Genomic DNA, 57,342 nt, shown 5'->3' with positions numbered 1-57,342 from the left:
GGTACTGCATTCGTGAGGATGTGGGAGAGTAGGACACCGCCGGACAAACAGTAAACAGGTCGAGGCCCCACACCACAGGGTGCGGGGCCTCCCTACGTTAACAACCACAACCCACACACCCCTTGCCTTGCCCGCAGTAGTGCTCCCGGCCGGTAGATTGTCAGTGGCTGGCGAATCGGTTAAACAAAGGGGACAAGAACATGGCAGGCATGCAACCACACCACGATGGCTCCACCTTGTATGTGGCGAATCAGCGACCGGCGTTGAACGACCCCTGCAAGCTGAGGTTGCGTGTGCCGGCGAAGTGGGGGAGCGCCTCACGTGTATGGGTACGCAGTGTCCAGGACGGCGAACCACGGTACAACGAGGCCCAATGCCTGGGTGATGAAGGCGACGGCTGGGTCTGGTGGGAGGCCGCCATGCTGGTGGTCAACCCCGTCGCCCTGTACCGGTTCGTCATAGAGGTGCCCGGCGGCAATGGTGCCGGCAACGAATACTATTCCCTCAACAATGCTGGGCTGCACGCCCGGGACACTTCCGACTTCCACGACTTCAGAGTCACCACCGCAGTGCCGGCGCCGTCATGGTCCAGGGACGCCATCATGTACCAGGTGTTCCCTGACCGATTCGCACGGTCCGAAGAATCCAGCGCCCGTGTAGCGCCGGAGTGGGCGTTGCCCTGCTCCTGGCAGACCCCCGTGGAAGGCACCGGAGCGAATGTGGCCCGGCAATTTTATGGTGGTGATCTTGCCGGCGTGACTGACAAGGTGGGCTACCTGGCCGGACTCGGTGTGGACATCATCTATTTGACGCCCTTCTTTCCGGGGCGGTCCAACCACCGCTACGACGCTTCTACCTTTGAGCACGTGGATCCACTGTTGGGAGGGGACCAAGCACTCGTGGACCTCGTGGAGGCGGCGCACAGCCGCGGTATGAAAGTCATGGGGGATCTGACGGCGAACCACACCGGAGACGCTCACGAATGGTTCAAAAGGGCGAAGGCGGATCCGAACAGCCCCGAAGCCGATTTCTACTACTTCAACGCCGAGCACACCGACTACGAATCGTGGTGGGGTGTGAAATCCCTGCCCAAGCTCAACTGGGCCTCACCCGGCCTGCGGGAAGCATTCGTCACCGGCGAGGAGTCCGTTGTAGCCAAATGGCTGAAACCACCGTTCAATCTGGATGGTTGGCGCATAGATGTGGGCAACATGACCGGGCGGTTGGGTGCCCAGGACATCAATCGCGAAGTCGCAGCCCTCATTCAAAAGCGGGTACTTGAACTTAACCCGAATGCTCTGCTCCTGGGGGAGGAAACATCGGATGCAGGAACGGACGTAGACGGCTTCGGTTGGCAGGGCGCCATGACCTACTCCAACTTCACCCGTCCCATGTGGCAATGGCTTGCGAACACGGAGGCCCGGGTGGACTTCTTCGGCACCCCGTTGTCCGGTCCCAACCGGGTCGATGCGCAGACGGTGCTCGCCACCCATCGTGATCTGTCGAGCGCTTTCAGCTGGCCTGTTCGCAACGCCACAATGAACGCACTGAACACCCATGACACGGCCCGGGCTGCATCCGTCATGATCCCCGGCGGCCCACTGGTGGCGGCTGCGCTCTCCATGATGCTCCCCGGTATTCCCGTGGTCTTCTCCGGAGACGAATTTGGCCTTGAAGGGGATCGGGGTGAGTCGTCCCGCACTCCAATGCCGTGGAATGAGCCTGAGCGTGTTGTGAATGACCTGCGAGCCGACTATACGGCCCTTGCCGATCTGAGGCACGCCAGCCCTGCAGTGGCCCACGGAGCCATGCGCTGGTTGGCGGCCGACGGCGATGTGCTGGCATTCATTCGCGAGTCACCGCATGAGTCGCTTCTCGTGGTTGCCATTCGTGCCGACGTGGAGGGGCTGCGCTTTGAAGATATGGGCCTGACCTTGGCGGAGAGCGCGGTGATGGTCGCCGCCACGCCCGTCTACCATTCAAGCGAATACCGTATCGCTAGCGATTTCAACGCCAACGGCCCTGGAGTCTACATTTGGCGTTTACCCGGTATCCAGGTCCCTGCCGAATAGGGCACGTGCCGGTGGCGCCGCCGTCGTTCTTCTAGAATGTTCAGGAGCCCTTGTTGGGCAGTGAAGGAAAGGCTTCAACGGACATGGCAACAACGGACACTCCACTGAACCGGGAACTAGAGGGCGAACTGCGGGCTGCGTTGCGGGAGGGCCAGTTGAGTATCAGCCCGGAAGACCTGCACAGCTACGCAATTGACCAGGGTCCGGTCACCGACTACCGGGAGCCGGTTGCCGTTGTGTGGGCGGAATCGGTGGCCGATGTCCAGACCGTAGTGAAGCTTGCCGCGAAATACATGGTTCCGATCGTGGCCCGCGGCGCCGGGACTGGCGTGTCCGGAGGCGCCCACGCAACACAAGGGTCGCTGGTGCTGAGCCTTGAGAGGATGAACAGAATCCTTGAACTGAATCCCGAAGACGAGATTGCCCGGGTGGAGCCCGGTGTGGTCAATGCCGACCTGAACCAGGCCGCCGCGGAATTCGGATTGATGTTCGCACCCGACCCGGCCAGCTTTAAAGTGGCAACCATTGGCGGAAATGTTGCCACCAATGCCGGTGGCCTGCGGTGCGCCAAGTATGGGGTGACACGCGACGCCGTTCTGGCACTCGATGTGGTCCTGGCCGACGGCACGCTCATCCATACAGGGCACCGCACTTTCAAGGGCGTGGCCGGGTATGACCTCACGGGCCTGTTCGTGGGATCCGAAGGGACCCTGGGGATCGTGGTGGCCGCGACAGTGCGGCTGAAGTACCTGCCAACGGATGTGCGAACCCTGGCCGTGTTCTTCCCGGACGTGCAATCGGCAGCGGCTGGCGTGCTTGCGGTGGGTGCTGCCCGTGTGCAGCCATGCATTCTGGAACTGCTGGACGGGCCCAGCCTGGAAGAACTGGACTTCCGCAATGGGAGCAACTTGGCCAGCAGGGGAACCGCCCTGCTGTTGATTCAGTTCGACGGACTTGCTGCGGGCCAGGAGGTGGAGATTGCCACGGCGGCACTACAATCAGTGGGCGGATCCGTGAGCGTGGAGGATCCCCAAGAGGCCGAGCAGCTGGTTGAACTGCGTCGCAACAATCGTGGCATGGATGTTGACGCTGAGAATCGGGTAGGGGAGGACGTTGCTGTTCCCCGCTCTCAGCTGGTGCACTACATCCTGGCGCTGGAGGAGATGGCGACCCGGCACGGGGTGGGCCTGCGCGTGATCGCCCACGCAGGCGACGGAAACCTGCACCCCACATTTTGGGTTCCCGGCATGGACGCCGAAAGTATCAGTGCTCTCAACGCCGCCCTGGACGAATCAATTGACAAGGCCCTGGAACTTGGCGGAACCATCACCGGTGAGCACGGAATTGGGCAATACAAGCTTCGCTGGCTACCCCTTGAACAGGCACAAAACGTCCTGGAACTGCAGAGGAAAATGAAGAAGATCTTTGACCCGCAAGGAATTCTCAATCCGGGGAAAGCAATTCCGGCAGCCTAATGGACAGTAATACTTGACTAATATGTATCCGATCGGGCAGTGTATTTTCGGGGTAACTGTGTTCGATTGGCGGACTCATAAACTAACTTGGAAGTAATCCATGACATTCTCATCGCGACCTTTTTGGCGCGCTACTGCCCAGAGGGCAGCGGTTGCCGCCATGGTGTCTGCCCTCTGCCTTGCGGGCAGCGTCACTTTGGCGGTTTCTGCCCACGCGGCAGTGAATGCCCAGATGCCCGTGAATTCAGCCGCTGTAGCCGCGCTAGTGGCCGCCCCGGCGCAGCGCAAGGTCACAGAGAACAACCCCTCGGCGCCACCTATAGTCGAGGTCGGGCCACCGGCGTCTACTCCGGCGGAGAAGCCCGCAAAGCCGACGCCGACGGCCGATGTCCCGGCCGCAGCCGAAAAAGCACCGGTAGTGGCGGAGCCGCTAACGGAAAAGAAGGAAACTACTGTGGCGTCGCCGGAGCCGAGCACGGTGGCTCCGGTCGTTTCGGAGACCCCGTGGCCCACTTTCACGCCCACCGAGACGCCCCAGGTGTTTATTCCGGCGCAGGATCGCAGCAAGGCAACAGCGGCAGCCACCGGTGCGGAGCTTTCCCTGACCAGTGAGAAGTCAGGCGGTGTGGGCCTGATGACCTGGATGCTGCTTTTGCTGGGCGTAACACTGCTGGCTGGCCTCGGTGTGGGAGGCTACGCGCTGGTCCACGTCCGGGGCAGGCATCAGGGCGAGTAGCTACTCGCCGTCGTAGGCGCTGTCCGGGAGGACGCCACTTTCAAGCATCTTGATGGTTTCGGTGTCTGTACTGAGCATGATGGCATCCTCGTCACGGCGGTACCGCAAAATGGTGTCGACATAGGACTGCACGGTCTCGGCAAGTGGGACGTTGCGTTCTTCCTGCTGGGACTTGTACCAGCGGTGTTCCAAAACCTCGTGGACTACCTCGGCCGGTTCCAGCTTGCCGCCAAGTTCGCGGGGGATGGCTCGGACGATGGGCTCAAAAATACTGCTGACCCAATTGTGGGCGCTGATTTCCTCATCCGCGTCGGCACCGGAATCGGCCCTGAAGGAGTCCATGTCGTTGAGCAGGCGCCTGGCTTGGTTTTCCTGGGCATCAATGCCCGTCAGCCGGAGCAGACGGCGCTGGTGGTGACCGGCGTCGACCACCTTTGGCTGAAGCTGGATGGTGGAGCCGTCAGGGGTGGTCTTGATGGCGTATTCCTCAACATCAAAGCCCAGTTCATTCAGACGGCGGATCCGTGCCCCAACGCGCCAGCGGTCCTCCAACTCGAAGGATTCCTTTTCGGTCAGCTCCGCCCAAAGCCGGCGGTAACTTTCCATGATCAGCTCGCTGGTGGCGACAGGGTCAACCTTCTCCTCGATGAGCCCGCCCTCAAGCAGATCCATCAGCTCACCGGCAATGTTGACCCGGGCGATCTCAAGATCGTACTCGCGTTGGCCGGTGGACAGATCGGGGTAGAGTTCTCCGGTTTCGGCATCCACCAGGTAGGCCGCGAAGGCGCCGGCGTCGCGGCGGAACAGGGTGTTGGAGAGGGAAACATCGCCCCAGTAGAAGCCCACCAGGTGCAGCCGAACCAGGAGCAGTGCCTGGGCGTCAATGAGCCGGGTGAGTGTTTCGCGGCGCAGCTTTTGGGAAAAGAGAGCACGGTAGGGCAGGGAGAACTTCAGGTGCCGGGTGACGAGCACCGGGTCCAAGGGGGCCCCCGTGGGGGTGGTGCGGCCGGTAATGACGGCCACGGGTTCAACGCAGGGGACATCCAGCCGGGCCAGTTTGCGCAGCATGTGATATTCATGCCGGGCCACGTGCTCGGAGGTCTCCTTGATGGCGATCACGGAGCCGTCCATGTGCGCGAACCGCACCACGTGCCGGGAGATGCCACGGGGGAGGGCTGCCAGGTTCGCCGCAGGCCAATCCTCGAGCCTGATGTGCCAGGGCAGGTCTAGCAGTCCCTGGTCGGCCGTGGCGGCGGTGATGTTCAGCGAGCCCATGACCTGGGCCGGCGGCGCAGACTTGCGCGGCAGCTTGCCGATCTGTTCAAAGTCTGTGGGCTCGTGGTTCCACTGGGCGCCGGGAAGGTCAGTCATGGACTAATTCTCTCTTAAAAGGTGAAACGCGGTTGCCTGCTGGATAGACATCCAACAAGCAACCGCGTCTTCGCCAGGGGCGTGGGCGTTAGTTTGAGACGACGCTCTCGTTGCCCAAACGCAGGCCGGAGGTCGCATCGAAGAGGTGGACGTGGCCAACCTGGGGGCGGACGTGGATGGTGTCGCCCTTCAACGGTGGGCGACGACCGTCGACACGGACCACCATGTCGCGCTCGGCGCCGTCGATGATGGCGTGGCCGTAAACGTAAGCGTCGGCACCCAGCTCTTCAACGACGTCGGCCTCAACAGCCAAACCTTCACCGGCACCGACCAGCTCGAGGTCCTCGGGACGGACACCAACGGTGACGGTGTTGCCGGCTGCTGCGCCCAAGACGCTGCTCTGGACCGGGTAGATTGCGCCGCCGAACTTCACGCCGCCGTCAACAACGGGCAGTTCCAGCAGGTTCATGGCGGGGGAGCCGATGAAGCCGGCAACGAACACGTTCTTGGGTGTGTCGTAGAGGTTGCGAGGAGTGTCAACCTGCATCAGCAGGCCGTCCTTGAGAACAGCAACGCGGTCACCCATGGTCATGGCCTCGACCTGATCGTGGGTCACGTAGACGGTGGTGACGCCGAGGCGGCGGGTCAAGGAGGCGATCTGCGTACGGGTCTGTACACGGAGCTTGGCATCCAAGTTGGAAAGCGGCTCATCCATGAGGAACACCTGCGGGTTACGCACAATTGCGCGACCCATGGCAACACGCTGACGCTGACCACCGGAGAGTGCCTTCGGCTTGCGGTCAAGGTAGGCCTCGAGGTCCAGGAGGCGGGCTGCTTCCTTGACGCGGGTGGCGCGCTCTTCCTTGGAAACGCCGGCGATCTTCAGGGCGAAGCCCATGTTGTCGGCAACGCTCATGTGCGGGTACAGCGCGTAGTTCTGGAAAACCATGGCGATGTCGCGGTCCTTCGGCGGGACGTCGGTGACGTCGCGGTCGCCAATGAGGATACGGCCGGCGTTGACGTCTTCCAGGCCTGCGAGCATGCGCAGGGAGGTGGACTTGCCACAACCGGAGGGTCCAACGAGGACCAAGAATTCGCCATCGGCGATCTCGATGTTGAGCTTGTCAACGGCGGGCTTGGTGGTGCCCGGGTACAAACGTGTTGCGTTATCAAAAGTTACTGAAGCCACAGTAATAGTTCCCTTCATCGGCAGGTACGTGCCGAACGATCCTCAAGTGAATGGTTTTTTATTTAGTTGGCAGGCCGTGATCCACCTAGGCGGGTACGTTCCTGTTATATGAAGTATGGCACATTCTTAGCGTGCTGCGCGTCACATGTGGCGAAGGTGACGCGTTAGACCAACGTGAGCTGATCGGCCACCACGTGCCCGTTGTGCAGCACGGTGCGGTCGGAGGAGCGTTCCATGACGGCGGCGCTGACCGAGTCTCCGGGCACCAGAACAAAACTGGCGACGTCGGAGACTTGGGTTCCGGGCCTGTCGGCTACCGAGCGAAGCCTGGGTGTTGAACGGTCCAGGATCGAGGCGCCACCCAGTGTTGCCACGGCCAAGGCGTGTTCGATGAGTTCGTCGGCCCGGAAGCCGTTGGTGAAGGCCAGCTGCCAGGTGCGGTCCAGCATGTCCGCGTTGCCGTAGGGCGACCAGTAATCGCGCTGGCCGTCTTCGCCCAGGCCCACGCGGACGCCGGCCGCTGCCAGCTCGGCCAGCGGAAGCTTGGCGCCTGTCCCGGGCGCCACCGTGGCCGTGGAGATATCCAGCTCGGCCCAGGTTTCAATGAGTTTGCGTGTGTGTGCGTCGCTGACTCCCCACAACGGGTAGCCGTGGGAGATGGTGACGTTGCCCTGCATGCCCAGGGCGCGGGTGCGTTCCGCGATCAGGTCCGCGCTGAAGTGTCCCAGCTCGCCGGCTTCGTGCAGGTGGATGTCGATGGGCAGCTGGTATTTCTCGGCCAGCCCAAACACGATGTCAAGGTGCCGGACGGGGTCGCGGTCCAGGGAGCACGGATCGATCCCGCCCACGACGTCGGCCCCGGCCTTGAGCGCTTCCTCAAGTACCTGGGCCGAACCTTCCTCCAGGAGCAGGCCGGCCTGTGGGAAGGCGATGATCTTCACCTCGGCGCGGTCCTTGTGCGTTTCCCGTGCGGCGGCCACGGCCTCGAAGCGTTCAAGGCCGCAGTCAACGTCCACCTGGGCGTAGCTGCGCACCCGGGTGGTGCCACGTTCGATCATCATGCGCAAAGTAGTTTCGGCGCGCTCGCCGATGGAAGTCTCGGCGTTGCGCCAGTTGTTGCGGTCATTGAGCATCATGGTCCAGACGCCCGGCCCGCCAGTGTGTTCACGGAACGGCAGACCCAGCCGGGTGGAGTCCAAGTGGACGTGGACGTCGGAGAACGACGGCAATAGCAGCCGGCCCCGGCCCTCAACGACAGTGCCGGTCACCGCTGCTGCCGGATTGTGCGGCGCGATCGCGGAGATCCGGCCGGCCACAACTGTGACGTCGCTGGGTTCCCCACCCCAGGGGCGGACATTACGAATGGTGCAAGAAGACAACGAAAAACCTTTCACGAGTGTTTGCGAGTTGCCAAGAGTAGTTCAAGGAGTGCCGGCAGGTCCTCCGGGGAGCCGATGCGGAACGGGGCCTTGGTGGCGCCTTGGCCTACCTTGATGCCCACATCGCCGGGATTCAGGGCGGCGAAGGCGTGCTCGTCCGTGACGTCGTCCCCGGCAAAGATGACGGCCGTGGCGCCGGTGGCCTTGCGCAATAGCTGCAGGCTTTGACCCTTGTTGGCGTTGACGGCGGAAATCTCCAGCACCATCTTGCCGTCGCTGATGAACAGGCCGGTCTCCTGTTCGAGTGCCTTACGGACCTGGGCGACGGCGGACTGCCCGGCCTCCGGGGTTGCCTGACGGTAATGCAGGACGACGCCGGCCGGCTTGTTCTCCACTGTGGTACCGGGATGCTGGGCGACGGCTTCGTTGATCACTGACTGCGCTTTGCCGAGCACCCTTTTTTGTTGTTCGGTGAGTTCGAGCCCGGGGGAGTCCTGCCCCAGCCATACCTCGGCGCCGTGGCTGCCGACCAGCAGCGTCTGCACAGGCGGGCTGGCGACCGCGCGCAGACTGGCCAGGGCGCGCCCGGACACGAGCGCCGTCGTCGTACTCTCCAGTTCGGCGAGGGAAGCAAAGGCGGCCGCAGCGCCTGGAAGCGGGCGGGCGTCCTCGGCGCGGGAAACCAGGGGGGCCATGGTGCCGTCAAAGTCCATCGCGACCAGTAGGTGAGGAGTGTGGGCGACGCGGGCCACGGCGTCGCGCAGTTCCGCGCTCAAACCGTCAGGGCCCGGGTCAGCGGTCGTCACGGACCGCCTCATTTTGCAAGGTGAGAAGGAAGTCCTCGCTCCAGCGCTGGACGTCGTGGGAAAGGATTTGTTTGCGCATGGCCCGCATGCGGCGTGCGGATTCTGCCTTGGGCAGTTTGATGGCGCGGGCGATGGTGGCCTTGAGTCCGTCGATGTCATGCGGGTTGATTAGCAGTGCCTGCTTGAGCTGATCGGCGGCGCCGGTGAATTCGCTCAACACCAGGGCCCCGGTGTTGTCGGTGCGGGCCGTGACATATTCCTTGGCCACCAAGTTCATGCCGTCGCGCAAGGCTGTCACGAGCATGACGTCGGCGGCCAGGTAGAGGGCGACCATTTCCTCCACGGGGTAGCTGTGGTGCAGGTAGCGGACGGCCGTGTTCTGGATGGTGTCGAACTGGCCGTTGATGCGGCCCACCATTCCTTCTACGTCCTCGCGCAGCTGCCGGTAGCTTTCCACGCGCTCGCGGCTGGGGCTGGCCACCTGGATCAGGGCGGCATCCTCGACGGTGATGACGCCGTCGTCCAAGAGCTCACCGTAGGCCTTGAGCCGGTGGGTGATGCCCTTGGTGTAGTCAAGACGGTCCACTCCCAGCACGATGGTCTTGGGGTTGCCCAGGTCCTCCCGGATTTGCCGGGAGCGGGCGATGATGTCGGGGCGGGCGGCGAGTTCCTGGATGTGGCCCACGTCGATGGAGATGGGGAAGGGCTCGGCGCGGGCGATGTGGCTGATGGCGCCGTCGGTTTCCCTGACGTGGACCTGCTGAGCCTTGACGCTGGCGCCGAGGAAGCGGCGGGCCGAGCGCAGGAAGTTGGCGGTGTCGTTGGGGCGTTGGAAGCCGATGAGGTCCGCGCCCAGGAGGCCGTCGATGATGGCCTGGCGCCAGGGCATCTGGGCGAAGATCTCCGGCGGCGGGAACGGGATGTGGTTGAAGAAGCCGATGCGCAGGTCCGGGCGGAGCTGGCGAAGGTAGCGGGGGACGAGTTGGAGTTGGTAGTCCTGGACCCAGACGGTGGCGTTTTTGGCGGCGGCGCTGGCCGCGGCCTCGGCAAAGCGCTGGTTCACTTTCCGGTAGGAATCCCACCAGGTACGGTGAAATTCTGGGGGTGCGATGACGTCGTGGTAGAGCGGCCAGAGGGTGGAGTTGGAGAAACCTTCGTAATAAAGCTCCACCTCGTCGCTGGAGAGCGGGACGGGGATGAGGTCCATGTTTTCGTGGTGAAAAGGCTCCAGGACTTCATCGGGCGCGCCGTGCCAGCCCACCCAGGCACCTTCCCGCGAGGCCATGACGGGGGCCAGCGCTGTGACGAGACCTCCGGGCGCACGTCTCCAGCCGACGTCGGCCGTGTCACTGGTATCCCTGTCAATGGGCAAGCGGTTGGAAACAACCAGGAATTCTGAATGACCGTGGACGGGCGGGGGTGAGCTGTTCGTATGAGGTTGGGGCTGCAACTTCTCCGGCACGTGGGGCTCCGTTAATAGGTGTCGATTTGGTGCCAGCTTAGCCGTTACAGGCGGGCGATGCAGGTGAGTTTGGCGCCTTGAGGTTGCTCCAAGGTTACTCACCTACGATAATTTGAAGAGTTGCCGTCCTGCGGCCCTTTTTCCATGCCCACAGACCTGAGGAACTATGAGCTCCAAGAACCAACCGCGGCTGACCAATGCTGAACGTACCGCACTGGCGCGCCAGCAGGCCAAGACCATTCGTGATGCCCAGCTGAAGAAGGAAAAGCGCAATAGTTGGCTGATCCGTGGCGGCGTGCTTGCCGCTGCCGTGGCGATTGTGGTCATCATTGCCCTGATTGTTATTCAGACGAATAAGGCCAACGAGCCGATTGCCTCCACCGGGCCTGTCCCGGCGAACACCAACGTGTACGGTGGCATTGCGTTCGGCAAAGACGGCGTGCTGATTCCCCCGACGACCACCGAGACCAGTGTGGACACTGCCAAGTTGCCGGCGCAGCCGACGGCGGCAGCCACCAAGGCCTCCGGCCTGGATGAGATCGGCATCAAGGCGACGGCCGCCGGCAAGCCCGCCCAGGCTGTTATTTACCTTGACTTCATGTGCCCGGCCTGCCAGGGGTTTGAGCAGCAGTACGGTGACCAGCTGACCAAGTGGCAAAACGATGGCACGATTACGTTGGAATACCGTCCGCTGAACTTCCTGGACCGTTTCTCCTCCGGCACCAACTACTCATCGCGTGCGGCAGCTGCCGCAGCCTGTGTAGCTGACACCGCCCCGGATAAGTACAAGGCGTTCTTCGATTCCTTGTTCGCCGGCCAGCCCAAGGAAAACAGCAAGGGCCTGGACAACGCAACGCTGGTGAAGATGGCCGCGGATGCGGGAGCTGGCGATATCAACAGCTGCGTCAACGACAAGACGTACCGCCCGTACGTTGCCAACACCAGCGCGCTGGCGTCGGCCCACGGCGTCAACGCCACACCCACGGTGTTCATTGACGGCCAGCAGTGGCAGCAAGGTTCGCTCCCCGACTTCGTCAACGGGATCGTAGCCGCCAAGAAGTAACGTTTTACCCTGGATTATGTTGAAACCGGCCCCTGGTTATTGTCTTGCGGGGGCCGGTTTTCAGTTTCTGGCATCACTTACGGTAGCCTTGTCTAGCGCTTGATTGCGTTTGCCTCCTTAGCTCAGCTGGCCAGAGCACCGCTCTTGTAAAGCGGGGGTCATCAGTTCGAATCTGATAGGGGGCCCAAAAAGCCCGGATTTACAGGGATTTTGGAAGTGAGAATGGCCCCGAAAGGGGCCATTCGTCCTTAACTCTCCACAAACTCTCCAGATTAACTCTCCATTTTCGTTATTTGCCGCTAGTTTCCGCTGTTTTTGGAGGGTCTTCATGAGGCTCATGATCCTCCAAAAGTGGAGACTTGTCAGCCTCCGGCAGTGAGACTGGCGCAGTCAGGTCTGGGGCGGGTGCGCCCCCTTGTTGAGCCTGATCCTCAACTGTTTGGACTTGCTCATGCTTCGGTCCAGACTTGCGTTGCGGCTTGAAGGCGTCAACGGCGGACCTGGTGTCCAAAGCCCCACGGCGTTCTTCAATGTAGTGCGCCTGGGTCATGGACACCTTAGAATGGCCGGCCTGGTAGGCGGCAGCCTCGGCCCCCATGGTCCTCGCAATCATAGTCGCGTTGGTTTTCCTAAAGGTCTTCAGTGTCACCCAGTCGTACCCGATGGCGTCCGACGCTACGCGCCAGATTTTGCCCACGTTGTTCGCATCCATCACAGTACCGGTGGAGGACGGGTAGATCAGGTCCAGTGGGTTGGGTATTGCTGATCTTGATTGGCGGAGACGGCGCTTGCGAAGCTGCCTGACCAGGAAATCAGGGACCGTGAGCTGGCGGATGCCATGTCGGGTCTTTGGATGATCTTGGATTCTGACGCCGCCAACGGTGGTTCTGATAACTGTGGTGTGAATGAAGATAGTTGGAGGGTCGGCTTCCACATCAAGGTCTTCCCAAAGAAGCGAGAAGAGCTCCCCCGGCCGAACACCCAGGGCGACCAAACCGTCCGCTATTTCATGGAGCTCCTGTGAACGCGGCCGGCCAAGCGTCGAAGCTCGTTCCCACGCAATGAGTTTTCTCCGTAGGTCTTGATACTGCTCTGCATCCAGGGCCTGAGGCTTCTTCGTACGAAGCCGAGGAATTGATACTCCGAGGACGGGGTTGACGACGACTGCGTCGTGGCGCAGGGCGACCTTGAACATCCAGGAGAGCACGGCGCCACAAGTCCTGGCGGTGGATGGCCCAGAATCTTCAACAATTGAGCGAATGAACTGGTCAACCAGACCAGAGGTGGCCTCACCAACTCTGACCGAGCCGATCCGGGGGGAGATGTGCTTCTTCACCATGTAGGCATATTTGTCTTTGGTGCGATCTGCCCTGTCGGATGCCTCCAGGTCAACAAGAAAGATCTCAATGAGGCGGTCGATCTTATCGGCACTGGTGACCAAGCCGAATCGCGGGGTCTTCCGGTTGGCGAGCTTCTGTTGCAATTCCCGACGGGCAGCAGCCGCGGACGGTCCGCGGGCCTCCACCCTGCGAACTTTTCCATCCATATCGCGGTATCGAGATTCTGCTAGCCACGACTTGGCTGACGAACGTTTGGTGTGGATGGATCCCCACGCGCCGAGAGGGAGGGGTTGTCTACTCATCTGATGAGCTCCTTGTTATAGCGGTTATGTCTCCGATTGGAGTGAAATCCAGGCATTCAGATCCGTCCGGCTAACGCGAACGTGCCGCCCGATCTTGTAAGCGTGAGGACCGATTCCCCTCGAACGCCACTGGTAAAAGGTTGGTAGTGGGATCTGCAGCTCACGGCAGATCTCTGTCGGGGACAGCCACTCTTCAGTGAAGGCTTGGGTGGTTGTTGAGTCGGCTGGCTGATCGGTCATTGGGGGTCTCCTTGATTGTGCGGCATTCATCATTCCATGGCATATACCCATCAAAATTGCATGACTTTGGATGGGGAGTCAGGAGTCGTTGAGCGGCATCCACAGTTACTAGATTTGCAGCTGGTCTCCTCTGATTGTTGCTGTGGCCCGATCCGCAATCGCGCTTCAGATTTGAAGACTTGACGAGCCTCAATAGATACAAGATTTTCAGGGGCGGTTGTAGGATCCGCAGCCGTAGGCTGACCCCTGCCCGGGGGACGGAAGGGAGGGGCATCATTTGGTTCAGCGGAACCGAATGCCGTGAACCTCTAAATCAGGTCGTAGGAAGCAGTTGTTTCGCAGAAACGGCAAAACCTCGGGTAGCTTGTCGCGCTCAAAGTCCCAGACGATACTTGAGGAAGCCACAAGATTTGGATCGGAGGGTAATGACGGACCAGGAAGGACCTACCGCAGCCCCGGGGCCTGGACGCACACCGCAAGGAGAGCTTTCCCAAAGGCTTGAGATTCTTCTCGAAGGTGTTCTTGCTGAGCGTGGGCAGCCAGTGAGTTTTCGGGAAATCAGTGGAGCGCTGGCAGTCCGTGGACTGAAGATGTCTAGGGCGCGGTGGTTCTACATGAAAGATGGCAACGGTAGCCTCATCCATGACAGGCCGTTGCTAGCGGCCTTGGCTGACTATTTCAACGTCAGCCCTGATTACCTGTTGGTTGTCGAAGACATGGAAACTCCCGAAGTCGCGTGGGAGCAACGTGAATCTGTCCAGTCAATGCGGGCGGCCAACGTGAAGGCATTCGTACAACAAACCCTGGGGGACGTTTCACCTGAGTCGCTTGAAACCATTGCCGAACATCTCAATCGCGATCTCCCCCAGCCTCCTGGGGCAGAGGCTGTTGGCGATTACGTAGATAGTCCTGATGAGCCTCCAGTAGTACCGTGATTCGGTCGTCGTCTACGGAATAGCGGGGGGACCTGCCGTGGCGGCGGCCTTGGACGATGTCCACGATTAGGACGCCGGTCTTTTCGAGGGCGAGCAGATGCTGGGCAACACTCGCCTCCCCGGGGCTCACGGCGTCCACAATATCGCCACGCGGTACTGGGCCGTGTTCCTCTAAGAACCGGATTATTTCGTTGCGCCCACGATTGCCAAAAGCCTCAATGGCGGCTTCCACGTCGGAGGTCCAAGCCAAATCTACTGGGTGCGTGATCTTAGGCATGTCTCTATTCTGCTCCTTTATCCACAGGTTTACATAGACCCCGTTGACATGGGCAAATCGTGTGATGACACTAGTTAATATCATCTTTCGGATTCTGGCACCTGCGCTGGAAGCCATCTGGGCCGCAACGCCGTCGCCCCAATCGGACGGCATAGGGGCCGACCCCATAGTGTGCAGTTTTTCTTGAACGAAGACGACGATGGTCTCTTATACATCAGCTCGAACACTCCAACGTAAAGACCAACTTCCGGCCGATTTCAAGCCGGACCTAACGGTCAACCACCGTGTCATCCGCGGCGAAGATGTCATGACCGCCGTGGACGATATTTCCCGGTTCGTTCGCTCACGCCTAGCCCGGGCCGGATGCCCCAACGAGATGGAAGACGTCCTTCAGGACATTCGCGTTGCCGTGTGGTCTGGAGTATCGCGGGGACAATACCAACCTCTGCCCGGCATACGTTTCGGCGCATGGGTCCAGGGCATCGCCAAAAACGTTTGCACAGCTCACATCGCCAAAGCATCTGCCCGCTACACGGTTCCCCTCTTCACGGAGGAGTCCGACAACCACCCGGCCTTCGACCGGCCACAGGAGGCGGTGGCGGAGCCTGCCGGTGTTGCCGATCGGGAATGGGCGATCAATGTCCTGAAGCTGGCTCGAATGTGCGCTGGCGAAGAAGCCTGGGGCTCAGCCATGTTCCTTCTTTTGAATGACTATGACGACAGCAACGGCATAGCGACCACTCGTATTGACCGTGCTGACAGTCCGGCCTATCGCAGGGCGCGCAGGGACTTGAAGTTCGTGCGACAAGTGGCCATCACGGTCAGGAACGCACTGGCCGTGGTGGACTCCGACGAGGCAAAGGCGGTTGTCCTGGGCGTGAGTGCCTCGAGCTGCCTGCCCACCGAGCTGCACCGCGCCATCGCGGCCACAATCGTGGCTCCCCGGTTGAGCGGAGCCGAAAGGCTTGCTGCCCTCCCCGTCATTGCGGCCAAGACCAACGTCACGCCTCGGTACGTCGCCGTGCAGATCGGGCGCGCCCGGGCGCTGTACCTAGTAGCTCTGAGGGTCATTCGGATGTCACAACCGGCATAGGTCATTACCCTCTAGCCCCAAGGCCAGGGCCGTAGGCACGTTTAGCGCAGTTGTGCTCCAAAAATGCCCTGTCGACAGTGACGGCCTGCACCCGCGTCGTTGGGACGTGAATGACGGCGTGGCCTGGCTTGGGTATGTTGCCGCAGATCCGCCACGGCCGGGTCATACGCTGGAGCCTCCTTTGCTGCATGGATGGGTAAAGGAGGTTTTCCAATGCGTGGAGTATCGGCAGGGAAAGGTTACCTGCCCCGTTCCCGGCGGCAGTGGTTCCTGATCGCACTGCTGGGAGTTCTGGTGGCCGTAGTCATGGCATTGTTTTTGCTACCAGGCACAGGCACATCCCAACGGGCAACGAGTGTTCCGATATCCCCGTCCCCGGCCAGCCAGGCGGCAGCAGGACCAGGTTCTGCCGCTGTCGTAACCGTGGCACCGGTTGATGTGGCGGTGTCGCCGGGAGAGCTTCAGACCCTCGATTTCCAGAAGTATGCAGAGGACACTGCCCGTGCGCTCTACACGTGGGATACACGGACCTCAAGCTATACGCAGGTCTATGCACATGTGCGCAGTTGGTGGGTTGTCCTCGCCGATGGTTCGAACCCGCTCACCGTGTATACGCAGGAGTTCGAGGGAACGGGCATCAACTCCGCAGCCTTCGCCCAACTTTCCGCCTATGGCGCCTACCGGACGGCCACAGTCATTCAATCCAGTTGCGACAATGAACTGGCGCAATATCGGGACTACCCGGCCCCATGGGTTGGGCTGCATGTCTGCACCATGACGGTCAGCGTCACCGACCGCTCCACGGCGGATCCCCACGAGGCTGCTTACAGGGTTCCAGTCAGTGTCATGGTGAACTGCCCGCCGGCTGCAACTGCCCCGACGCATCGTTGCGCACTGGCAGGTTTTTACACCGCGGCCAGCAGAATCGTCTACTAATGCCCGGGGCAGCTCTGGCCACGATGGCGAAAGCGCGACTGATCCAGCGAGCCCTTGGCGCGCTGGTTGTGGTGGTCCCCGTGGGGATGGCTGTCCTGCTCGGCGGCACCGCCATCCTCGTTGCCCAGATCGTGGGTACAAACACAGCCTGCACCTCGACAACCCAGGAATCAGCGTCCACCGGAACGGCCCCACATACAACAGCACCGCTGAGTGACGTTATTGGAAGCTTGACTGTTCCGGGGCCCGACGGCGTATCCCTGACACTTGACCCGCAGCAGCAAAGCATCGCGGGAAACTACATCTCCGTGGGCCATTCCGTGGGCGTGCCGGCGAAGGGGATTCAGATTGCCATCATGGTCGCTCTTCAAGAGTCCGGGCTCAGGATGCTTGCCAATCCTGCCGTGCCCGAATCGTTGAGTATGCCCCATGACGGTCTGGGGTACGATCATGATTCCCTTGGGTCAGCGCAACAACGCCCCAGCGCAGGGTGGGGGACCGTCGAGAAGCTGATGACTCCGGCCTATGATGCGGAAACGTTCTTTGGTGGTCCGCGGGGGCCCAACCGCGGCTCACCTCCTGGGCTTCTGGACATTCCGGGCTGGACGTCAATGGGTTTGGGACAAGCGGCACAGGCCGTGCAGGTGTCCGCGTTCCCGGAGCTCTATGACCGGTGGGCGCCGACAGCACTGGCCATCATGGCGTCCATCGATGGGACGGACACCCCGCAAACCTGCGTACAAACGGCCCCTTCAGACGGCCCTTTCTCAGCGCCGGTCCTGACTAACCTGAGCGCGACTCGGCAAGCGATTCTCAGGTATGCCCAAGAAGGTGTGGGTGGTAGCTATGTGTGGGGTGGAACGGCGGTCAAGGCGTGGGACTGCTCCGGTTACGTGCAGTGGATCTACGTCCAGGTAGGGATTGCGTTGCCTCGCACGGAACAGTGGCTGGCCGGGCAAGCTACGTCCGCGCCGCAGCCAGGGGATCTGGTGGTCCAGGTCCCTGATGGGCCAAATCACTGGGGTCATGTCGGCATCTACGCCGGTGACGGAATGATGTACAGCGCTTTGAACCCCTCTGCGGGCACACTGCTTCACCCCGTGAGTTGGAATCCCGGAACCCAGTACTTCAGACTCCTCGGACCGGTGCCAGCTGCTTAAAGTTCGACGGCGAACATGGGTCATACGCTTTCCCGCCGGGAGGCGATGGAAGTGGAGAAGCAAACGCACGGTCTGCCTCGAATATCCGGATGGAGTAGTGTCATGAATTTCGCGCCCGTGGACCCCGGAATCGTCCCCAACAGCAATTTCCCGTTTCTGGACTCCCTCAAGCAGATTGGTGGAGGAATCCTATTCGGTGCCTTCATCGTCATCGCCATTGTCGCAATCATTGGTGCTGCGATGCTTTTGGCCGGCAAACTGAGCCAATCATCCCGGCTGGCCTCGGGTGGCGGGATGATCCTGCTGTGGACCGGCCCGATCGCAGCAATCTTGGGCGGCATCAACGGCTACATCCTGTGGTCGCAGACAGCCTTCCACCTCGGGTTCTGAGCGCCCGTCATGCCACCGCTGGAGTGCACGTTTGGGGGATGGTGGCCCCTGGGCTGCGGCATCGTGTCCGCGGCCAAGGACACCGTCAATTCAAGCATTAGCGGCTTCTTTGCCGGGATCTTGGAAAGCATTGCCTCCTGGCTGTGGTCCTTCATCTCCGGCGCATTTGGTGTCTCCGACGTCGATGATTCGCAATGGACGGCGGTCCAGGGGTTGACGAGCTGGTGGGTTGTGGTCATGATGACCCCTTTGGTGGCTGTCATGATCCTGCAACTGGTCTCTGGCTTCATCTCGCAGCAACCACGCCGGATCTGGCGGGCCCTGATCGGCGGTTTCGTTGCCGTGCCCGTCGTTGGCGGGGCCGTGTATCTGATGCAGGCACTGACCCATGTCAGCGACAGCGCCTCGACAGCCTTGCTGGCCACCATGGGGTCAGACCCGTATGTGGTCTTCATGCGACTCTTTGGGTTCCAACGGGGCCCAGCAGGGTCCGGGCAGGCCTGGATTGTCAGCCCGATCGGAGGGCAGGCCACGACAGGAGACCAAATCACCGGCACCATCGTCATCACGGTCTTGGCGACTCTCATTGTCTGGGTGCTGGCGTTCATCCTGATGTGTTCGATGATCTTCCGCTCCTTCGCCCTGATCGTGCTGGCAGCGGTCGCGCCGGTCGCCCTGATGCTGATGCCGTGGGAGAAGACCAAATCCTGGGCGGGCCGGTGGTGCGAACTCGTCGTTGCACTGCTGCTCGCGAAACCGTTGGCCGCGACTGTTTTGGCCGTGGCCGTCAAGCTGTACGCGAATTCGACTTCCTTTGCCGGGATGGCTGCCGGCGCCGTGGGCATGACGTTGGCCTGTGCGGCACCGCTGATGGCTCTGAAACTTGTCGGGTTCGCCGGTGGTGAACTGGCGGCAGCGGCACAGACTGCTGGTGGTGGCCATCTTGCGCACACGGGGGCCAGCTTTGCCGGGCGGCAGCTGGGGCAACAGCTCCGTGGCCACCGCATACTCTCCTCCGGCAGCAGCGCAAAAAGCCCAAAGGTGGTGCAATCCAGTACGAAGCCGGAGACCGCTCACGTGAAGGATTCCACTGCGTCGGGCTCGACTTCCTCGCCTGACGCACCCAAGATCCAGCAACGCCCCGGGGCGGCGGCGACGCCGCAGGCTCCGGCCGCACAGTCTCCTACCGCGGCGGGTGCCGGGCAGCCATCGGCACCACCGGCTCCGGGGCGGCAGCAGAAATCTGGACAGCCCCGCTCACCCCAGTCGCCGCCGACGGGAAGTCCCGCCCAGGCGGGGAAGACTACGCCGGCTCCACCACAGCCGGGGAGTCCCGGCGTGCCGCGACCTAGTACCACCTCGACGAATTCTGAACCAGGCTCTCCGCGCCCCTCATCTGGGCCGAAGCCGCGGCCGCCGGCGTCCCCGCCACAGAACCCACCCATCAGACCGCGCCACACTGGAGGACATCATGACTGAGGACAGCAACGCACTTCAACCGGTGAGTTTTCCCCGGCACGAACGCCGCGGCGTCATCGTGGGGTTGCAGTGGTACCAACTCGTCATCGCCGGGGGCGGCGTCCTTATTGCAGGGGTCTCCTCAGCCATCGGCGGGCCAGCCGGTTTCTTGGGCTCCAGCCCGGCGTGGATCTTCTTGTTGCTCTTTGGTGTCCTGCAATATGCAAGAACCCCGTATCCCCTCTGGGCGCTGACCGGGACCCGGTTCCTAGTGCGGAAGCTGACCGGGCAAACCACCTATTTCCTGCCCACCGAGGACCCGGTCCCGGTCGGAACTCTGGTTCTTCCCGGCGGACTCGCGACCTTGGCCATCCACCGCACCGTCTACGGTGAGTGCTTTGTTGTGGATGCCCAAGCCCATGAAGCCTTCGCAGTGTTGCGTTGCCGTGCCGGAGCCTTTGCCCTGCTCGATGATGGCGACAAGGCTTACGCCGTCCAGGGCTGGTCCCGGGTGCAGGCCGCCTTGGCCAAGAGGCCCGTCGTCGCCAGGATTGCCATTCAGGACCACACGGTCCAGTTTCCGGCCACAGCCCTCCAAGACTATTACGACCAACAAGTCACCTCCCGCGGAGGGGAAACCCCCACCCGCGGCTGGGGCGACAGCTCCTACAAGGACCTCATCTCTGCGGCCGGGACAGCATCAAGCCACGACATTCTCCTGACACTGGTGCTGAACACCGCCAAGGCGCGGCGCCGGATCCACGACGCCGGCGGCGGGGCCCTTGGGCTGGAGCACACCCTGCGCTCAGAAGTCCATGCCCTGCGCACCGGGCTCAAAACCCACGGGGTGATCGTGGAGGAATGGCTCGGAGACAGGAGCTTCTCCGCTGTCCTACGCGGAGCATTTGACCCGGAATCGGGTATGCGCATTTCCCAACGCACCGGCGACTTCAAGGGCGTGGACCCGCGCCAAGGCGGCCCCACGGTTTTGGAGGAACACTGGTCCTATATTCGCACCGACAGTGGGTTCCATCAAACTTTCTGGATCGCGGAATGGCCCCGTCAAAAAGTCTTCCCGGGATTTCTTCACCCGCTCGTCTACGTCGGCGGCTTCCGGCACACCGTCACCCAGGTCATCAAAGCCATCCCCACCGATCAAGCACTCAAGGACATCCGCTCGGCCCAGGAAGCCCATGAGACCAGGCGGCGGATCAACAGTAAGTTTGACCGCCCCACCACACGCGAACAACGCGCCGAGGAAGATGAAGTCCACCAGCGCGAGGAAGAAATCGTCGCCGGCCACGGTGACGTCCGCCCTGCCGCGTACGTCACCATCACCGGGGACTCGCTGGAGGAACTCTCCAGCCACCGCCAAGAACTCGAATCAGCGGCCGCCAGCGCCTTCGTTGACCTGCGGCTACTCGTCGGTGAGCAATGGCCGGCCTTCATCGCCGGGGGACTACCCCTGGGAAGGGGACTGAAATGAAAACCACCCAGCAAGCCGTCACCTTCATTCCCAGCAACGAATCCCGCAGCGCCAAGCGAGAACGCCGGGCGCTGCAGGGTCAAGCCGTCGCCGGTCAGCAGGAACCCTTCTGGAAGAAGCTGGGACTGTTGGCCGGCGACGAGGAAGGACCCGACACCACAAACCGGCAACCGTTCGGCCCGCATTCGCTCAAAGGCCCGCACCGGCTGCACCCGGCCCCTCACCGAGCATCCACCATGACCTTCGCCGCCGCGTATCCCTTCATCACCGAATCCGGCCTGGGCCACGAAGGCACCTACATCGGAAGCGATGTTTTCGGCTCCGGTGCCTTCTCCTACGATCCCTGGGTCCTCTACGACAAGGGCGTCATCAGCGGGCCATCCATCGTGATCATCGGCACCGTGGGGACCGGCAAATCCATGTGCGCGAAGTCTTTCGTTGCCCGCTCCATCACCCTGGGCCGGAAGGCCGCCGTCGCCTCCGATCCCAAAGGCGAATGGGTCCCCGTAGCGAACGCTGTTGGTGGGAAGGTGATCTCCGTGGGACCTGGCAGGTCCACCAGGGTCAATCCGCTGGATGCCGGTCCTCGTTCCCGGGACCTGTCGAACGCGCAGTGGCAGGCTGTGGTCCGGCAACGACGCCGGCAGTTGCTGGTTGCCCTCGTATCGCTGATGAGACAGGGTGTGCCGATGCATCCGGTAGAACACACGGCCCTGGACATGGCATTGACCGAGGCCGTTGCCGCCAACGAGACCCCCACCCTGCCCATGGTCCTGGGATACCTCCTCAACCCCTCCAAGGAAACCAGGGAACTCGTCGGTCCCGATGGTGGGCGGGCCGTCGCCCATTCCTTGCGACGTACCGTTTCGGGGGACCTGGAGGGCATGTTTGACGCACCCTCCACGGTCTCCTTTGACGCCGACGCACCCATGATGGTCATGGACACCTCTGCGCTGATCGGAGCCTCAGAACAGGCCCTCTCCCTCGCCGCCGCCTGCGGGGCCACCTGGCTGGAAGCGGCCATCACCAACCCCGACGGCGGCAAACGCATCGTGGTCTACGACGAGGGATGGCGCATGCTGGCCGACCCCTACATGCTCGTCAAAATGAGCGAACAGTGGCGGCTCGCCCGCACCTACGGCATCGCGAACCTGCTAATCATGCACAAGGTCGCGGACCTGAATGAGATTGGCGACAGCACCAGCGGCCACCGCCAAAAAGCCCTCGGCCTCCTCACCGAGGCGGACACCCGGATCATCTACCGGCAAAAGCACGACTCCATGCGGCTGACCAAGGACGCCCTCGGCCTCACCGAGGCCGAATGTGGCCAGGTTGAAGAACTGCCCAAGGGGGTCGGATTGTGGAAGGTCGGCAACCGTTCCTTCATCGTCGCCAACCAAGTCACCAGCGATGAACTCTCCGTCTTCAGCACCGATCACAGGATGATGCCATGAGCATCGTGCACGCCGACTCCACGCCGCTAATCACCGTCGGTTTGCTGTGCGTGGCAGGGTATGTCGGATTCAGTGCTCTGACCGCGGCGGCCGCCAACGTGGCCTCACAGTGGAAATGTGGGCAGGGATTGAGCGGCCCACCGAGCCCGGTGGCCGCTGTCGGAATGTTCACCGGGAACTTTGCCGCCATCGGCCAGCCACCGCCAGGCTGCACGGTAGGCACCGGTGCGGTCTGGTTCCTCCTTGGCCCGGTGTTGGTCCTGCTACTGGTGGCGGTACTGTTTGCCTTCTTCCTGTGGCGGAGCTGGCGCCAATCAGGGGCGTGGCTGCGTCAAGACATCCTCAGTAGGGATGGCATGGCCCAGCGCGCCGAAGTGGTTCGCGAGTACGGGCGACGGGCCGCCCTGAAACGCGGCAGGATCACCCGCCCCGGACTGAAACACCCTTCATTGGCGGACGTGTCCTGGACCCTGGGCACCTCGCGCGGGACAAAGGTCCACGTCTCGACCGAGGAATCAATGGTCCTTCAAGGCGCCCCACGCTCCGGCAAAGGCTTGTTCGTGGTCATTAATGCCATCTTGGATGCGCCGGGAGCAGTCGTGACGACCTCCACTCGCGCCGACAACCTGGCCGTCACGATGAAAGCCAGGGCCACTGGCGGACGCCCCGTCACGGTCTTTGACCCTCAAGGCATGTCCGGGCTGACATCCACCCTGCGCTGGTCCCCGGTGCGCGGGTGTGAGGACCCGGACGTGGCGGTCCGGCGGGCCCTGGTCATTTCGGCGGATTCGAAAATGAGCGGCGAAAACGCGGCCTGGCAGAAGCGGGCACAAATCGTCCTGCAATGCCTGCTGCACGCCGCAGCCCTCTCCGGCGAAGGCATCCAGGCGTTTCGGCGCTGGTCATCGAACCCAACTTTGGCCAGCGAGGCGCTGGAAATCCTGAACGGGCCGCGGGCAGCACTGGGCTGGCATTCAGATCTGATGGGCATTCTCGAGGATGACCCCCGCAACACCTCCAACTCTTGGATCGGCGTCTCCGCCGCCGTCGCACCCCTGTCCTCACCCCGAGTGCTCGCCGCCTTGGATCCGGCGAACCGGGAAGATGAATTTGATCCCCAGACCTTCATCCGCGACCGTGGAACCCTGTACCTGATTGGCACCAAGTCCGGAGCAGCAGCAGCGGGACCATACCTGTCAGCGCTCATTGATGACATCGATGCCGCAGCCAGGGACCTAGCCTTCACCGCCCCGGGAGGCAGGCTGGATCCACCCTTGTCCCTGGTCCTGGATGAAATCGCGAACCTCTCGCCCTGGCCCGGCCTGCCCATCGTCCTCTCAGACGGCGGTGGCATCGGGATCTCCACCTTGGTCGTGCTCCAATCCCTCTCCCAGGCACGTTCAGGCTGGTCGATCGAGGAAGCCTCCACCATTTGGGAATCGGCCATCATCAAGGTCATCTTCGGCGGCGGCTCGGACGAACGGGATTTGCGCGACCTGGCTTCCTTGCTGGGGGAGCGGCGCCACACCTACAGGACGCACTCTTGGTCATCCCAAGGCAGGCAGGAAGGGGAACAGATCCGGGATCTGCCCGTCATTGCGCTGCACGAAATCCGGCGGCTGCCCGTCGGAACGGCCTTGATGCTGGGCCGTCGCACCCGCCCTATCCTGCTGGATCTGCGTGGCTGGCACCAACGCCGCGACGCAGCCGCACTTGGCCGCTCCAAGATCGAGGCCGAGGATGCCCTCGCCCAGGGCCACATCCACCAACAAGTTGTGGAGAAGGCGATCCGTGATGAATCCCTTTGATGACGACGAAGCCGCCGACACGCTCTTCGGCGACCTCGCCACGGACGAACCCCTCGAAGGGGTCCACGGTGGCTTGGCGGAGCCCACCTGCCGATGGCGGGACCTTGACCATGTGAGCGCACCCAAGGCGTGGAGGGAGTTGAGCGGGTGGGTGTCCTGGTTTGTGGCCACCTACCGGCTGACGACCTCGGTCGTCCCTGACTGTTGGTGGCGGCACCCGGAACTCGTGGCTGAACTGTACGCCCTGCAAAAAGCTGAAGCAGCTTCGTTTACGCCAATAGATCCTGGATTCGGGCCGCTCGGGTTCCACGAACGGCTGCCCCTGGCCATCGAACGCCTGAGGCTGGAAACCAGAACCGTTGGCTGCGTGGGACTCCAAACCCACCGCGAGACCAGCCCCCGGCAGCTGCCCGTCGATGACCCGGAATTCCTGGCCTGGACCAGCGAAGCACACCAAACAAGGCCCGAAAACTAATTTGAGCGCCGGTCATGTCGTTGGGGGCAGTTCGCGCCATGGATAAGTATCACCGCAAAAACGGGGATAACTCTTAGAAGTGAGGGAGGCGGCCGCCGTGGCCCCTGCAATCAGCAATCGCCCGGACAGCAAGGAGGAAGCGGGCCAGCACGCCGCGGGCCCACGTCCGAGCAGCGAGGATCGGCTGGCGGCACTAACCCAGCAGCTGCAGTCACTGCTGGAGAACGCCATATCTACGCCCGGACGCTGGCACATGCTCCTGGACACCTCGGCGACCCTGTGGCGATACTCCGGCGGCAACATCGCCCTGCTCCTGGCCCAAACGGAAGAACGCGGACAACAGCAACCCCTGCTCGTGGCTGGCTTCCGTGAGTGGGAACGTCACGGCCGCAACGTGCTTAAAGGCGAGCACGCTCTATGGGTCCTCGCACCACGCACAGCAGCCAAAGACACGGAAAAAAACCCAGAAGCCGACGCCACGCCAACATCCGTTGTTGCCGATCAGAACTGCGGCGGCACCCAGGAAAATGCCCACCGCAGGATTGTCGGGTGGCGGGCCCAAGCCGTCTTCGACGTGTCCCAAACCGAGGGGCAGCCCATCTATGTTCCGCGTCCCATGGTGGACGTTGGATCCTCGACTGTGGAGTTGTGGCCATCGCTGGTGAAATACGCACAGAACCAAGGATTCACTGTTGAGCAATCAATGAGCCAATACGGACTCTCTAGCGGATACACCGACTTCGCCGGCCGCAAGATCCAGGTGGGTGCTTGGCTGGGCCAAGAACAACGCTTCGCAGTGCTGGCCCATGAACTTGGCCACGTCTGCCTCCACGGCCCCGACGACAAACTTGGAAAACTCTACGGCAGCGGACTGGGCCACCGCGGCCTGGCAGAAGTAGAAGCCGAATCCGTCGCCTACACGGTGCTCCGCGCCCACGGAATCGACCGCAGCGCTCAATCAAGCAGCTACCTCGCAGGATGGGCCGACCAAGTCGTGGCCGTCGAACAATCCAAGCTGTTCGGTTCAGCAACCGGGAAGGAGCCAGCCAGCAGGCTCGAGATCGCCCGATCCACCCTGGCACGAGTGACATCCGCCAGCCGCTCCATCCTGGACGTCACACAACCACACAACCTGGGCGGGAAACCGGCGACGGCCGGCATGGCCGTCGCATACGAGCGCGGCGACCTCACCGGACCAGTTGCCGGCCATCAAGCAATCGGGACCTCACCGAAGATCGACGCGTTATAAGCCAAGCAAGTCACCCGACCGGGCACACCGGCCGGGACCAAGAAAGGTAGGAAAAGAAAATGGGCACCAGAATCCCAGTCAGCATCAACGGCAACCTCGTCGCCGATCCGGAACTCACCTACGGGGAGTCCGGAATCGCCCACGCCAAGCTGCGCGTCGCCGTCAACCAGCGCTTCCAGACAGCCGACGGCACATGGCGCGACGGCATCCCCGTCTTCCACAACGTCTCCGCATTCAGGGCACTTGCCGAGAACATCTCGCGCTCCATGAGGAAGGGGGACCCCGTCACCGTTACCGGGGACCTGGAATTCAGGTCCTACGAGAAGGACGGAGCCCAGCACGAAGCCCGCCGCATCATCGCGGAGATCGTTGGACCCGACCTCAGATTTGGAACAACGTCCTACGAACCGACGCCCAAACCAGTCCGGACAGTCACCTTGAGCAACCCTGAGCAGGTCAACACCGAGCCAACCGCTACGAGTGGTTCGAGTTGGTTGCCGACAATGCCAGTCACATCGCCGTCGGTGGGAGGAGCCAGCTCCAGCGGACTGCAAGTATGATTTCGAAATGGGCGGTGACGATTCGGGCCTGACACCAGTCAGACAACATATGCGCCATCGGGCGTGGCCACCGCCTTGATCCACAGACGACTTACGGGTAGTGGACTACTATCAACTGAAGAATAAGGTCCGAAGTAGTTCCGCGCGTTCCGGACACCGGATAGTGGATGCGACTTTCGGTGCTATTCCGGCACAGCATTGCAGCCTCCCAGAGGAGACGTTGACCATGTTACACACTCTGAATGAGCTTGGTCCGGATCGGGCAATGACAGGGCGCGCGTAGCGCGGATTTCAGTGAATTGAGGCTACGCTGCAGCCTGAAAGACAGCAATATCGTTACTGGTCCACAGTAGGCCCATCGGAGGGCAGATTTTGCCCACAGGGAGGCCCAACGTGGGCTATCTTGGCCCACCACCTGTTTTAACTGCGCAAAACATGGGCACTTTCAGCCCCCATTGGGCCAAAAACGGGTGATTTGTGAGCGAGTGTCAGACGGGGCACCCGTAGCTGGCCACAATGTGACCAGATACGGGCAACAAAAGGGCAATAATGCTTAGACTGCTCATCACCGCCATTGGGGAAAAACCATGTCAGATCAGATCGACCCGACGACAGCTGCTGTCCAGACAGCTCAACAACTAGAGACGTGTGGACGCATCTGCATGCGACGTTCGCTACCAGAACAAGCTGCTGGCGAGTCAGTCGCCCGCGCACGCACACGAGGTGTATCTGCTTGAGTGGCGTGCGATCGATGCTGACTACGAGGACAAGGTTGAGCCGTGGAGGCAGCATTTCTTGGCATCCAATCCTGGCGTTCCACTACCGGATTTCCTGACACCAGGGTTTCAGTCATTCGCAGCTCGGCAACTGCCTGCCGTGGCTCCCAAGCCGAAGAAGAGCGGCCTGCGGGGGTTGCCGGGGGTGGGCGGCGGCATCGTCGGCCTAGTCGTCATCGGCGGCTGCATGTCAATGGTCTCGACCTCAAGGCCCTCAACGGAATATAAGACCGTCGTTTCAGCGATGACCGACGAAGAGAAGTTCATCAAAATTGTGAGACAAGAGACCAGTCTCCCGTTGGTCAGTGACGCGGCCCTGATCAGTTTGGCGAAGTCTGCATGCACGACCCTGACCAACGGGGGAACAAGTACTGAGGTGCTGATTGCCGTCCTGGAAAACATCCCCAGCGACGATCAAGATGATGTCATCAGGACCGTAGGTATCGGAATTGCCGGATTCTGCCCCGACCAGTCGTCAAAGGTCCGCGGCTAACGGCGCCAAAGGCAACCCAAGCGGCAGCTCAGACTTCCCCGACTTGCAGCACCAGTCCATCGATGACGGTTGCCGAGATCAAACCAGCCTTGGCCTTGGAGTCCGGATGGCTATGGGTCGACAGCGCAGTGGCAATCTTCTGAAGCGCAGCCCTGGTGGATTCACTCTTGTCGTCGCTGGCGACGAATTCCAGCAGAGTCTTGGCGCCGAAGGCTCCGTAGAGATTCCAGAGTAGGTCAACGTGCTCGCTGCACACCGGCTCAGTTGGTGCTTCGGCGATCGCTTGTGGGTCAGTTTCGTCTGGGCGCACTACGACAGGCACACGTGCAACTGATCCGGTTCCGCAGCCAGCGACGGCGCAGGTGAGTTCTTCTTCAATGTGTTCCAAGGTTTTCTCCTCCAGTGATGGCCCCGAGGTGGGGAGCACACAGCTATCGCCTCACGGTTTTCAGGACCGTTGGGGGACGAGGGGCCGTGTCGCATTATTCTTCCGGGGACGTCCCGAGGTGAATCACGAGGTGCGTCGGCGATCTCTTGGATGCCCTGGGGACAAGAAAGAAGCCCCACATGATCGGGGGGATCATGTGGGGCTTCAGGGAATCTCGCTGTGGGTAGCATTCAGGAAACTACGGCGAGATGTCTTGGGTTCAGTCTATTGGAATCCCATTGGGTTAGCTGGCGGTGCCGGTGGTTACAGGTTCCAGGCGCCACTCCCACGCTGAGAGACCAAGAACGAAGCGCCAATCCTCACTGCACATTTCGCACTCGATCAGGAGATCGTTGTCCTGGAAATCAGCGTTGCTGTCATGCTCTTCGACGATCTTTCCCTCACCACAAGGACACAGAAACTCATGGCGTTCGAATGGGCCTGAGTCTGAGTCATCCACGTCGGCTTCTTCGACAAGACTGTGGATTCGCGGAGTGCGGATACTCGTGATTCCCCGCTGAGAGGGAGCACAGATCCTGACCCACTCTGCGACTGCGTTCTCTGCCGATTCGTAGCAGTCGTCTGAGGCCCCGACTTCTTGGAGGATCTCCAGATACTCATTGGCGGTGCGAGCGATCCGGTGGTCGCTGTCTGCCACACCGGCGACATAGTGGACAGTCCAATCACCGATGGCGTCTCCGCGGCCGGCCTGCTTGATCAGCCACTCATGGAACGGGCACACCTCAGTCGACGGCACCGGACGCTCCCAACGATCGAGCACAGCCTCGCCAGCGGTGCACTGCTCCAAGGCTGCCTGTAGGTGGATGAATCCTGCCGGACGGTGTTGGTGTCCTCGCGGCTTGGTGTGGCCAGCGCGAACCATGCGCTTGACGTAGTCATGCTCGCGCTTTGAAATGCCGATCATGAGATTCGGGCTGGCTTCTTCTTCCTCAACCAGGGGAAGATCCAAGGCAGCTGCCGCCCAGATGAGGCGACCGTTGGAGACGTGGGAGGCGGGGGGGAAAAACTTCCCCAGGAAATCCGCGGCGGTGTGCTCCAGAGCGTAGCTGCTGACTCCCGGCTTTTCGCCCGATCCTAGGGGCGTGAACATCCGCAGGAAGTCTACGAGTAGAGCCAGCTCGGTGAAGTCGCTGGTCTGATTGAAGTTCCAAGGTGTGTCTGCGTAGTAGCCGGCTTCACCGAGAATGAAGTCGCCATCATCAGCACCGACAAGATCGTGGTCGTCGAGGGTATTGATCAGCTGACGAGCGCTGACTCGTTCGCCGAGGAATCCCTTGGCAAACGGAGATTCAACCTGCCGCAGCGCGGTGGTGTAGTTCGTGTCTGTGTACTTTGCCCAGGCGCGAGTATCTTGCTTGACCTTGCGATCGCGGGCGTCGCGGGTATCAATAATGTTGGAGCTCATCTTAATCTTCAATCTGGGCATCGCACCCCACGTCTACAAGCCCTGTTTGATTAAAGAGAGATCTCTATCCAGGTACTTCGATTCTGGATCTGTGGCAGTTGTCGTCGGCGTCGTCGTTACGTGGGAACTCAGACTCAGAGGAAGGCAGACCAGACTGCCTACATCCAATGTACCTGAGGTTCCGTCTCGAAGGGCCGAAGTCGTGCGACACTACGCCAACCGCTAACCCAATCCACCGCTGAACACTCCAGCGCCCCAAATCGAGCGGCACGGCGTCATAGGGTCAACCGGTGAATCACCTCGAACATAAGAAAATTCTCGTCAAGCGCTTGGAGCACCTTCTAAAGGTCCACCGCAAAGGCTGGCTCTCCAGTACGGGACTTGTGGAGTCCCTCAAATTGGAGCTGGCCATGGCCGATGATAAGGCTGACATTACGTTCCTAACAGAGGCCCAGGATTCGCGTCCGGATGCTGATCTTCCCCAGGCCACTGCCGTGAGAACAAGACGCACCGAAATGCTCGCTAGGAAGACCAACCTCATTCTGGACACGATCATGGCCGACTCTGGGAAGTGGTCCAACTACCCGGCGATACGTGATGGCTCACAAGAAACGGGATACTACATCTCACGTACCCGATGGTCGCGACTAAAGAACGGCAAGAAACAGGTCGTCCCGGATGAGTGCCTGCATACCCTCGCCAAAGTCTTCGGTGTCGACTCAGACTATTTGGTCCAGGAAGACGACGAACCTTCGGAGCAGGTCAGGACCGAATTGAGTCGATTCCAGCACCTGCGGCGCGCTGGGGTACGTGATTTTGCTGCACGTTCTCTGGAACTGGCGGATCTAAAAGCTCTCGAGGCGATAACCGCGGTCCTCCGCGAAAACCCCTAGAGGGAAACCTCCCTACGATCCTTCGCGTTTTGGGGAAACTCTGAAATCCTGAACCAACCGTGCAGAGAGGGGCGGTCCTATTTCCTCCTGTGATGTCAGACGCCAGTCGCTGCTACGCTAGCGCTGAACTGGTATCACCTGCGCGGCAGATACGACGGCACCGGACGAAAGGTCAACGACATGCCACGCACCAGGGCCTTCCCCGGTAACAGCTGCGAGATGTGCGGGCAGACGATCCCTGCCAACGGCACAAGCACCGCCCAACAGCGTAAAGCACGATTTTGTTCCATGACATGCCGCCAGGCCGCATCAACCTCCCGCCAGCTGTGCTGTGAACATTGTGGCAATAGCTTCAGAGTGGCAGCCACCAGGGAACGAGCCCGGTTCTGCTCGGTTGCGTGCCGTTCCGTGGCCGGACGCAGGGATGTTACCTGCGAGCACTGTGGCAAGACGACCAGCTTCAAAGCCAATCGGGCGAGGATCCAACGCTTCTGCAATCGGGCCTGTATGTTCGCCGCTTTGGGCTGCGCAGTGTGTTCCAAAATCCGCCCGGCGGGTAGACAGGCGGCCGGGGACAAGTTCTGCTCGGACGCTTGCAATGTGACGGCACGGCTTGAGGAACAGGCAGCCCAAACGGGACAGCTCTTTGCAGTGTGCAGCAGGTGCAGGCAGTTGCGCCCGGGGGATGACTTCACGAAAGAAAAGGCCAACCGCAATGGACTGTCATATGAATGCAAAGAATGCGCCCGTGGCTATTACCAGCAAAACAAAGACAACTACCGGTTGCGGCGCTACGTCTCACAAGCGGCACCGGGTGGCATCGTCGTCGAGTTCACCCCGGCCCAGAAAACGGCACGCTTCTCTCTATGGGGCGGACGCTGCTGGATGTGCGGGATTGAAGGTGCCACGCAGAACGACCACGTTAAGCCCATCGTCAAAGGTGGCTCCCATTGCCTCTCCAATCTGAGACCGATCTGCCGCTCTTGCAACGCGTCCAAGGGCGGACGGTGGCCACTTACGAATGCCCAGCTTGTCGCCAACTTCGTGCACCCGAACCCGCGGGCAGGGACTGAGCAGCTAAGCCCACGGCGACCGCGCGTCGACTGGACCTGCCCTCTGTGCATGTCCACTTTTCTGATCAGGGCGCACGAGGCAGACTCCAGGAAACACTGCTCGAAGAAGTGCAGCCACGAGGCCCGGCGGTCACCATCCGTGGTCAAGAAGTGCCTCAACCCACTGTGTGGAAAACGCTTTGAGCTCCCCGACCGCAAAGGGACAAACGAACGAAAATTCTGTTCGATCGAGTGCGCCTGGGTTGCCCGGGACCGGCCAGCCCACTGGGGCGGCATAGCCTACGGCCAGCTTCGTCTGTTCTAGCTGTACCCTGTCCGAGCGGATGGATGCGGCTAATACGTTTTGAATCAACTCAGCGGTCTCGACTGTGTCGTACTGATGTGAGGCGTTGATACCGTTTGTTATCAGGTGCTTCGCCAGGCATGACACACCTCAGACAGTCGCTGACTACGTTGCGGTCGCTAGGGAGGCCGAGGCAGTAGCGACTCGAGCTCACCGAAGCAGAGGTCGGTGGCAAGGAGGGGCCGACTCCTGATCAAGTACCCAACACTAAGGGGGTGCTACCAGCCGGTGGACTCGTTGTGTCTGAACTAGATGCCACTTTGGCGAGGAGACGGTTAGTTTCGGTTCAGCCCGAACTGCCGGCTGAGCAGCGCCCGTTTGTAGTGGTTCTCGGCTGCGTCGATTTCTGTCGTTGATGCCCCGGGGCTGAAGACCCGCAGGATGCTGAATTGAAAGTGGTTCCGGTAGGACATATCCACCTCATTCAGTTCTCGGGGCGCGACATTGCCGCCGCGACCGGTCTTCGCGTAGGCACTCCAGCGTCCCATGATTCGCTCGCTACCGTCGGCCTTGCCCACGTAGAGTTTCCCGCTCTTCGTGTCGGAGATCAGGTAGATGCCCTGAACTGATTTGAGAATCTGCCGCCAGCTTTCATAGCGAGAATCCTCGATGACCGTCTGCAAGTCGCTGAACGAGAGAATCAGTTCATCGAAGCCGGGAAATGCTGGTGCCTGGGCATCAGCGACCTCCGTTGCAGTGAAGCCAACGGCGGCTCCGCCCGCCCTGACCCAGATAATGGTTCCGCCAGTCCAATCTATGACGAGGCGGTCCTTGAACGAGGCCAAGTACGGGGACGGGACTAGGTTGTAATAGCGTTCCGTCGCAGTTCGTTCAGCCGTGATTTCGCCGTGATTCTCATAAGCGCCATTGAACCGACAGTGGTTTCCGCCGACAGCCGTAAAGTTCAGCCAAATGCGGGCGGGATTCTGGGGAAATTTGCTGCCCTTTACCGCCTGCTCCCGGACAAAGGCCAGGAGCGCCGCCTGAATGAGGTCTGCGGGCCCGTTGGGACCTGGCTTGAGGGTTGGTGTGCCGCAGCAGCAAAACCTGGCTCGGATCAATCCCTGCCGCCGCAAACAAATCCCCCATCGTCAGGGAACCCTCAAACATCGGTGGGGCTTCCAAAACCATGGCCGTCCATGTATTGCGTTCGGCTCCCTCACTCATGCGGTAAATAGTAACTGCAGGCATCATCGTCCGGAGCCGCTAAAATGATTACTTCAACCCTGCGTGCAATTCTGCTTTAAGGGGCGGCAATGAAATACACTTTCAAGCTCTCGGCATACGTGGAATTATCAAAGAGTCAACTCGGCCTTCCAAAACACGTCTCCTCCAAAGTTTCCCTGACGATAATAGCGGCGTCTACTGCCTAGTGCGGCGCAAAGGAATGCACCTGGTCAGCGGGAAACTTATACGGGGTGAACGTACTTCCAATTCCCCAAAGACTCTTGATACTCTGACCTGGACCTATTTTCAACTAGCCTCGTCAACGTTGCGACTACCTTGACTGAACGAGCGGCACCGATAACTTCCAATTCCAGTTCCGCCACTACCAACTTCGCAGACAGGAAGGTATGACGGTCCTTGGTATTTACATCCTCAATTCTGAAACCTATTCGCACCAGTCCAGGACTTGTGACGACGATGCCATCGTACTTGGCAACGGCACCATGTGATTGTTGGTCTTCTTTGTCCTTTGGGAGTACCAGAGGCCAGAAATTGGTTTTGAATTCGACACCGTCTGCGGATATCTTTCCTCGCATGCCGTGAGACGGAAGAGTAACGGTCTCCGTTCCGGTGTGTTCAAAGTACAACTTCAGGCCACCTAGGCATCTCATGCCTTCTGTTTCATCTTTCGCCTGCCTAGCGAAACGGGAATCAGAGCTTCGCAAGCTACGGTCAGCACCAAAGGTTGCTTCCAAAACCACTGCATTTGGCACGTTGATTGTGGGCATCAGCATGCGTAGGATTTCATCCCTACGGGCGCTCCTCGTTCCCGAGCCTTCTCGGATGGGTATCTCCAAACTGGGATTGGCGGACCCGGTTTTGACAACGTAAGGGGCCCTATCCGAGGCGAAAACCAAAGCTACGACTTTGTCACCGTTCGCATCAACAACGACATCCATATGGCGAGCCAGTTCTGGCGGCGTTTGGTCAAATTTGGGACGAATTTGAGTCCACCAATCCAGGACATCAGTGCCCGACACGTCTGTGATGACGCCCGTTTTATCGTCTAGGCCAATGATGTATATGACGGGGTCACCGGCGGCGCGGTTGAGGCTTCCAGCGAGCTGGCGGGCCTTCTTATCCTCCGGCCACTCACGTTTGCATTCGATGAAGTCAGTCTCGACCTGCTGACCTTTGCGGATTTGGTCCACGGCTGCCAGTACTCGTGTCTCCAAGTTTATCGCGCGCATAGGCCAACACTACCGAGTGAATACAGGGAGTGCGCCATTTTCGTTGACGTCGAGTGTGGGGTGCTATAGATTTTTCGTCTCGCCCAGAATCAGGACTCCGCGATATGTGCTAGGTACCCGCGTTTGGTGTCTACGATGTGATGAAGGTACATACCAACTCCCCAGATAGGTGCTATGACCCGAGGCTATGCGGCAATTTGTTTGGCGGCTTCATTTTCATTGCCGTGAGGGGTAGGTAGCTATCGGGCAACTCGGGGTTGTCTTGGGTATCAATGCCGCGAAAAAGCAGCGGTCTACTACTTGGAGGTAGACCGCTGCTTTTGCTGATTTCTGGGTCTAGACGATGCCGAACTCTGTCGCTTGCGATGCCGAAGTGTAGTAGATAGCCTCGGCCCTTACGCTATGTCCGTCCTCGCATGTACGAAATTCGTAGACACCATCCTCGCTCAGAGGACCAGGGCCACAGGGCACTGTGTCTCCGCAGACGGGGCAGTACATTTCTACGAATCGGCGGACGGGCTTTCCGAGGAAACTGATCTCTGTCGCCATTATTATTCCTCCATAGGGATCGTGCCGTAGGTGATGGGATTCTGAGATGAGTTGTCCAACGGATCAGCTCTCCCAATCAACGGGTGATCGGGAATAGGCTTTCCAATGATGGCTAGACGATCACCGCGGCCTTCAAATTTCGCAACGCCGTCGATGGTGCCAACCATTCTGACAATTCCTGCGTGGGCAATTACCAAGTATTCGCACGCTAGGACCTTTTCTGCTCGCAGCCTCCACGCGGCTCGACCACGCTCCCATAGTTCTTCTGTGTCCAGACCCTCTCGATAGCCAATAGTGCTCCTGGGATCTGAGAGGTCAGCTGGCTGTTCCTTGGCGATCTTGATCCTCACAACGGAGGTCGGTTGAATGCTCACGTGCCAAATCCTTACTATTCTATTATTTAATTAGTTAACTTTTAGACTAGTTGTTTAGTCGCCATTTTGCAAACGAGGAAATTATGTAGCGGCAGATGTCGCGTCTCTAGGCGCCAGGAAATGTGACGCTTACCGTCTCCTAGGAGAATGCCCGCAGGGGTGCCGCTGCGGAAGCGGCTTGCGGGACGATTCTGTAGGGACCCTTCCGGACGCCGGTCGAAACACGGTTTCTGAACCTTCTTGTACGCTGTGATTAGCCCACCACTTGCCGCCAGAAAAGGACATCAAATGCGCGACCGCGATGATTTGTGGGAAGTTCATGTTCCCGAGGGGGCACACCTTGCTGAGTCTCGTGACACCGATGGAACGTACAGGGCACTTCTCTTTAGCGACGAGGATAACTCCATGATGGGGCCTCCGGAGATGCGAAAGGTGCACTTTGATATCGATGATGAAGACGAGTATCGCGCCGACGATGACTACGACGATGAACGTGGCCCGCACGACGATTTTATAGACAGGATGGCGGAGATTCTTGCTGAAGCCGTTTTGGACGCCCTCCACCTTTTGGCCGTCAAAGGTGGGCCAGTCGTCGTCCGTTGGTGGGCAAGCACGGGCAAACCAGGTGTGATGCGACGGTGGCAGGGCTTATTGAGCGTTCGTCTAACGCTTCCGAAGCGGGGTAGCAAGAAGTCAGCCGAATCGGCTGGAGAAGACATTCCGAAGCCTGCGCCTGCACTTACGGCGACTGTCTCAGTTGATGAATTTTCCACGGCGGTCGAGAAGGTATTGACTGAACCACGGACCACGATGAGTCGCGAAGAGGCAGACCGTCGGCACTTGGCCATGATGTTGGCCCTCGCATTCGCAAGCGAGCAAGTACGCCTTCTGGCCAACGCCGACATTAGAGACGAGGGGCGGGAAGCTCTCCTCCAGGCCGCCGAATCGTTCACGTCTCCGGAAATCCTAAGCAGCACCAATCAGATGTTGGAAGCAAACCCCAAACTACTGACGGGAAGGGCGCGTGAACAGTTCAAGAGACACTTCGGTGGCGGCTTCTCCCGCAAGGGGTCTTATGTTCCATTGATGGTCGATCAAGCTAGGGAAGCGTTCAAGCTGGACACGAAGTAATCTCTGACGAATCAAGGAATCATGCCGTCAGCCAGGTGCTAAGAAACACCGAGGGAACACCCTTGCTCCGGCTCGGACGCGCAGCAAGGCACTGTGCTTCTTCATGCGTACGCTTGTGTGATGCGCATGCCAACCGGCGATCTTGGTGGAAGTCGGCTTGACCCGCGGTGGTTCGATTTGCCGATCTATAGGCATTATCGGAGGCACCGTTTGCCGTTCCCGTGCTGGCACCTATCGTCGGTGAATTCGACTGCTGAAATCTATTTCATCAGGTTCTGAACATCGACCGTTCGGCCTTCTCAGGTTGGCATCGACTGGATCATAGGCAAAGTGTCCCGAAAGCTATGTCTTACGAGTCAGTTCAAAGCTGAGGAATACGTTGCCTAGCGATTACGGGTTGCCGCCACCAAACTTTGATGAATATCTCCTCAGGGCAGCTGGTTGGGTGCAAGTTGACCGGAAAACGCCGACTCATATGGAGCCCGCCGTTGGGTGGTCGTCAACTATTGGTCGAATGCTAGCTAAGCCTTGAAAGAGTTGGTACGGGCGAGCGGGTGATACCGATGGTCTCTGAAGTATGGGAGCGCTTGTGCCGCTGCGAAAGCGTGGTAATCAATCGCCATCAGATAGTAGATCTCGGGCCATGGGCCATGGACTTGAATCTGGGCCGGATCAGGCGAGATGAGTAGGACAGAACCTCGCCAGATTTCATCTGGGATGGCCTCCATCCATGCCCGTTGAACGTATCCGAATTTGTCCCATCTGATGGTGACCCATGTGCCTATTGGGTCCAGCGCTTGGATGTCGAGGACAGTAACTTCGGTGGTAACGCCAAGCTGACTTTTGACTGCGGTAAAGTGCTCCCATTGTTGGATGGCATGAGTGATCCATGCTTTGGTTCGGCGGATCTTCACGAACCAAATGGCTGCTGCCACGCCGGCTAGGAGGACTGCGGCAGCCACCAAGAACCAGCCGACCGCCGCAGGGGAAAACTGTCCCCAGAACATCCGGGTGGCGATGGCAAGGCAGACGCAACTGATCACGGTGAGTGTGACTGCCCAGCCGGAGGAGGCCTGGGGTTTGACCATCGGGTTCGTTCTCATGATGCGCAACCTCTGCCTATGTGCCGATTTTACAGCGAGGGGCCGACAACGGGCACTGGTGATTTTGGTCGAGTACTCGGCTCAGGCGACGAAGCTGACGGCCTAGTCGTGGGGATAGTGGTCTGGGCGGTCGTAATGCTGGCTGCTAGCCGGGATCGTTGGTCGGATTGTTCCCATTCCGTAGCTCTGGGAGGTGCTCCGAGGGGAAGTTCGGGGTTGTCGATGTCCCAGCGGTCGCGGAATCCTGCGACGTCCCGAATCAGGGATTTCCACACTTCGTCGTTGGCTTGCATGCCGGTTTGTGCACGCAGCTGGTCCATCCAGGGTTCTTCGTTGGCCAGGGCATGGACGGCTACCGCGGAGAGTCGTTTAGTGATCCGCTGTTGAACGTCGTTTAGAAGTTCACGGAGGTCTTCTCGGTCAGTGGGCACTGACACCTGCGCCATCGTGAGTGATGCTGTGGCGGGTAACCTCTGTTGGAGGGCTTGCAGGCGGGAGTGCGCGACGGCGGCGACGTCGCGGGCGCCAGCGGTTGGCTCAATCCCGCCTACTAGTGCTTGTGCGGCGAGGAGCCGGTTCGTGGCTGCGGTTCGTCGCCAAGCGGCGACCATGGCGCCCCAGGACGGGGATGCTTGCATCTCTGCCACAAGGTCCGGGGAGTGAGCGCTGATGAGTTGGGTGACGTCGTCAGACGCGGCGATCTGGGCTAGGTAATCGTGTTCGGCAAGCAGACGGGACAGGGAGTTGGTCTCGTTGCGTTGTTCCTCCCGGACCTCGTGGGCGGTGTGTTCGGCACCTTCGACCGAGAGAATGCTGGCGAGTATTTGCCGCCAGTCCGGCAGAGACAATGGGTCCACACCGTGATGGTCGCGGGGGTCTGGTTCGCTGATGTAGGCGTGGTTACCGGCCTTCCCGCGGGTCATGGAGACGTAGAAGAGTTCCCGGGTGAGCCTGCCGTCGCTGACGAGAGTGTGGCCGGTGTCCACGGTGATTCCCTGGGAACGGTGGGCCGTGGTGGCGTAGCCGAGTTCCACGGACTCGGCTAGGTAGCTAGCGCCTAGGACGATGCGTGCGCCGTTGTCTTGGCGGAACCCGGCGATGGAGCCGTTCGGGTTGGGCGCACCGCTGATGGTGACGAGAGTACCGTTGCGGATGAAGTCTCCGGTGTCGTCGAGGAGTCGGCGGTCGTTGCGCCGGGCAAGGATAGTGTCGCCGCGTCCGGCGTGAAGCCCGTCGCTGAGGTTTACGGTGGATTCTGCGTCGACCGCACCGGATCCGACACGGTCTGCCTGGGCGCGTTCGTTGAGCATGGCGACGGTGTCATTGTCGGGGGCGATCAGGATCGAGGTCTTGCCAGTGCGAATGTCGGCATCCCAGCGGTTGTAGGCGTCATCGACCATGGCGTCATAGGTGCCGCTGCTGATGCGTTCATGGGCTGTGTAGTCGGCGATGACCTCGAGGTCGCCTGTGCGCAGTTTCAGGGAGGCGGTGCGTTCCCATTCATTCGTGAAGCGCCAGACCGTGCTGAGCCGTTCGGCGCAGCCGGTCCGGTCCAGCCAGCCCAAGACGCCGCCGGCGTCGATGGAATCGAGTTGTGCCGGGTCGCCGACCAGCAGGATCTTGGCCCCGGCACCTGTGGCTTGGTCGACGAGTGCGGCGAGCTGGTAGGTGGAGACCATGGATGCTTCGTCGATGATGACCAGCTCGTTGAGTCGGAACTGCCACTTTGCTTGGGTCGCTGCAAGGGTGCTCATGCGCTGTGCAAGGCGTTCCAAGACCTTCTGGGCCTGATTGTCCTGGCGTGGGGATTGACAGGCTCCCTGGTACCTTTCTGCGGCTTCGGCGTAGTGTCCTGCCCTCATGGCGGCGCCGGGTCCGGTGGATTCATAGAGCCATTTGCTCACGTTGTCCGTGGCGAGTCCGAGCTCGTGGCCAAGGACGTCAGCAGAGGCTGCGGCAGGGGCCAGCCCCACAACAGTTCCCGCACCGAATTGGGTTTCCCAGAGGGTCTTGACGGCGCTCATCGTGGTGGTCTTGCCGGTCCCTGCCGGGCCAACGACGGCATCCAGCAGCCTCCCGCTGGCCAGGACGGCCTCGGCCGTCCTGGCCTGCTCGCCCTGCAGGAACTCTCCCCGGATGCTGTGGAACTGTTGCAGGGCATCCTGCACGGTCGTGTGCTCGAGGTGGGGGCCGGCGTCGTGCGTGTGGGCGTTCATGATGGCCGCCTCATTCGCCAGCGTGGAGACATCGGTGAACAGGTGGGCGCTGGCCAGGTCAAAGACATTGCGGTCGTTGAAGGCCAGGTCCGGGGTTGTGGTGGTGGGGATGCCGTAACGGAACTCGTTGAGCGCCACGGATTGCTCCTCGGCGGAGGTGGCGATGGCGTCCATAAGGTGAATCCGGTCGGCGGAGGTGGCGCAGCGGATCTCCAGACACACCCGTTCCGCTTCTGCGATCAGGTTCCAGCGGTTCCAGGTCGCCCGGCGCCTGGCGACCAGGTCCTTGACCAGCCCGGCAGTGCTGTCGATCCAGACAGCATCAGCGTCGGCGGCGGCGAGCGGATGAGAGCGTGAGCGGTTGATGGTGGCCGCCAGCACGGCCTCGGGATTGAATCCCTTGGCCTGAGCCCGTTCGCGCCATTGCCGGGTACGGGTGTTCAAAGGGACGACGTCGTGGTTCTTGGCGGTTCGCGTGGACAGGGTCGCCTGTTGCCGCAGTTTGAGTTTGACGGCGTTGCTGGGTTCCCGCCCGTGGGTTTCGGCCCAGTCGTAGATGAGCCGGACCGCTTCAATGTCGATCAGCCGGGACCGGCTGGAGAACTCGTGGATGAGTTCATCGTCCACGCCGGAGAGTTCGAAACTGTAGTTGTGGATGGTGCTGGTGGGCGTGCGGACTTCGGCCGCGGTTCCCAGATCCCGGCCGAGTTGGTCATAGAGGAGCCCGTTGTAGTGTTGGCTGGCGGCCACGGTGGCCTTGTAAAGGGTGCGTGAGTCAAGGGTGGTCCAAGCGCCGTCGCTAACGCGTTGGGCCCTGTTGGCGATGACGACGTGGGTGTGCAGCTGAGGGTCTCCAGAGCGGGACTCCCAGTGGTCGAAGGCGGCCGCGATGGCACCGTGGACGCCGACATGAGCGACGCCGCCGTGTCCGGCACGGGTGTGGATGGCCGAGGACTCCAGCCAAGCCAGGGTGGCTTCCAATGCCGCGTGGTGGGCTGCCATGACCTCGTCCTTGTACTCGTCACTGCCCAGGGCCCAGAGAACGGAGACGGACTTGGGCGCGCTGAAGGTCAGGTCAAAGCCGGCCACCGCAGCCCGGCGCACGGGCTGGCCATTTGCACCGGTGACGGTCGATGCCTGGTTGGGAGTCCGGCCCAGAGATGCTCCCGTGTCGGGGTGTTCGCCTCGCTCAAAGAGGGACTTCGCGGCTGCGTCGGTGACCGTGGCGTGGGGAGTCATTCCGATGCCGGGAAGTCCTGCGCCGAGCCATTGCCCTGGCGGGTTGCTCGCTGCGGTGTAGTAGCCGGTCAGGTCCCGGGTTTCGACGTCGGCATGGCTGGTGGTCTTGAGCAGGTACGAGACGCCGGCCTCGGTGGAGAGGCGGGCTATGGAGACGGTCATGACCTGCCCATTTCCGTGTTCCAGCCGCGGCGTGCAAAGATCGCCGCCGTCGACGGATCCAGACGCGCGTTCGAGTCAGAGTGCAGTGTCAGGACCTTGGCGGCGAGGTGTTGCATGTCCTTGACTGCCTGCTGTTCACTGAGCACCCGCGCCGTGTTCTCGTGCTGCAACCGCTGCACTGAGCGTTTCAGCTCATCAGCCTTCGACTGAGCACGTGACGCTGCCTGGGCGCTTTCATTGAGCTGTTCGTAGGCTTCGGCCAGCCTGCCTTCAAATGACCGTGTCAGGTTGGAAAGCTTGCGCTTGTTCGTGCGACGTAGCTTTCGGATGGTCGCCTCATAGAGGGCGGTGAGCGCCGCCAACGACTTCTGGCTATTGGCCTTGGACTCGCCACTATGGCCGCTCAGCCGCAGCTCTTCATCCTGAAGACTCTGCCGGTACTTTCGTTGCCGCTGGCGGTGGGCGCACTCCGGTCGGCAGAAGAGCTGCCGGGGACTGGCGGGTGTGAACGTGGTGTTGCATTCGGGGCAGGTTCGCGTAGTCATACCAGTCCATGGTGATTCAGCGGCTTTACACCATGACTAAACGTCACATTTACCGTCATGCGGGCCGTGACGGCCACCGCTTCGGTGCCAACAGTGTGAAGGATTTTTGGTTGCGGCAGCAACATGACTTTGGGGTGTATTTGAGACGGGACTGGGTTGGGATGGGTACTGGTTGCGGTGGTTGCGGTGGTGGCGCAGGGGAGTACCGTATGAGGTGTGCATGCGGCACTGGATCTCTTTTTTGGTGATGATTATTGGATGGTGAAGCCGAGTCTTTCAATTTCGGTGGGGTTGAATCCTGACCAGTGGTGGTGGTCGCTGACCACGACGATAGGGGCCTGAGAATATCCGAGGTCCTGGACGTATTCGAGGGCGGCGGTGTTCGTGGTCAGGTCGACGACGTCGAACGGGATGCCGGCCCGTTCCAGGGTCAGACAGGTGAACTTGCACTGCTGGCAGCCTGGTTTGCTATAGACGATGATGGTCACGGGTGTCGCCTGGTTCCAAATCAGTTGAAAGTGATTACAGCGTGATGGTTCGGGTATCAGCGTCCGCGGTAGGCAGTGGCTTTGTGTTGCGCCCATCCGGAAACGACGCCGGCGTCAAGCATTTGGTCCAGCAGCCTAGCGAGGTGATAGCCGGGATCAAAGGTAAGGGCGACGTGCATGTAGTTCGCGGCGGCCGTTCCCTTGCCCTTCCACCAGCAGATGTGCCCGAGCATCGTCAACGGCGCGGCAGCATGGGATGGGGCGGCGATGGTGAGCAGCTGGCGCAGCAGCTTTTCGGAGCTGTCGATCCGGTCCCATTGCGGGGCTTCGTGCGTGGCCCCAAAGAGCGTGGCTGCCATCGGTTCGTCGATTCCTGGCATGTCGGCAAGGATCTCATCCCTGAGACCGACGAACTGGAGTCCGGCAAGGAGCTCGGTCAGTTCTTCGTGAGTTGGTTCACTGTCGTGGTCAACGAGGTCCATCCAGAGACGGCGTGTGGCTTCGAGCCGCTCTACGGTTCTTGACCCCATGGCTCGCATTGCCGTCTCGACGGAAATCGTGTCTTCTTTGGTCGCTGTGTTCCGAGGGATATATACAGGATCGGAGGGTTCGATGACGCTGCCCTGGTAGACAAGTTCAGCGTTCAGGGTGCTCGATTCGAGGGCAGAGATCGGTGTCTCGTTGCCACATGACGTGGGGTTGGCGCCGTCGTATGGGGCAAACGATGTGGGGCCCACAATCCACACCGACCGGACGAGGACACCAACTGCGGCGAACTGCTGCTTGAGCTCATGGACCAGCGGAATGTATGGTTTTGAATGTCCCCTGGCCCATGGGAGGTGGGTGAAGAGGGCCACCAACATTGCGGTCGCGTCGTGGTCTCTGCCAAAGAACTGCGCTACGTGTTCAGCGTAGGTCTCGACGAAGTCAACGTTCGAAGGCAGGTTTACCCGCAGTGTTGGGCCGAGTCCCATGCCTTCGAGAGCGACGCAGACCAGGCTTTCCTGTGGCCAGTAGCCGAGGCTGTGGCCCATGTAGCTGATGGCGTCGGCTGGGCTGCTGATTCTGATCGGTTCCATTGTCTTGCCCCTCTTGTGTGTTCGGTGGCTGGTTGTTCGCGGCCGCCTGCTCTGTTGGTGCCTTCTGGTAAGAGGAATCACCGCTGGGTTTTAGGGGCCGGAGGGCAACTTGGGGAACCGGGCACGGGGCAAAAACTCTTGCGAGGAAATAAGCGACGCAGGAGCGCCGAGGAAGAATTTTTGGAGGAGGGACCGGCGCGCAGCGCCCTGGTTGCGTGGAGGGCCCGCCCAACGATGATGGGGTACCAGAAGGCGCAACGTGGTTCGGTAGATATTCATAGAGGTCCATCTGCTGTGGTGTTCATTTGGGCTGACCGCGAGATGTCCATAGCTACTGCGGCAATGGTTGGCCATTCTTGCCACCCAACCTGCTCGTGACCTTAGCCATGTTCTGCAGCTCGACTGCCTATCCAGATCCGAGCCGGAGGTTGAGGCAGGTCGTCCTGACGATGGCGGTGTGGAGTAGAGAATCGAATTCGGCTATGAACTAGTTGACTGGCAAAAAGGGGTGCATGAAATCCGAGTCGGGCTCATATTGATGGAAAACGGTACCGATATCTCTGTGTGAATGATCAGCGATGCGATATGAACGACTACGGGATCAAGCGCGAAATGTCACGATGTACTTGAACCCGCCTGTCCGCTCCGGGTGAGCCACACTGCGAACATGAGAACCTGGGTGCCGAGTGAATTTCCGGGTTAGCTCTAGCGGGTAAGCTTTGGATTCCAAGAAATTGCAATGGGTTGTCTTGACTGTCCTCGGCAGAAGCGCACCAATGTTGACGAGAAACAGCGAGAGACTGAGGAAAGCCCCGATGGAATACAGAGGCCTTACAGCGATTCTGTTCAACCCGCCGCTTTCAACTGGGGCGAGAACGCTTGCGAGGGTAGACCTTGCTGCAAAAATTCTAGGCCATCAAGATGCGAGGATTGTAAACCTCTTTCCGATCGCCACCCAGAGTGTTCTGGACGTCAATCTGATTGGGAAAGACAATGATCTCTGGCTATCAGCGCGACCTGAAATTGCAGAGTGCCTAGGGTCCAATGCCGATACGCTGCTGGCCTATGGGTGCCAAGAGCCGACGGGTGAGGTGCGTGCTCATTTCAGAGCCCAGATCGCGTGGCTCCATGAAGAATTGCGGTCGGCTGGCGGCAGAAGCTGGTCGGTCAGTGACCGACCGAGGCATCCTTCCCGGTGGCAAAGACACACAGCCCGAAACTATCCTGGGTTGCCATTCATTGAGGCTCTTGAGCTTTCCCTTCGCCAGTTGCCGGGAACAAGATGAGTCGGAAATCTCAGTTCAAGGCGCGAACTGGGTGGCGTGTCGGTTTCGCCCAAGAGGCGGTCAGCTCATAGCATAGGAGCTGTGGACATTTTTAATGACAATACCCCAGGATCGATCCAAGTTTGCGGTCCAACCTCTTCCGAAACCGCTGCAATGTTGCGTATGAATCGTGAGAAGCAGGGCCTAACTCAACATCAGTTGGCGACTCGCATGGGGTCGTCGCAGTCGGTTGTTGCACGTTGGGAAAGCGGAGAGCATGAAATTACCATGGCCAACTTGGACAGAATCGCCGAGGCCATGGGCGTCGTTCTTCAAGTTCGCTTTGGTGCCAAAGGCGGCCGAGCATGAGCCGCCGCGTAACCGAGCCATACCAAAAGGAAATCGTCGGCGCCAAGGGGTCCATATTTTACAGAGCGCACAGCTACCACACAAAGGTCCCGCCCGAAGGAATTGTTCCTGTTATCGAGCACTATACCAACCCCGGTGACACGGTACTGGATCCCTTTTGCGGCTCGGGGATGACCGGAGTTGCCTCGCTGCTTTCGGGGCGTACAGGAGTATTGTCAGACTTGTCGCCCGCTGCTGTTCATATCGCTTCCGGTTACAACACGCCAAACAATCCTGAGCGCCTGGCAGCTGCGGCTAGCTCATTGATGGCCAAGCTGGCGGGACTGGAACGCGAGCTCTACGGGACAGCGTGTTCACGCTGTGATAGCGACGCTCGCATCGAGTACACCGTCTGGTCCGACACCATGGTCTGCCCAGGATGCAGCCACGAAGTACTGTTTTGGGACTCGGCGCGACAGCCAGACGGCACAATTTCAAAGAACTTAGTTTGTCCCCTTTGCTCTACTTCCTTCCGCAAAGGCGATGCCAAGATTCTTCCGGGGGCTCCAGTTCTGGTCTCCGTAGCGTGTACAAGTTGCCGAAGCCGTGAACAACGGCCACTAACCACAGTGGAAACTGCCATGGCTCACTATCCCCATAGAACGGATATCACCGACTGGTATCCCACTGCTCCGTTGGAAGACTGGCGCGAGATGTGGCGTGGACAACATGGCAAATTGGGAATTGCGACCTCTGCTGATTTTTTTACGGGGAGAAACCTTCGAGCGTTGGCCGCAGTTTGGAAGATCGCAGGTGAATCGCCGGAGAGTCTCGGTCTTCGGTTCGCTACCACGGCTATCGTGAATCGTGCGTCCCGCCGGTACCAGTGGAACCCGAAACGTCCAACGAATGTCCTTTCAGGCACTCTCTACATTGCTTCTATGAACTATGAGTTCAATGTATTCTCACTTCTCCGTCGAAAACTGACTGCAGTTGTCCAACTCGCCACAAAGGTTGGTGAGACATCTGGGCAGAGCAGCGTCACTCAAGCCTCTGCTACAAACCTCAAACATTTGCAGGACCGGAGCATTGATTATGTCTTCACCGACCCCCCGTTCGGCGCAAACATCTATTACTCTGATGCATCGTTCCTGTGGGAATCATGGCTTGACGATTTCACAGATACAACGAATGAAGCTATAGTTTCGACCTCCCTGGCGGCCGCGCACGGGGGAAAGAGCCTAGCTGACTATGAGCAACTTATGGCAGCCAGTTTCGGAGAAATCGCTAGGGTTCTCAAGCGGGACGCGTGGGCAAGCGTCATGTTCCACAGCAGTGATGACGCTGTATGGAGCAGTCTTGAACGTGCGATTGAAAGCGCTGACCTTTCGTTGGAATCGGCCGTTGCATTTGATAAGTCCCAACCCAGTTTCAAGGGGGTCAAACAAATGACGAATCAGGAGAAGGTCTCCAGCTTTGACCTTGTGCTTCACCTCCACTCCAGTGCTGGTGGGGTTGCAAAGCGTCGAAAGTCAGCAGTAGGCAAGGTGGCTGAATCAGATGTCATTGAAGCCATAGCCAACCATCTCGAGTCAGCTAACCAAAGACAGCGAAGCACTCCCTATATTCATTCCTTAGTTATGAGGATACTGCTGGAGCGTGGAGCTACATTTGCGGGATACTCGTACGGTGAGGTTGAGGTCCTACTTACAAAGAATTTTCTGTTGGAAAAGAGTGCATGGAGTCGTAACCCGACACCCGATAATGCATCCAGTATTAAGATTGAAGGAACACCGTGACCCTTATCGCAGAAACAACTGAGCAGGAGATGGACCCGCGGCTCAGGGAAATTCTTCAGGGAACCGCCGGAGTAGCTCGACGCCCCATCCCAACGGATACTTCAGCATCCAAAGGAAGCAGCGCCTACCAGGTGCACACTTACCCTACAAAAGTGCCACCCGGGGCCATCGAACCGTTCATTTTGGCCAGCACAGAACCTGACAGTCTAGTACTTGATCCGTTTTGTGGTTCTGGAATGACAGGGTTGGCGGCTCTCAACACAGGGCGGCGTGCGCTCATGTCAGACCTAGCGCCTGGTGCTGTTCATCTAGCGCACAATCACAGCCACCCTGTCCGCCCGACTATCATCGCCGCAGCTATGGCGGCCCTGACCACGTCGCTGATGGAGACAGAGATTGCGCTTTATGCGTCTAACTGCCCGACTTGTGGTCGATTGGAACGGTTGCGCCACCAGATTTGGACGGACGTCCATAGCTGCGACAGGTGTCGCGAGCCAATCCGCGTGTGGGACCAGAAAACTCAGAGTGGCAGCAGCTCACGAACTCTTACCTGTGGGCACTGTGGAAATGAGCAGACTCGTTCGGGAGTCACCGGCGTACTGAGCAAGCCAGCAGAGAAAGCCGTCGCGTGTGGTTCTTGTCGGACGCTTCAACGCGGACCTGCGGATGAACACGACCTAGCTCTGCTGACATCGGTGGCGCAGCGACCCGTTACTCGCTGGATGCCAAAAGTCCCGTTGGGCCCGGACCGTGAAATGTATAGAAGGTCGGCGCTCCATCTTCGGAATATTAAGGAAGTGGCAGACTTTTGGAATCGTCGAAGCCAACTCGCTCTTAGCGAGTTGTGGCACTACATCGCCACACAGGCGGACCCGACGGTTCGATCGGCATTGACGTTTGCCTTTACGAATACGGCCTGGCACGCGACTCGAATGCGGCGGTACAACGCGTTCGGCGGCCAGCGCCCTCTCACTGGGACGCTCTATATTCCGCAGTTGGTTGCCGAAGGGAACGTTTTTGAGATCTTCCGTCACCAAGTAGCTCAGGTTAGCCGCTTCTACGCGACCCATCCGGCCGCGGAACACGCGGACGGTGGAATTGACAAGGCATTTGCCCGGCAGTCGTCTGCGACAGACCTTTCATGGCTCCCGAGCTCTAGCGTTGACTATGTATTCACGGATCCACCCTTTGGTGCGAACTTGTTCTATGGTGATTGCAATGTCGTTTGGGAATCGTGGCTTGGTGACGTCACGGATTTGACTGAGGAAATAGTTGTCAACAAGTCACTCCCGATGGCATCCGGAGGAAAGTCACTCGCAGACTACGAAAAATTGCTTTCAGGCGCTTTTTCAGAAGTACGTAGGGTCCTGGCGCCAGGTGCTCGGGCAAGCGTGGTTTTTCACAATGCTGACGACAAAGTGTGGTCGGCGCTGCTTGGCGCAACGAACCATGCCGGGCTTGCGCAAACAGATGTGAGTGTTTTGGACAAGGTTCAGCGCTCGATGAAGGGATACAAGGGTCGAAGTGGCGCCGAGCTCGTGCCGTTCTTTGATCTAGTAATCACTTTCACGGCGGATTCGAACGTCAAAGCGCAGAACCTCAATGGTGCCGACAAGGTGGCGTTGGCAGCCATTCGACGTCATCTTGGTTCTTTGCCCGAAGGGAACAAGAACGAGGTTACAGACCAACGTAGTCTTGAGTACTTGTACTCGTTGGCGATCGGGGCCGTGATTGCAAGTGACACGAAACTGACTGGATTGTCCTTTAAAGCTCTGGAAGAAATACTGCAAAAAAACTTCATCGCGAAGGGCAGACACTACTACTTGCACTAGAAATTGGGCGATCCGTTGCCATGATTTCTCCTTGCCCCGCAAATATGGGTAATGTGTGCCGTATGGGGACACTTGACATCGTTCTGGAGAATTTTAGCAATGCAGGCTGGGCCGTCACCTCGCGGGAAAGCGTTGGTGGCGGCCGCAGCGTCAATCCAACTCGCGTCGACCTTGCTTACGGAAAGCAACGCTTATTGCTGCTCGCATACGCTTGGAAAATTACGCCCGAAGGCAAGGGGCGGTCTGGAACCAACTATCGTATCCAGACGACTCGATCTCATAAAGGTGATTTGCTTGTTGAAGAGGGCCGTCAAACTATTGGATTCGGCGTTGACGCCGATCGTCAAGTAATAGCCGTTTTTGACGGCTGGACGAAACGAGCAACAGGTAGTTCGTCAAGTGTGCACATAGAACGGACGACGCTGGACACAGCTGCAGACCGCGGGTTCGCGCTGCAGGAACCTGCCTGGGACAGCCGATCAGCAGTAAGTTACTCGGATGTTCGCCAACTATTGCCATGGTTTTCAGCGCAACGTGACTTGCGAACGGCAGCTGTGCAGCCGCTGAAATATCACATAACACAAGACAATGCAACGGTGGTCGCCGATCTATGGAACTCGGCCCCAGCCGCCTGGCTGAGGCACAAGGACTGTCTGGTACTAGCCAATGGCGACGGCAACGATCTTCTCGACACGGCAATTTGGCAGATTATGGATCTCAAGGTCGAAACGGTGTCCAACGAAGGTAGAAATCCCCGACGATCAGTGACGTTTGTCTGCCGGCGATATGCCCGAGTTACCACTAAGAACAAAGCCGCATTTTTGGCCGGTCTAGCTAAAAGGGAAATTACTCAATGAGTTTGTCCGACAGTGCAAATCTATTCTATTTTGACGAAGACTTTCGTGCGGCTAAAGAAGTTTCAAAATTGCATCTCGAGTCAGCAAATATTGAAGAATTGACAACTCGAGCTAGGGAAATCGCAGCCGCTAATCATTTGCTGCTACCGGACGCCGATGCGCTATTAGAACGCTGTGTCGTTGCATTGCTGGGAGGGCACGTCATACTGCAAGGGCCTCCGGGAACCGGCAAGACTACCCTGGCTTATGTGCTAGCCGAGACGTTTAATGCGACAGCACACTTAGAGACCGCCACGGCGGACTGGAGCACATATGACGTCATTGGTGGACTCCATCCCACGGCAAAAAAGGGAGTTGAGACACTGGTCCCTTGGCTAGGCCATGTACCTCGGGCTGCTTTGAAGTGTGCAAGTGTAATAAGCCGGAATCAAGATCCGGAGGAGAGTAAAATTGAGACTCATCAAGCGCACTGGCTTATCATTGATGAATTTAGTCGAGCAGAAATAGACAAGGCGATTGGTCCTCTTTACACGGTTCTGGGAGGCGGTGGCGACGATGTACCTTTGCCTCTTTGGTTTGGTGACTCCGACGAGAATAAAGAGATTTGGTTACCAAAGCGGTTCCGAATCATCGCCACAATGAATACTGTGGACACCAACTACGTGTATACGTTTTCTCAGGGGCTAAGCCGTAGGTTCCAATTCGTTTATGTTGGAGTTCCCCAAAATGAACAGATCCAAGACGAACTCCGGCAGGCGACGACTATTGCGGCGCAGTGGTTCAAATCCACGTATGATCGCGGCAATTTTGACCTGAATCAATTTACGACTGATCCGCGGGTGCAGCACGTATCCAGTATCTTGGCCGATCTATTGTCGGAACTGCGTTACGACGACGCTGCGTCGGGTAGACCTGGCTGGCCAATTGGCACGGCTCAGCTTGTCGACGTATATCGCCAACTCGCGCTTAGGTATCAAACGGCTGGACCAAATAGTTTTGACCTAATTCCCGCCCTTGATCTTGCTCTTGCTGATCGAGTGGTTCCGCAGGCTGGCAACCTTACTAGGATTCAGCTTGACGCCGTAGATGCCTGGTTGCAAAAGCAGAACCTCCCACGTTCGCAAAGCGCTTTACAGCATCTCCGGTTGGCCTCCAGCACGGGTTACTAGCCAGATGACGGAGATAGCAGGTGAGGAAATAGACGATGACACTGCTAGCGGTCACTTTACTGTAGCTGGACGTCGTTCTGCTATCAATGAATCGTTGCCGTTGTTGGCCACGTACTTCGCTGAAGCCCCAACTTGGGAATTGGAAGTAGGTCAACAGCTTGCGACCACCACTGAGGAAGCACTTGTTGATGATTTAGCTATGGCGGTAAGATTGCGCGCCTCGTTGGCAGCGGCCGAGAAGCTGATTGGGATTCTGGGTGATATCGCTGCTCGCCCGACGTTTCGTTACACGCAAGTAAGCTCCGAATCAGTTGGACAAATTCGAGGCCGACTTGACCTGTCACGATACAGCCGAGAACAGGGGAGGATCGCAGTTCCCAGAAGATACCCCATCCGGATGGTTGAGCGTGAGAACGCTACGCCGGAGAACATTCTGGCATCGTACGCTGCACATTGGATCAAACGGGATTTAGAAACCTTTCCTCGAAAGTACCTTCCGCTCAAATCTCCAGAATTCAGGGAACTTCAAAGACTCCTGGGTAGCCTGCGACGGAATCTTGGGCTTCCTCTATTTTCCGGAACGAGCGCAGCCGCCTTGAACGTATGGCGTCGATCGGCGCTTCCTGACCTACTGGAGCGGGTCGGGTACCGCCTCGACGCCGGCCACGTTGCGTCCCCGGAACCCTACAAAGAGTTGGCCACATGGGTATCCGCCACACTCAACGGCAGTGCCGTTGCCGATGTGGGAGACCGAGAGTGGAGTTTCTATGACGCTCGCTTTGATACCAAATTGTTCGAAATTTGGTGCCTGCTGAAGTTGTCAAATGCCATCAGTGCTCTTATCGGACCGCCAGCAGTTGCTGTGGCAAGCCTGGCTCTACGACGCAATGGACCCCTGTATTCGTGGAACATTGGAGCTGGCAACTTGCAGCTGCACTTTCAAGCATCGTTGGCTAATCTGACCGAAGGCGGAGTGTCGTGGTCTTTTAAGCCTGGGCCGGGTGGACTTCAAGGCTTTCCTGATCTAGTTGTCACTACAGACACGATTGCGGGGCGGGGACTGGCCATCTTCGATCCAAAGCTCAGACGCAGACCAAATAGGATACCCACGGAAGAGCTTTACAAACTACTGGGCTATTTCGGAAATTTGAACTATTCCAAGCCGCCAATAGGTGCCATTTTTTACTACAGTCCTGGCAAAGCCACTGATCACCATCTTGTAAGTGGTACTGGCGGTGAACTCCACGCTCTCGGACTGGATCCCGGATCAGACGTTTCAGAGTCCTTTGAAGTTGCGGCACTGCTGGCTTTGAAAGCCGCTGGACTGGGCGAGACCTCTTTGTCCCTCCTCCGATCTCAAAAACCGGGGGGATCTGACGAAGACCGCAGTGAATTCATCGCTTCTATTCATCAAGCTGCAGCAGTAGATGCAATGCAGCGTCAAGTGGAAACACTGCCGGGAGCCACGCTTGCCCCGACCCGGAAAGCGACAGCGACACTTCTGCGAAGTGTCTGGTCTCAATTGGACATGCACACTCAGACGATGATAGTCACAGCAGAGTACTTCGGACTGATCGCCCCTGACAATGCCGATCACTCGGGCCCGTTGCTTGGAATCGCAGCTGCATTCGAGCGGGTCCTCAACGTACAGGTATTTCAGCCTGCTGCGGCGATGTATGGCAGTGCGATCAACCTCAACCAGACCTTGGGCGGCCGACTTCACACACTCGATGCGGCGCTTCGTGGTCGAGATGAACCTGAAGCACGGCTTATCGCACAATTTCTGAATTCGCGACAGGAAATTAGGCAGACCAACCTCCGTGATTTGCTCAGTACGGCAAAACAAATGAATCGCATGTACCGTGTGCCCGCGGCTCACTCAGACATCGTAAGCGCCGAACAATGGGCGGATGGCAGGGACATGATATTGGATTCTCATAGTGGCCTGCTCGTCACGCTGATGAGGTCATTGGGAGGCGTGTGAATTGCCCCGGAAATGGCACATGACACTTCGGTAGGACTATGACTGTTGAGGGTCAGAGCCTGTCTATCCAGGTGTCTTCTTCGCGGTTGTCCCACGCCGACCCTTCAGCGGCCTCTGGCTGGCTTGCGTTGGCATTCTGGATACGATCGATCACACGGCGGAAGTCTGTGGAGTAGAGGTCTCGAAGTGATTGAACGGGGCGTAGGACGCATGAGTCAATTATCGCTTTGCGCCCGCCCTGCTCGGTGATGGCAGCGGCAGCAAAAGCTTGGCGGATCTCAGCAATTTGCGCGTCTGTAATGGGCAGGGGGCCGAATGGTGTTTGGCCCTTTGGCAGGTCAAATTCGAAAAGAGCATCAGTCATCCGATGAGTCTATCCGCGACCATGAGTCCAACGAATCCATTGTAAGGAAATTGCATAGAGGCCCCTCTTGGCTCAATTGGGCAGGACGAGACGGCAATATTGGACCTCAACACAAGCTTCCCACGATCAGGCAATTGACATGGAGAGTAGAGAGCTACTGTGAGCCTCAGGGTCGTAGGCAGCCGGTGTCCCATAAAAGGGGAAACTCAATGGACACTCGATCCTAGCCTTGCCAAGAATCCGTTGAATGGGAGCATGGCTAACACGTGACATCGCATCGCATCGTTCAGGATGGCGGGCTCAAAATGCGGTTGTGTTTTTGTGATCTCGGGACATAGTTCCCACCGCGGTTGTGCGTTTCCGCTGCAAGAGATGATTCACTCAGTGTGGCGGCTACTGGGAAGCTTGGAACGCCCCGAGGAGACGGATACTGCGCCTTCCAATGGCTGCAGGGCGCGACATGGGTCCAGGAACTGGCGCCGGTACGCCACCAGGGACTATCAAGGCAAAAAGAAACGGCCCAATCCGCAGATCGGGGTGTAATCAATTTTGCTCCCACACAAGGTGGGAACTATGACCCGAGACATCACAAAAAAGCGGTTGTGTTCATATAAACCCACGCGGGGTCCTCAAAGTGCTCCGTGCAATCCTCGTGGTATTCATCGGCAGACAACTGTTCCGAGTGTCGACAGGTCGCCCCCAATCGAGCCACGTCCTGCGAGAAACCCGGCACTGTCCCGCATGCCGTTACACTCTTTTGATATGTCAAAGATAGATGAGCGTCTCCCGTTCGGTAAGCAGATCAGCCCAAACCAAATCAATTTACGAGAAGCATTGCAACTGGTGCGAGACAACCCTGGCGACAGGGGTACCCTGGAACGCGAGATGGGGAATGCCTTCTTCGGAAGTCGTGATGACAAGAACCGTCGGATTTCCGGAATGAACACATTCTTGGCGATGCGTTCCTATTGTCTTGTGACCGGCGACACGGAGTATGCGCTCACCGCACTTAGTGAGGAACTCCTCACGACAAAAGATGAGCAATCGTTCCTCGAGCGGCTAGGACAGCATATTCTCCTAGACCTCCACGGTCTGCAGGTCATCGAGGTGGTTGATTCGCTCCAATCCCGCGGCGTCAAGGTGAAGGCCGAGACTGTGGCCCAAGAGCTCATCGCCCTAGGCATCGAGCCAGGCGGTGCCAGCGGTGAGAACATCAACCCGCTACGCCTCTGGCTGGAACGCGCCGGTGTTTTCGTCGCAGGCAAGGGTCAGTGGACAATCAACTCCGACGTTGTGAAGAAGCTTACGGGGGCCTCAACCGCAGAGATATCCGAGATTGTCGATCTCGATAAGCCGCAACAAGCATTCCTGCGTGCGCTGGCCACCTACACCGACGAGGAATCACCGCTGGCTTCCAAGGTACGTTTGCTTGCGGAGATACAGAACCCTGGAATTAGGTTCGACACCAAGGTGTTTGCCGATCGTGTCGTTAAGCGCCTAGCCGTCGAAGGCTGGGTCACTCTCGAGAAGGCTACGGGAGGTCGTGGTTCTAAGTCAGGTCGCATTACACGCACAGACAAGTTCCGACAGATAATCAGCCAACCGCTCATGGAAACGGTGCTGGAGCAGACTCACCTTCTCGACCCTGTATCACTCCGCCGTCCCTTAGCTGAACTGCTCAAGATCGTCAACGATGAGAAGAACGAATCTAGCCATGCACGCGGCATGGCCCTGGAGGGCGTGTGCATCCAGATCGTACGAATGATGGGTGCGAACTTCCTCGGCTGGCGCCTGCGCGGCGACCAGACTGCTGGTGCAGAGGTCGACTTGGTGGCCGCGACGTCAAATAATCCCTATCTGCTGATCCAACTGCAGAGTAAGGCATCGACAATCAGTGGCCGCGAGATTATTGACCGGGAGGTCGGCATAGCTCAATCGCTAAAGAGCAATGTCATCCTCTTCGTTTCCGCGAAAAAGGTCGGTGAAGCAGCGCGACGTGCGGCGGCTATCTACATGCGGACGACAAGCCTGGCCGTTCTGTTCTTGGAAGGTCCAGATCTCAGCGGTGGGTCTTCTGCGGTGGCAGCCGCTATCGCGCGCGAATGGGGCTATGTGCGCCTAATCAAGGCTAAGCATGGGCAAGAACGTACGCGGGCAATGACCGAGTAGATTCCCTGAGTTGCCCATGCGTGAAGAGCTGTGTGGCGTCGTTTGGCAGATAAACGGGTTCGCAACTAAGTATGGGTGGCATATAGATTCCAATCTGGACAGTAGCCGCCAGTGCTGTGCAGATTGCCCAACCGGTGGTTAGAGAAGTTACGGACGCCCAGGGCAATCCGCTGCGTCGTCATAATGACCGTAATTAGCCGAGCAGGCGGCGTGGCGCTGGGTGAGAGTCGACAAGGTCTCTTTGAGTGGTTAGCGATCTAGCGAAACCGCCAAAGAGGCCCTGCCAAGGTTTAACGCCACTTGGTGTTCTGGCCTGCGGTTGTGCCCACGGGCCGATGCCCTCCTGTGCGTGAAGGGCATCCACGTCCTCACCGTTGAAAAACCATCCGTAAACCAAATCATCATCGTGGAAACAGGCCGAGACCAGGTCGGATGCCCGGCTTGTTGCGTGGCGGCTATAGGCCACGGCGACCAGCTAGTCCTACTCAAAGCCACGCCCACGGACACCCGATGCGCATGTATTGGACCAAACGGGTGTTTCGTTGCGCTGATCTGCACTGCCAGATCAGCACGTTCACCGAAAAACACGCCTGGTACCGGCCAAGGCGGAAACTGCCCACCCGCGCCGTACCCTAGGCCCCCGATGCCCTCTGCCGCCACGGCACCGCGGTCTTGGCCCTAGAGCACCGGCGCCGTGTCTCCCTGCATACGTTTTGGAAACCGGTAAAGGCCGGAGTCGAACGGCAGGACGGGCTACTTGACATGGTCAAAGGCAGGTCTGAGATGCCCTATGAGGTGTGTCAACGACCTGTCCCAGATCCTTGACACACCTCAAGGTTCATCGAAACACGGTAGCTGCAATCAAAAGCTAGAGTTAGTGCCATGACTGAAACCGATGTGTTTTGTGGCTCGGAATCGCCGAATGAATATGGCGACTCCTCTCCTGCAAGAATTATCCGTGATCGTGCCGAGAACGTAGTAAGAGCGGTACTTCAGGACGAAGTGGGCTTTGCGCGCTCGGTTAAAGCCATGGTCGGGCACACGATCAAGGAATACCGGGGCAGATTCCTTCATGAACTGATCCAGAATGGCTACGACGCACACCTTCGGGGGACGACAGGTGGAAAAGTTGCAATTTCGTTTGATGAAACCGAGGGAGCACACGGTACGCTCTATGTGGCAAATGGAGGACGCCCACTAACGCGGCGAAACTTCGAACGAATGGCAACGCTGGGAGAGAGCGACAAAGCCATTGGTGATGGAATTGGCAATAAAGGCGTTGGATTCAAGAGCGTATTTCAGATATGCGATGTTCCGGAGATTTACAGTGCACTTGATTATTCCGACCCTCGATTCAATGGCTTCTCCTTCCGACTAGGTACCCGAAGTGACCTAGTTGAGCTTCTCGAGGGCGACGAAGCACAGGCTGACCTAGTGGCAGACAACCTCTCTTACAGCATGTTGACTTTACCGCTCTTTGACGTTCCCGATCGAGCACAACAATTGCGCGATGAGGGGTATGTCACGGTCGTTCGCCTACCAGTGTCATCTGCTCGCGCCGCCGATGAAGTTTGCGATCGGCTTGCTCGCCTGCAAGAGTCTGTTGCTCCCGTAATGCTCTTTCTAGACCGGCTAAGTACGATGACTATTCAGTCAAACAGTCAAGGGAATGCTGAGATACTGAGCAGGCATGAACAATCTGATGGTCGTCATGGCAAGCACGTCTCGATAAATGACAAAACACACTTTCGAGTGTTTACGCACAGCGTGCCACCGGACCGTCTTCTCCAGGCGCTCAATGAATCGGTCGAGGAAGGTGCCCTAGACAAGAAATGGCTTGAATGGGAAGCGCCTGCCGAAGTCAGCGTGGCTGTCGGTGACGGGTGGGAAATCGAGACTCCGCACGCGTTCACGTACCTCCCGATGGGGAACAACGCAACTGCGCCATTCACCGGTCACATCAACGCCCCGTTCGTTACTGATTTTGCCAGAGTCGGGCTCGACATTGAGCAGCCAGTAAACCGAATGCTATTTGAGTCGGTAGCTGAATTATGTCTCAAATCAGCAGAACAACTTGTCTCTGCCAACTTGGACGCGAACGCCGT

General features: G+C 59.2%; 47 protein-coding genes, 1 tRNA gene and 1 pseudogene (1 of these 49 cut by a window edge). 30 read left to right on the top strand and 19 right to left on the bottom strand.

What is annotated here, in order from left to right:
* The first annotated feature begins 200 nt into the window (after positions 1 to 200).
* The 3 genes from CXQ94_RS17345 (at position 201) to CXQ94_RS22260 (ending at position 4,283) form a co-directional block, all read left to right on the top strand.
* Positions 201 to 2,072, top strand: coding sequence for a glycoside hydrolase family 13 protein (locus CXQ94_RS17345; RefSeq protein WP_104091838.1), 1,872 nt, complete (start codon positions 201 to 203; stop codon positions 2,070 to 2,072).
* An 83-nt stretch (positions 2,073 to 2,155) separates the two neighbouring features.
* Positions 2,156 to 3,547, top strand: coding sequence for an FAD-binding oxidoreductase (locus tag CXQ94_RS17340; RefSeq protein WP_104091837.1), 1,392 nt, complete (start codon positions 2,156 to 2,158; stop codon positions 3,545 to 3,547).
* A gap of 232 nt (positions 3,548 to 3,779) precedes the next feature.
* Positions 3,780 to 4,283, top strand: a complete 504-nt coding sequence (locus tag CXQ94_RS22260; RefSeq protein ID WP_146070342.1) for a hypothetical protein — start codon at positions 3,780 to 3,782, stop codon at positions 4,281 to 4,283.
* On the opposite strand, the gene CXQ94_RS17325 is transcribed toward CXQ94_RS22260, so the two are convergent.
* From CXQ94_RS17325 to CXQ94_RS17305, 5 genes are all read right to left on the bottom strand, one after another.
* Complete coding sequence (locus CXQ94_RS17325) at positions 4,284 to 5,654, bottom strand: DUF4032 domain-containing protein (protein ID WP_104091834.1); 1,371 nt, start codon at positions 5,652 to 5,654, stop codon at positions 4,284 to 4,286.
* Between the two features lie 88 nt (positions 5,655 to 5,742).
* Positions 5,743 to 6,843: an ABC transporter ATP-binding protein gene (locus tag CXQ94_RS17320; RefSeq protein ID WP_104091846.1), complete on the bottom strand. Its 1,101-nt coding sequence runs from the start codon at positions 6,841 to 6,843 to the stop codon at positions 5,743 to 5,745.
* A gap of 164 nt (positions 6,844 to 7,007) precedes the next feature.
* Positions 7,008 to 8,222: an amidohydrolase family protein gene (locus tag CXQ94_RS17315; protein ID WP_219817082.1), complete on the bottom strand. Its 1,215-nt coding sequence runs from the start codon at positions 8,220 to 8,222 to the stop codon at positions 7,008 to 7,010.
* A gap of 11 nt (positions 8,223 to 8,233) precedes the next feature.
* Positions 8,234 to 9,028, bottom strand: coding sequence for a trehalose-phosphatase (gene otsB / locus CXQ94_RS17310; protein WP_258067165.1), 795 nt, complete (start codon positions 9,026 to 9,028; stop codon positions 8,234 to 8,236).
* Complete coding sequence (locus CXQ94_RS17305; protein ID WP_181034280.1) at positions 9,015 to 10,478, bottom strand: trehalose-6-phosphate synthase; 1,464 nt, start codon at positions 10,476 to 10,478, stop codon at positions 9,015 to 9,017. The genes otsB and CXQ94_RS17305 overlap by 14 nt, the downstream gene beginning before the upstream one ends.
* Positions 10,479 to 10,656: 178 nt before the next feature.
* Here CXQ94_RS17305 and CXQ94_RS17300 point away from each other — a divergent pair, with 178 nt between their 5' ends.
* A complete protein-coding gene (locus CXQ94_RS17300) occupies positions 10,657 to 11,553 on the top strand; it encodes a thioredoxin domain-containing protein (RefSeq protein WP_104091831.1) in 897 nt (298 codons plus the stop codon).
* 111 nt (positions 11,554 to 11,664) lie between these two features.
* Positions 11,665 to 11,738: transfer RNA gene (locus CXQ94_RS17295), tRNA-Thr, on the top strand.
* Positions 11,739 to 11,842: 104 nt separating this feature from the next.
* On the opposite strand, the gene CXQ94_RS17290 is transcribed toward CXQ94_RS17295, so the two are convergent.
* The 3 genes from CXQ94_RS17290 to CXQ94_RS22915 form a co-directional block, all read right to left on the bottom strand.
* Complete coding sequence (locus CXQ94_RS17290) at positions 11,843 to 13,195, bottom strand: site-specific integrase (RefSeq protein ID WP_104091830.1); 1,353 nt, start codon at positions 13,193 to 13,195, stop codon at positions 11,843 to 11,845.
* A 24-nt stretch (positions 13,196 to 13,219) separates the two neighbouring features.
* Positions 13,220 to 13,435, bottom strand: a complete 216-nt coding sequence (locus tag CXQ94_RS23355) for a helix-turn-helix domain-containing protein (protein ID WP_181034277.1) — start codon at positions 13,433 to 13,435, stop codon at positions 13,220 to 13,222.
* A gap of 849 nt (positions 13,436 to 14,284) precedes the next feature.
* The gene (locus CXQ94_RS22915; protein ID WP_219817081.1) at positions 14,285 to 14,647 is read right to left on the bottom strand and encodes a helix-turn-helix transcriptional regulator; all 363 of its coding nucleotides are present in this window, start codon (positions 14,645 to 14,647) and stop codon (positions 14,285 to 14,287) included.
* A 199-nt stretch (positions 14,648 to 14,846) separates the two neighbouring features.
* Here CXQ94_RS22915 and CXQ94_RS17275 point away from each other — a divergent pair, with 199 nt between their 5' ends.
* The 12 genes from CXQ94_RS17275 (at position 14,847) to CXQ94_RS17220 (ending at position 27,985) form a co-directional block, all read left to right on the top strand.
* Entirely contained in the window at positions 14,847 to 15,740 is an 894-nt protein-coding gene (locus CXQ94_RS17275; RefSeq protein WP_104091827.1) for a sigma factor, read from the top strand.
* Between the two features lie 213 nt (positions 15,741 to 15,953).
* Positions 15,954 to 16,676 carry a hypothetical protein gene (locus CXQ94_RS17270; protein WP_104091826.1) on the top strand — a complete coding sequence of 241 codons (723 nt, stop codon included), beginning with the start codon at positions 15,954 to 15,956 and terminating at the stop codon, positions 16,674 to 16,676.
* Positions 16,676 to 17,836, top strand: a complete 1,161-nt coding sequence (locus CXQ94_RS23260) for a C40 family peptidase (RefSeq protein ID WP_306418915.1) — start codon at positions 16,676 to 16,678, stop codon at positions 17,834 to 17,836. Before CXQ94_RS17270 ends, CXQ94_RS23260 begins: the two co-directional genes overlap by 1 nt.
* A gap of 102 nt (positions 17,837 to 17,938) precedes the next feature.
* Positions 17,939 to 18,226 (top strand): hypothetical protein, encoded by a 288-nt coding sequence (locus CXQ94_RS17260; RefSeq protein ID WP_104091825.1) that lies wholly within the window; start codon positions 17,939 to 17,941, stop codon positions 18,224 to 18,226.
* Positions 18,227 to 18,235: 9 nt separating this feature from the next.
* Positions 18,236 to 19,705 (top strand): type IV secretion system protein, encoded by a 1,470-nt coding sequence (locus CXQ94_RS17255; protein ID WP_104091824.1) that lies wholly within the window; start codon positions 18,236 to 18,238, stop codon positions 19,703 to 19,705.
* Entirely contained in the window at positions 19,698 to 21,170 is a 1,473-nt protein-coding gene (locus CXQ94_RS17250) for an SCO6880 family protein (protein WP_104091823.1), read from the top strand. Before CXQ94_RS17255 ends, CXQ94_RS17250 begins: the two co-directional genes overlap by 8 nt.
* Positions 21,167 to 22,624: an ATP-binding protein gene (locus tag CXQ94_RS17245; RefSeq protein WP_104091822.1), complete on the top strand. Its 1,458-nt coding sequence runs from the start codon at positions 21,167 to 21,169 to the stop codon at positions 22,622 to 22,624. The genes CXQ94_RS17250 and CXQ94_RS17245 overlap by 4 nt, the downstream gene beginning before the upstream one ends.
* Positions 22,621 to 24,432, top strand: coding sequence for a type IV secretory system conjugative DNA transfer family protein (locus CXQ94_RS17240; protein ID WP_104091821.1), 1,812 nt, complete (start codon positions 22,621 to 22,623; stop codon positions 24,430 to 24,432). Before CXQ94_RS17245 ends, CXQ94_RS17240 begins: the two co-directional genes overlap by 4 nt.
* The gene (locus CXQ94_RS17235) at positions 24,419 to 24,907 is read left to right on the top strand and encodes a hypothetical protein (RefSeq protein WP_104091820.1); all 489 of its coding nucleotides are present in this window, start codon (positions 24,419 to 24,421) and stop codon (positions 24,905 to 24,907) included. Before CXQ94_RS17240 ends, CXQ94_RS17235 begins: the two co-directional genes overlap by 14 nt.
* A gap of 97 nt (positions 24,908 to 25,004) precedes the next feature.
* Positions 25,005 to 26,156: an ArdC-like ssDNA-binding domain-containing protein gene (locus CXQ94_RS17230; RefSeq protein WP_104091819.1), complete on the top strand. Its 1,152-nt coding sequence runs from the start codon at positions 25,005 to 25,007 to the stop codon at positions 26,154 to 26,156.
* 59 nt (positions 26,157 to 26,215) lie between these two features.
* Complete coding sequence (locus CXQ94_RS17225; RefSeq protein WP_104091818.1) at positions 26,216 to 26,716, top strand: single-stranded DNA-binding protein; 501 nt, start codon at positions 26,216 to 26,218, stop codon at positions 26,714 to 26,716.
* 648 nt (positions 26,717 to 27,364) lie between these two features.
* Complete coding sequence (locus CXQ94_RS17220) at positions 27,365 to 27,985, top strand: DUF732 domain-containing protein (RefSeq protein WP_104091817.1); 621 nt, start codon at positions 27,365 to 27,367, stop codon at positions 27,983 to 27,985.
* Positions 27,986 to 28,013: 28 nt separating this feature from the next.
* Here CXQ94_RS17220 and CXQ94_RS17215 read toward each other — a convergent pair whose 3' ends face one another.
* Together CXQ94_RS17215 and CXQ94_RS17210 are read right to left on the bottom strand one after the other, a co-directional pair.
* Positions 28,014 to 28,373, bottom strand: coding sequence for a hypothetical protein (locus CXQ94_RS17215; protein WP_104091816.1), 360 nt, complete (start codon positions 28,371 to 28,373; stop codon positions 28,014 to 28,016).
* A 283-nt stretch (positions 28,374 to 28,656) separates the two neighbouring features.
* Positions 28,657 to 29,838, bottom strand: a complete 1,182-nt coding sequence (locus CXQ94_RS17210) for a hypothetical protein (RefSeq protein ID WP_104091815.1) — start codon at positions 29,836 to 29,838, stop codon at positions 28,657 to 28,659.
* Between the two features lie 290 nt (positions 29,839 to 30,128).
* Between CXQ94_RS17210 and CXQ94_RS17205 the strand changes: the two genes are divergently transcribed.
* Complete coding sequence (locus CXQ94_RS17205) at positions 30,129 to 30,731, top strand: hypothetical protein (protein WP_104091814.1); 603 nt, start codon at positions 30,129 to 30,131, stop codon at positions 30,729 to 30,731.
* A gap of 180 nt (positions 30,732 to 30,911) precedes the next feature.
* On the top strand, positions 30,912 to 32,108 hold the full coding sequence (locus CXQ94_RS23350) for an HNH endonuclease signature motif containing protein (RefSeq protein WP_104091813.1): 1,197 nt from the start codon (positions 30,912 to 30,914) through the stop codon (positions 32,106 to 32,108).
* A gap of 314 nt (positions 32,109 to 32,422) precedes the next feature.
* Here CXQ94_RS23350 and CXQ94_RS17195 read toward each other — a convergent pair whose 3' ends face one another.
* From CXQ94_RS17195 to CXQ94_RS17180, 3 genes are all read right to left on the bottom strand, one after another.
* Positions 32,423 to 33,223, bottom strand: a complete 801-nt coding sequence (locus tag CXQ94_RS17195) for a GIY-YIG nuclease family protein (protein ID WP_181034275.1) — start codon at positions 33,221 to 33,223, stop codon at positions 32,423 to 32,425.
* A gap of 333 nt (positions 33,224 to 33,556) precedes the next feature.
* On the bottom strand, positions 33,557 to 34,564 hold the full coding sequence (locus CXQ94_RS17190) for a hypothetical protein (RefSeq protein WP_104091811.1): 1,008 nt from the start codon (positions 34,562 to 34,564) through the stop codon (positions 33,557 to 33,559).
* Positions 34,565 to 35,115: 551 nt separating this feature from the next.
* Positions 35,116 to 35,487, bottom strand: a complete 372-nt coding sequence (locus tag CXQ94_RS17180; RefSeq protein WP_104091809.1) for a hypothetical protein — start codon at positions 35,485 to 35,487, stop codon at positions 35,116 to 35,118.
* 288 nt (positions 35,488 to 35,775) lie between these two features.
* Between CXQ94_RS17180 and CXQ94_RS17175 the strand changes: the two genes are divergently transcribed.
* Complete coding sequence (locus CXQ94_RS17175; protein ID WP_104091808.1) at positions 35,776 to 36,618, top strand: hypothetical protein; 843 nt, start codon at positions 35,776 to 35,778, stop codon at positions 36,616 to 36,618.
* A 521-nt stretch (positions 36,619 to 37,139) separates the two neighbouring features.
* Here the strand turns inward: CXQ94_RS17175 and CXQ94_RS17170 are convergent.
* From CXQ94_RS17170 to CXQ94_RS17150, 5 genes are all read right to left on the bottom strand, one after another.
* On the bottom strand, positions 37,140 to 37,721 hold the full coding sequence (locus CXQ94_RS17170; RefSeq protein ID WP_146070339.1) for a hypothetical protein: 582 nt from the start codon (positions 37,719 to 37,721) through the stop codon (positions 37,140 to 37,142).
* A gap of 29 nt (positions 37,722 to 37,750) precedes the next feature.
* On the bottom strand, positions 37,751 to 41,338 hold the full coding sequence (gene mobF, locus CXQ94_RS17165) for a MobF family relaxase (protein ID WP_104091806.1): 3,588 nt from the start codon (positions 41,336 to 41,338) through the stop codon (positions 37,751 to 37,753).
* Positions 41,335 to 41,883 carry a hypothetical protein gene (locus tag CXQ94_RS17160; RefSeq protein ID WP_104091805.1) on the bottom strand — a complete coding sequence of 183 codons (549 nt, stop codon included), beginning with the start codon at positions 41,881 to 41,883 and terminating at the stop codon, positions 41,335 to 41,337. The genes mobF and CXQ94_RS17160 overlap by 4 nt, the downstream gene beginning before the upstream one ends.
* Positions 41,884 to 42,134: 251 nt before the next feature.
* Positions 42,135 to 42,371 (bottom strand): glutaredoxin domain-containing protein, encoded by a 237-nt coding sequence (locus CXQ94_RS17155; protein WP_104091804.1) that lies wholly within the window; start codon positions 42,369 to 42,371, stop codon positions 42,135 to 42,137.
* Positions 42,372 to 42,427: 56 nt separating this feature from the next.
* Positions 42,428 to 43,450, bottom strand: a complete 1,023-nt coding sequence (locus CXQ94_RS17150) for a DUF4192 domain-containing protein (RefSeq protein ID WP_104091803.1) — start codon at positions 43,448 to 43,450, stop codon at positions 42,428 to 42,430.
* 776 nt (positions 43,451 to 44,226) lie between these two features.
* Between CXQ94_RS17150 and CXQ94_RS17145 the strand changes: the two genes are divergently transcribed.
* The 8 genes and pseudogenes from CXQ94_RS17145 to CXQ94_RS17115 all read left to right on the top strand — a co-directional run bounded on the left by CXQ94_RS17145 (position 44,227) and on the right by CXQ94_RS17115 (position 52,704).
* Positions 44,227 to 44,736, top strand: a complete 510-nt coding sequence (locus CXQ94_RS17145) for a DUF1643 domain-containing protein (protein ID WP_306418916.1) — start codon at positions 44,227 to 44,229, stop codon at positions 44,734 to 44,736.
* 81 nt (positions 44,737 to 44,817) lie between these two features.
* Entirely contained in the window at positions 44,818 to 45,084 is a 267-nt protein-coding gene (locus CXQ94_RS17140) for a helix-turn-helix transcriptional regulator (RefSeq protein ID WP_258067163.1), read from the top strand.
* Positions 45,081 to 46,862, top strand: a complete 1,782-nt coding sequence (locus CXQ94_RS17135; RefSeq protein WP_104091801.1) for a DNA methyltransferase — start codon at positions 45,081 to 45,083, stop codon at positions 46,860 to 46,862. The genes CXQ94_RS17140 and CXQ94_RS17135 overlap by 4 nt, the downstream gene beginning before the upstream one ends.
* 29 nt (positions 46,863 to 46,891) lie before the next feature.
* A pseudogene (locus tag CXQ94_RS23150) lies at positions 46,892 to 47,164 on the top strand (DNA methyltransferase); the annotation flags it as partial.
* A 495-nt stretch (positions 47,165 to 47,659) separates the two neighbouring features.
* Complete coding sequence (locus CXQ94_RS23145; RefSeq protein ID WP_258067170.1) at positions 47,660 to 48,694, top strand: hypothetical protein; 1,035 nt, start codon at positions 47,660 to 47,662, stop codon at positions 48,692 to 48,694.
* A gap of 62 nt (positions 48,695 to 48,756) precedes the next feature.
* Entirely contained in the window at positions 48,757 to 49,551 is a 795-nt protein-coding gene (locus CXQ94_RS17125; protein WP_104091799.1) for a hypothetical protein, read from the top strand.
* Entirely contained in the window at positions 49,548 to 50,720 is a 1,173-nt protein-coding gene (locus tag CXQ94_RS17120) for a MoxR family ATPase (protein ID WP_104091798.1), read from the top strand. Before CXQ94_RS17125 ends, CXQ94_RS17120 begins: the two co-directional genes overlap by 4 nt.
* 4 nt (positions 50,721 to 50,724) lie before the next feature.
* The gene (locus CXQ94_RS17115) at positions 50,725 to 52,704 is read left to right on the top strand and encodes a hypothetical protein (protein WP_104091797.1); all 1,980 of its coding nucleotides are present in this window, start codon (positions 50,725 to 50,727) and stop codon (positions 52,702 to 52,704) included.
* 52 nt (positions 52,705 to 52,756) lie between these two features.
* Here the strand turns inward: CXQ94_RS17115 and CXQ94_RS17110 are convergent, their stop codons facing one another.
* Entirely contained in the window at positions 52,757 to 53,068 is a 312-nt protein-coding gene (locus CXQ94_RS17110) for a hypothetical protein (RefSeq protein WP_104091796.1), read from the bottom strand.
* A gap of 762 nt (positions 53,069 to 53,830) precedes the next feature.
* Here CXQ94_RS17110 and CXQ94_RS17105 point away from each other — a divergent pair.
* Positions 53,831 to 55,237 (top strand): hypothetical protein, encoded by a 1,407-nt coding sequence (locus CXQ94_RS17105; RefSeq protein WP_104091795.1) that lies wholly within the window; start codon positions 53,831 to 53,833, stop codon positions 55,235 to 55,237.
* An 882-nt stretch (positions 55,238 to 56,119) separates the two neighbouring features.
* On the top strand, positions 56,120 to 57,342 hold the 5' end (the start) of the coding sequence (locus tag CXQ94_RS17100; RefSeq protein WP_104091794.1) for a DUF3883 domain-containing protein. It continues 4,096 nt past the right edge of the window; the window shows 1,223 of its 5,319 coding nt (coding positions 1–1,223); its start codon is at positions 56,120 to 56,122; its stop codon lies beyond the right edge, outside the window.

This window comes from Arthrobacter sp. GMC3 (genome assembly GCF_002929305.1).
In the GTDB taxonomy this organism is placed as follows: domain Bacteria; phylum Actinomycetota; class Actinomycetes; order Actinomycetales; family Micrococcaceae; genus Specibacter.
The sequence above is the reverse complement of the archived record's forward strand: the minus strand, read 5'-3'. Positions and strand labels throughout refer to the sequence as shown.

What these genes read in the sequence shown, in the direction of transcription:
- CXQ94_RS17345 (WP_104091838.1), top strand. Translation starts at nt 201, where the DNA reads ATGGCAGGCATGCAACCACACCACGATGGCTCCACCTTGTATGTGGCG.
- CXQ94_RS17340 (WP_104091837.1), top strand. Translation starts at nt 2,156, where the DNA reads ATGGCAACAACGGACACTCCACTGAACCGGGAACTAGAGGGCGAACTG.
- CXQ94_RS22260 (WP_146070342.1), top strand. Translation starts at nt 3,780, where the DNA reads ATGCCCGTGAATTCAGCCGCTGTAGCCGCGCTAGTGGCCGCCCCGGCG.
- CXQ94_RS17325 (WP_104091834.1), bottom strand. Translation starts at nt 5,654, where the DNA reads ATGACTGACCTTCCCGGCGCCCAGTGGAACCACGAGCCCACAGACTTT.
- CXQ94_RS17300 (WP_104091831.1), top strand. Translation starts at nt 10,657, where the DNA reads ATGAGCTCCAAGAACCAACCGCGGCTGACCAATGCTGAACGTACCGCA.
- CXQ94_RS17290 (WP_104091830.1), bottom strand. Translation starts at nt 13,195, where the DNA reads ATGAGTAGACAACCCCTCCCTCTCGGCGCGTGGGGATCCATCCACACC.
- CXQ94_RS23355 (WP_181034277.1), bottom strand. Translation starts at nt 13,435, where the DNA reads ATGACCGATCAGCCAGCCGACTCAACAACCACCCAAGCCTTCACTGAA.
- CXQ94_RS22915 (WP_219817081.1), bottom strand. Translation starts at nt 14,647, where the DNA reads ATGCCTAAGATCACGCACCCAGTAGATTTGGCTTGGACCTCCGACGTG.
- CXQ94_RS17275 (WP_104091827.1), top strand. Translation starts at nt 14,847, where the DNA reads ATGGTCTCTTATACATCAGCTCGAACACTCCAACGTAAAGACCAACTT.
- CXQ94_RS17270 (WP_104091826.1), top strand. Translation starts at nt 15,954, where the DNA reads ATGCGTGGAGTATCGGCAGGGAAAGGTTACCTGCCCCGTTCCCGGCGG.
- CXQ94_RS23260 (WP_306418915.1), top strand. Translation starts at nt 16,676, where the DNA reads ATGCCCGGGGCAGCTCTGGCCACGATGGCGAAAGCGCGACTGATCCAG.
- CXQ94_RS17260 (WP_104091825.1), top strand. Translation starts at nt 17,939, where the DNA reads ATGAATTTCGCGCCCGTGGACCCCGGAATCGTCCCCAACAGCAATTTC.
- CXQ94_RS17255 (WP_104091824.1), top strand. Translation starts at nt 18,236, where the DNA reads ATGCCACCGCTGGAGTGCACGTTTGGGGGATGGTGGCCCCTGGGCTGC.
- CXQ94_RS17250 (WP_104091823.1), top strand. Translation starts at nt 19,698, where the DNA reads ATGACTGAGGACAGCAACGCACTTCAACCGGTGAGTTTTCCCCGGCAC.
- CXQ94_RS17245 (WP_104091822.1), top strand. Translation starts at nt 21,167, where the DNA reads ATGAAAACCACCCAGCAAGCCGTCACCTTCATTCCCAGCAACGAATCC.
- CXQ94_RS17240 (WP_104091821.1), top strand. Translation starts at nt 22,621, where the DNA reads ATGAGCATCGTGCACGCCGACTCCACGCCGCTAATCACCGTCGGTTTG.
- CXQ94_RS17235 (WP_104091820.1), top strand. Translation starts at nt 24,419, where the DNA reads ATGAATCCCTTTGATGACGACGAAGCCGCCGACACGCTCTTCGGCGAC.
- CXQ94_RS17225 (WP_104091818.1), top strand. Translation starts at nt 26,216, where the DNA reads ATGGGCACCAGAATCCCAGTCAGCATCAACGGCAACCTCGTCGCCGAT.
- CXQ94_RS17210 (WP_104091815.1), bottom strand. Translation starts at nt 29,838, where the DNA reads ATGAGCTCCAACATTATTGATACCCGCGACGCCCGCGATCGCAAGGTC.
- CXQ94_RS23350 (WP_104091813.1), top strand. Translation starts at nt 30,912, where the DNA reads ATGCCACGCACCAGGGCCTTCCCCGGTAACAGCTGCGAGATGTGCGGG.
- CXQ94_RS17190 (WP_104091811.1), bottom strand. Translation starts at nt 34,564, where the DNA reads ATGCGCGCGATAAACTTGGAGACACGAGTACTGGCAGCCGTGGACCAA.
- CXQ94_RS17175 (WP_104091808.1), top strand. Translation starts at nt 35,776, where the DNA reads ATGCGCGACCGCGATGATTTGTGGGAAGTTCATGTTCCCGAGGGGGCA.
- CXQ94_RS17170 (WP_146070339.1), bottom strand. Translation starts at nt 37,721, where the DNA reads ATGAGAACGAACCCGATGGTCAAACCCCAGGCCTCCTCCGGCTGGGCA.
- mobF (WP_104091806.1), bottom strand. Translation starts at nt 41,338, where the DNA reads ATGACCGTCTCCATAGCCCGCCTCTCCACCGAGGCCGGCGTCTCGTAC.
- CXQ94_RS17160 (WP_104091805.1), bottom strand. Translation starts at nt 41,883, where the DNA reads ATGACTACGCGAACCTGCCCCGAATGCAACACCACGTTCACACCCGCC.
- CXQ94_RS17150 (WP_104091803.1), bottom strand. Translation starts at nt 43,450, where the DNA reads ATGGAACCGATCAGAATCAGCAGCCCAGCCGACGCCATCAGCTACATG.
- CXQ94_RS17145 (WP_306418916.1), top strand. Translation starts at nt 44,227, where the DNA reads ATGTTGACGAGAAACAGCGAGAGACTGAGGAAAGCCCCGATGGAATAC.
- CXQ94_RS17135 (WP_104091801.1), top strand. Translation starts at nt 45,081, where the DNA reads ATGAGCCGCCGCGTAACCGAGCCATACCAAAAGGAAATCGTCGGCGCC.
- CXQ94_RS17125 (WP_104091799.1), top strand. Translation starts at nt 48,757, where the DNA reads ATGGGGACACTTGACATCGTTCTGGAGAATTTTAGCAATGCAGGCTGG.
- CXQ94_RS17120 (WP_104091798.1), top strand. Translation starts at nt 49,548, where the DNA reads ATGAGTTTGTCCGACAGTGCAAATCTATTCTATTTTGACGAAGACTTT.
- CXQ94_RS17115 (WP_104091797.1), top strand. Translation starts at nt 50,725, where the DNA reads ATGACGGAGATAGCAGGTGAGGAAATAGACGATGACACTGCTAGCGGT.
- CXQ94_RS17110 (WP_104091796.1), bottom strand. Translation starts at nt 53,068, where the DNA reads ATGACTGATGCTCTTTTCGAATTTGACCTGCCAAAGGGCCAAACACCA.
- CXQ94_RS17105 (WP_104091795.1), top strand. Translation starts at nt 53,831, where the DNA reads ATGTCAAAGATAGATGAGCGTCTCCCGTTCGGTAAGCAGATCAGCCCA.